At 65.7% G+C, this 48,789-nt stretch carries 45 protein-coding genes (1 of these 45 cut by a window edge); 11 read left to right on the top strand and 34 right to left on the bottom strand.

Going from position 1 to position 48,789, the window contains the following annotated elements; all coding sequences use genetic code 11:
• The 3 genes from JYA52_RS07965 to JYA52_RS07955 all read left to right on the top strand — a co-directional run.
• Positions 1-753, top strand: a 753-nt coding sequence (locus tag JYA52_RS07965; RefSeq protein WP_205652660.1) for a lipoyl synthase, incomplete at its 5' end; no start/stop codon positions are given.
• A gap of 88 nt (positions 754-841) precedes the next feature.
• On the top strand, positions 842-1,591 hold the full coding sequence (locus tag JYA52_RS07960) for a DUF4191 domain-containing protein (RefSeq protein ID WP_205652659.1): 750 nt from the start codon (positions 842-844) through the stop codon (positions 1,589-1,591).
• Between the two features lie 144 nt (positions 1,592-1,735).
• Positions 1,736-2,122, top strand: a complete 387-nt coding sequence (locus tag JYA52_RS07955) for a DUF3817 domain-containing protein (protein WP_372433763.1) — start codon at positions 1,736-1,738, stop codon at positions 2,120-2,122.
• A 17-nt stretch (positions 2,123-2,139) separates the two neighbouring features.
• On the opposite strand, the gene JYA52_RS07950 is transcribed toward JYA52_RS07955, so the two are convergent.
• Positions 2,140-2,577, bottom strand: coding sequence for an RDD family protein (locus JYA52_RS07950; RefSeq protein WP_205652658.1), 438 nt, complete (start codon positions 2,575-2,577; stop codon positions 2,140-2,142).
• 300 nt (positions 2,578-2,877) lie between these two features.
• Between JYA52_RS07950 and glnA (JYA52_RS07945) the strand changes: the two genes are divergently transcribed.
• Positions 2,878-4,302, top strand: coding sequence for a type I glutamate--ammonia ligase (gene glnA / locus JYA52_RS07945; protein ID WP_205652657.1), 1,425 nt, complete (start codon positions 2,878-2,880; stop codon positions 4,300-4,302).
• A 181-nt stretch (positions 4,303-4,483) separates the two neighbouring features.
• The gene (locus JYA52_RS07940; protein ID WP_205652656.1) at positions 4,484-5,950 is read left to right on the top strand and encodes an AAA family ATPase; all 1,467 of its coding nucleotides are present in this window, start codon (positions 4,484-4,486) and stop codon (positions 5,948-5,950) included.
• Positions 5,951-5,979: 29 nt separating this feature from the next.
• On the opposite strand, the gene JYA52_RS07935 is transcribed toward JYA52_RS07940, so the two are convergent.
• From JYA52_RS07935 to glnA (JYA52_RS07915), 5 genes are all read right to left on the bottom strand, one after another.
• Complete coding sequence (locus JYA52_RS07935) at positions 5,980-6,528, bottom strand: hypothetical protein (protein ID WP_205652655.1); 549 nt, start codon at positions 6,526-6,528, stop codon at positions 5,980-5,982.
• A gap of 138 nt (positions 6,529-6,666) precedes the next feature.
• The gene (locus JYA52_RS07930) at positions 6,667-7,182 is read right to left on the bottom strand and encodes a GNAT family N-acetyltransferase (protein ID WP_205652654.1); all 516 of its coding nucleotides are present in this window, start codon (positions 7,180-7,182) and stop codon (positions 6,667-6,669) included.
• Between the two features lie 21 nt (positions 7,183-7,203).
• On the bottom strand, positions 7,204-7,632 hold the full coding sequence (locus JYA52_RS07925) for a VOC family protein (protein ID WP_205652653.1): 429 nt from the start codon (positions 7,630-7,632) through the stop codon (positions 7,204-7,206).
• Positions 7,633-7,696: 64 nt separating this feature from the next.
• Positions 7,697-10,708 (bottom strand): bifunctional [glutamine synthetase] adenylyltransferase/[glutamine synthetase]-adenylyl-L-tyrosine phosphorylase, encoded by a 3,012-nt coding sequence (locus tag JYA52_RS07920; RefSeq protein ID WP_205652652.1) that lies wholly within the window; start codon positions 10,706-10,708, stop codon positions 7,697-7,699.
• A gap of 9 nt (positions 10,709-10,717) precedes the next feature.
• A complete protein-coding gene (glnA, locus tag JYA52_RS07915; RefSeq protein ID WP_205652651.1) occupies positions 10,718-12,058 on the bottom strand; it encodes a type I glutamate--ammonia ligase in 1,341 nt (446 codons plus the stop codon).
• 267 nt (positions 12,059-12,325) lie between these two features.
• On the opposite strand from glnA (JYA52_RS07915), the gene panB reads away from it, so the two are divergent.
• Positions 12,326-13,231, top strand: a complete 906-nt coding sequence (gene panB / locus JYA52_RS07910; protein WP_205652650.1) for a 3-methyl-2-oxobutanoate hydroxymethyltransferase — start codon at positions 12,326-12,328, stop codon at positions 13,229-13,231.
• A gap of 17 nt (positions 13,232-13,248) precedes the next feature.
• Here panB and JYA52_RS07905 read toward each other — a convergent pair whose 3' ends face one another.
• Positions 13,249-13,413 carry an SPOR domain-containing protein gene (locus tag JYA52_RS07905; protein ID WP_205652649.1) on the bottom strand — a complete coding sequence of 55 codons (165 nt, stop codon included), beginning with the start codon at positions 13,411-13,413 and terminating at the stop codon, positions 13,249-13,251.
• 127 nt (positions 13,414-13,540) lie between these two features.
• Here JYA52_RS07905 and map point away from each other — a divergent pair, with 127 nt between their 5' ends.
• A complete protein-coding gene (gene map / locus JYA52_RS07900) occupies positions 13,541-14,419 on the top strand; it encodes a type I methionyl aminopeptidase (protein ID WP_205652648.1) in 879 nt (292 codons plus the stop codon).
• Positions 14,420-14,504: 85 nt separating this feature from the next.
• Positions 14,505-15,308 carry a polyphosphate--glucose phosphotransferase gene (gene ppgK / locus JYA52_RS07895; protein WP_205652647.1) on the top strand — a complete coding sequence of 268 codons (804 nt, stop codon included), beginning with the start codon at positions 14,505-14,507 and terminating at the stop codon, positions 15,306-15,308.
• 123 nt (positions 15,309-15,431) lie between these two features.
• Here the strand turns inward: ppgK and nrdR are convergent, their stop codons facing one another.
• From nrdR to JYA52_RS07880, 3 genes are all read right to left on the bottom strand, one after another.
• Positions 15,432-15,929 carry a transcriptional regulator NrdR gene (nrdR, locus tag JYA52_RS07890; protein ID WP_205652646.1) on the bottom strand — a complete coding sequence of 166 codons (498 nt, stop codon included), beginning with the start codon at positions 15,927-15,929 and terminating at the stop codon, positions 15,432-15,434.
• 133 nt (positions 15,930-16,062) lie between these two features.
• Positions 16,063-17,439, bottom strand: a complete 1,377-nt coding sequence (gene hisD, locus JYA52_RS07885) for a histidinol dehydrogenase (protein ID WP_205652645.1) — start codon at positions 17,437-17,439, stop codon at positions 16,063-16,065.
• Between the two features lie 42 nt (positions 17,440-17,481).
• On the bottom strand, positions 17,482-18,060 hold the full coding sequence (locus tag JYA52_RS07880) for a hypothetical protein (RefSeq protein ID WP_205652644.1): 579 nt from the start codon (positions 18,058-18,060) through the stop codon (positions 17,482-17,484).
• 180 nt (positions 18,061-18,240) lie between these two features.
• On the opposite strand from JYA52_RS07880, the gene JYA52_RS07875 reads away from it, so the two are divergent.
• Positions 18,241-18,699 carry a flavin reductase family protein gene (locus JYA52_RS07875; RefSeq protein ID WP_240460090.1) on the top strand — a complete coding sequence of 153 codons (459 nt, stop codon included), beginning with the start codon at positions 18,241-18,243 and terminating at the stop codon, positions 18,697-18,699.
• On the opposite strand, the gene dnaE is transcribed toward JYA52_RS07875, so the two are convergent.
• From dnaE to dinB, 23 genes are all read right to left on the bottom strand, one after another.
• The gene (gene dnaE, locus JYA52_RS07870; protein ID WP_205652642.1) at positions 18,696-22,253 is read right to left on the bottom strand and encodes a DNA polymerase III subunit alpha; all 3,558 of its coding nucleotides are present in this window, start codon (positions 22,251-22,253) and stop codon (positions 18,696-18,698) included. The two genes, JYA52_RS07875 and dnaE, sit on opposite strands and share 4 nt — an antisense overlap.
• Before the next feature lie 51 nt (positions 22,254-22,304).
• Complete coding sequence (locus tag JYA52_RS07865) at positions 22,305-23,231, bottom strand: RluA family pseudouridine synthase (RefSeq protein WP_205652641.1); 927 nt, start codon at positions 23,229-23,231, stop codon at positions 22,305-22,307.
• Positions 23,224-23,796, bottom strand: coding sequence for a signal peptidase II (lspA, locus tag JYA52_RS07860; RefSeq protein ID WP_205652640.1), 573 nt, complete (start codon positions 23,794-23,796; stop codon positions 23,224-23,226). The genes JYA52_RS07865 and lspA overlap by 8 nt, the downstream gene beginning before the upstream one ends.
• 84 nt (positions 23,797-23,880) lie before the next feature.
• Positions 23,881-24,570, bottom strand: a complete 690-nt coding sequence (locus JYA52_RS07855; protein WP_205652639.1) for a DivIVA domain-containing protein — start codon at positions 24,568-24,570, stop codon at positions 23,881-23,883.
• 170 nt (positions 24,571-24,740) lie between these two features.
• A complete protein-coding gene (locus JYA52_RS07850) occupies positions 24,741-25,028 on the bottom strand; it encodes a YggT family protein (protein WP_205652638.1) in 288 nt (95 codons plus the stop codon).
• A gap of 144 nt (positions 25,029-25,172) precedes the next feature.
• A complete protein-coding gene (locus tag JYA52_RS07845) occupies positions 25,173-25,700 on the bottom strand; it encodes a cell division protein SepF (protein WP_205652637.1) in 528 nt (175 codons plus the stop codon).
• 89 nt (positions 25,701-25,789) lie between these two features.
• Entirely contained in the window at positions 25,790-26,530 is a 741-nt protein-coding gene (locus tag JYA52_RS07840) for a YggS family pyridoxal phosphate-dependent enzyme (protein ID WP_205652636.1), read from the bottom strand.
• The gene (locus JYA52_RS07835; protein WP_205652635.1) at positions 26,523-27,215 is read right to left on the bottom strand and encodes a purine nucleoside phosphorylase YfiH/LACC1 family protein; all 693 of its coding nucleotides are present in this window, start codon (positions 27,213-27,215) and stop codon (positions 26,523-26,525) included. The genes JYA52_RS07840 and JYA52_RS07835 overlap by 8 nt, the downstream gene beginning before the upstream one ends.
• Before the next feature lie 104 nt (positions 27,216-27,319).
• The gene (gene ftsZ, locus JYA52_RS07830; protein WP_205652634.1) at positions 27,320-28,555 is read right to left on the bottom strand and encodes a cell division protein FtsZ; all 1,236 of its coding nucleotides are present in this window, start codon (positions 28,553-28,555) and stop codon (positions 27,320-27,322) included.
• A 205-nt stretch (positions 28,556-28,760) separates the two neighbouring features.
• Complete coding sequence (locus tag JYA52_RS07825) at positions 28,761-29,909, bottom strand: cell division protein FtsQ/DivIB (RefSeq protein WP_307869335.1); 1,149 nt, start codon at positions 29,907-29,909, stop codon at positions 28,761-28,763.
• A complete protein-coding gene (gene murC, locus JYA52_RS07820; protein WP_205652633.1) occupies positions 29,902-31,281 on the bottom strand; it encodes a UDP-N-acetylmuramate--L-alanine ligase in 1,380 nt (459 codons plus the stop codon). Before murC ends, JYA52_RS07825 begins: the two co-directional genes overlap by 8 nt.
• Positions 31,278-32,378, bottom strand: coding sequence for an undecaprenyldiphospho-muramoylpentapeptide beta-N-acetylglucosaminyltransferase (gene murG / locus JYA52_RS07815; RefSeq protein WP_205652632.1), 1,101 nt, complete (start codon positions 32,376-32,378; stop codon positions 31,278-31,280). The genes murC and murG overlap by 4 nt, the downstream gene beginning before the upstream one ends.
• Positions 32,379-32,388: 10 nt before the next feature.
• Entirely contained in the window at positions 32,389-33,714 is a 1,326-nt protein-coding gene (gene ftsW, locus JYA52_RS07810) for a putative lipid II flippase FtsW (protein ID WP_205652631.1), read from the bottom strand.
• A gap of 2 nt (positions 33,715-33,716) precedes the next feature.
• Positions 33,717-35,306, bottom strand: a complete 1,590-nt coding sequence (gene murD / locus JYA52_RS07805; RefSeq protein WP_205652630.1) for a UDP-N-acetylmuramoyl-L-alanine--D-glutamate ligase — start codon at positions 35,304-35,306, stop codon at positions 33,717-33,719.
• On the bottom strand, positions 35,288-36,397 hold the full coding sequence (gene mraY, locus JYA52_RS07800) for a phospho-N-acetylmuramoyl-pentapeptide-transferase (RefSeq protein WP_205652629.1): 1,110 nt from the start codon (positions 36,395-36,397) through the stop codon (positions 35,288-35,290). Before mraY ends, murD begins: the two co-directional genes overlap by 19 nt.
• On the bottom strand, positions 36,394-37,863 hold the full coding sequence (locus JYA52_RS07795; protein ID WP_205652628.1) for a UDP-N-acetylmuramoyl-tripeptide--D-alanyl-D-alanine ligase: 1,470 nt from the start codon (positions 37,861-37,863) through the stop codon (positions 36,394-36,396). The genes mraY and JYA52_RS07795 overlap by 4 nt, the downstream gene beginning before the upstream one ends.
• 6 nt (positions 37,864-37,869) lie before the next feature.
• On the bottom strand, positions 37,870-39,516 hold the full coding sequence (locus tag JYA52_RS07790) for a UDP-N-acetylmuramoyl-L-alanyl-D-glutamate--2,6-diaminopimelate ligase (protein WP_205652627.1): 1,647 nt from the start codon (positions 39,514-39,516) through the stop codon (positions 37,870-37,872).
• A gap of 84 nt (positions 39,517-39,600) precedes the next feature.
• Entirely contained in the window at positions 39,601-41,403 is a 1,803-nt protein-coding gene (locus JYA52_RS07785) for a peptidoglycan D,D-transpeptidase FtsI family protein (protein WP_205652626.1), read from the bottom strand.
• A 47-nt stretch (positions 41,404-41,450) separates the two neighbouring features.
• Positions 41,451-42,110, bottom strand: a complete 660-nt coding sequence (ftsL, locus tag JYA52_RS07780; protein ID WP_205652625.1) for a cell division protein FtsL — start codon at positions 42,108-42,110, stop codon at positions 41,451-41,453.
• Positions 42,107-43,105, bottom strand: coding sequence for a 16S rRNA (cytosine(1402)-N(4))-methyltransferase RsmH (gene rsmH / locus JYA52_RS07775; RefSeq protein WP_205652624.1), 999 nt, complete (start codon positions 43,103-43,105; stop codon positions 42,107-42,109). The genes ftsL and rsmH overlap by 4 nt, the downstream gene beginning before the upstream one ends.
• A 168-nt stretch (positions 43,106-43,273) precedes the next feature.
• Entirely contained in the window at positions 43,274-43,702 is a 429-nt protein-coding gene (gene mraZ, locus JYA52_RS07770; protein WP_078028973.1) for a division/cell wall cluster transcriptional repressor MraZ, read from the bottom strand.
• Positions 43,703-44,038: 336 nt separating this feature from the next.
• Entirely contained in the window at positions 44,039-44,410 is a 372-nt protein-coding gene (locus JYA52_RS07765; protein ID WP_205652623.1) for an SCO2097 family morphological protein, read from the bottom strand.
• 289 nt (positions 44,411-44,699) lie between these two features.
• Complete coding sequence (dinB, locus tag JYA52_RS07760; protein WP_205652622.1) at positions 44,700-45,947, bottom strand: DNA polymerase IV; 1,248 nt, start codon at positions 45,945-45,947, stop codon at positions 44,700-44,702.
• Positions 45,948-46,022: 75 nt separating this feature from the next.
• Between dinB and JYA52_RS07755 the strand changes: the two genes are divergently transcribed.
• Entirely contained in the window at positions 46,023-46,556 is a 534-nt protein-coding gene (locus JYA52_RS07755; protein ID WP_307869333.1) for a hypothetical protein, read from the top strand.
• On the top strand, positions 46,553-47,647 hold the full coding sequence (locus JYA52_RS07750) for a polyprenyl synthetase family protein (RefSeq protein WP_205652621.1): 1,095 nt from the start codon (positions 46,553-46,555) through the stop codon (positions 47,645-47,647). The genes JYA52_RS07755 and JYA52_RS07750 overlap by 4 nt, the downstream gene beginning before the upstream one ends.
• Positions 47,648-47,825: 178 nt before the next feature.
• On the opposite strand, the gene JYA52_RS07745 is transcribed toward JYA52_RS07750, so the two are convergent.
• Positions 47,826-48,789 carry the 3' portion of an IS1182 family transposase gene (locus JYA52_RS07745; RefSeq protein ID WP_205652620.1) on the bottom strand. The gene runs 581 nt beyond the window's last position, so only the last 964 of its 1,545 coding nucleotides appear in the window; the start codon falls outside the window, past its right edge; the stop codon is at positions 47,826-47,828.

Raw genomic sequence — 48,789 nt, 5'->3', positions numbered from 1 at the left:
GACTTCTGCCAGATCGACACCGGCAAGCCCTCCCCTGTCGACATGTTCGAGCCCACCAAGGTGGCCCGTTCGGTGCAGGCGATGCAGCTGCGCTACGCCACCGTGACCGGCGTGGCCCGTGACGACCTCGAAGACGAAGGCGTCTGGCTGTACGCGGAGACCGTCCGCAAGATCCACGAGCTCAACCCGGGCACCGGCGTCGAGCTCCTCATTCCCGACTTTTCCGGCAAGCCCGAACACATCGCCGCGATCTGCGACTCCAAGCCCGAGGTCTTCGCCCACAACGTCGAAACCGTGCCGCGCATCTTCAAGCGGATCCGTCCGGCCTTCCGCTACGAGCGGTCCCTGGACGTCATCACGCAGGGCCGCAAGCTGGGCATGGTCACCAAGTCCAACCTGATCCTGGGCATGGGTGAGACCCGCGAAGAGATCTCAGAGGCCCTGCGGGACCTGCACGACGCCGGCTGCGACCTGATCACCATCACCCAGTACCTGCGCCCCTCCGAACGGCACCTTCCGGTGGACCGCTGGGTCAAGCCGCAGGAATTTGTCGACCTCGCCACCGAGGCCGAGGAAATCGGTTTCCTCGGCGTCATGAGCGGTCCGCTGGTGCGCTCCTCGTACCGTGCCGGCCGGCTCTGGGCCACCGCGATGCGCAAGAAGGGCTGGGAAATCCCTGCCGAGCTGGCGCACATCGAGAGCTCGGGAAGCACCCGCCAGGAAGCCAGCTCGCTGCTGGCGGCGCACTCCTAGCACGTCTGTCTGTCTGAGCCAAAGGGCCGGATGCCGGGTCGTCCGGCCGTCCGGCCCTTTGTCGTAAATCACGTAGAATTAAGGCACTATGGCGAAATCCCCTGATTCCAGCAACAACACTCCGTCAGCTGACGCCCCCAAGCGTGGGCTCTTCTCGCGCAAGCCCAAGGCAGCAAAGGTCAAGAAGCCAAGCCGGCTGAAGCAGATCGGCGAAGTCTTCAACATGACCCGCCGCCACGACCCCATGGTTCCGTGGCTCATGCTGCTGGCCTTCCTGGGCGTCGTAGCCGTCAGCCTCATCGTTGGCTTGTTGCTGGAGAACTGGATCACCGGCCTGATCATCGGCATCCCGCTGGGCTTCCTCGCGGCCACGTTCATCCTGTCCCGCCGCGCCGAACGTGCGGCGTTCGCCCAGATTGAGAACCAGCCCGGCGCCTCCGGGGCTGCCCTCAGCACGCTCAAGCGCGGCTGGATCACCGAGGAGCAGCCGGTGGCGGTCAACCCGCGCACCCAGGACGCCGTGTTCCGCGCCATCGGCCGTCCCGGCGTCGTGCTTGTCAGCGAGGGCCCCACGCACCGCGTGAAGCCGCTGCTGGATGCCGAGCGCAAGAAGCTCGCCCGGATCCTGCCCAACGTGACCATCCACGTCATCGAGAGCGGCAAGGGCGAAGGCCAGACCCCCATCAGCCAGGTTGCGAAGAAGATGAACAAGCTGAACAAGGAGCTCACCAAGATCGAGGTGAGTGCCGTTTCCAAGCGCATCTCGTCACTCGGCAACCGGCTCCCCATCCCCAAGGGCATCGACCCTTACAAGGCCCGCCCCCAGCGCGGACGCTAAACTTCCTGATCCGCCCCGGCGGCCGGACTTCCCTCCGGCTGCCGGGGCGATTTCATGTGTGTCCCGCCCCACTAAACGCCACTCGCTGAATACGACTTTGCCGAACCACGATTTGCCGAACCACGACATGATGCCGGAGACCCTGTGAAAATACCGTCAAGAAGCACCGTCATTGGCATCTTTCGGATGCTCGCCCTCGCCGAGGCCCTGAGCTGGGCAGCACTGCTGACTGGCATGTACTTCAAGTGGATCGCCAAGACCTCCGAGCTTGGCGTGGAAATCGCCGGGCCGATCCACGGGGCCCTGTTCATCGCCTACGGCGTCACGGCCCTGGCCCTGTGGCGCCTGCAGCGCTGGCCGTTCCTGGCGGCGCTGTTCGCCGGCCTCTCTGCCGTGCTGCCCTTCGCCACGGTGCTGTTTGAACGCTGGGCGGGAAACCGCGGCTACCTGAGCGCAGCAGGCACGACGGCGGAAGGAACGGCAGAGCGGACCATCCGGGAGCCAGCCCAGGAAGAAACCGCCGACGCCTAGCGGCATCCGCCCCGGCTTTACCTGCGGATCAGGACGGTCTTCATGGCCTTGTCATGAAGACCCCGCTGGTCCGGGTCAAAGATCACGGCGGGAATCACCAGGCACAGCAGCAGGGTGCGGACCAAGGCCGCGATCGGGCCTGCAGGGCCACCGCCAAGCCTGATCACGTGGATGCCCACGGCGCGGTGGCCAATGCTGTAGCCGAGGGTGCCAATCAGCAGGGCCTGTTCCGCGGCGAATACGGCGAGCGTGGCCCAGGAGTCGCCCGAAAAAAGGAAGTTGCTGATCAGCAGGGCCAGCGTCCAGTCGATGATGATCGCCACGATCCGCCGCCCGGCCCGCGCGATGGACCCCGGACCCGATTCCGGCAGGCCCAGGCGTTCCCCCGGGTACTTCGAAATGCCGGAGGTGTCCGGCCCGGTCAGCCAGGAGCCAATGTCTCTGCGATCTACCACCGTCCAAGTTTACCGGGTTTACTGGACCGACCAGCAGGCGCGGACCGCTCAGAGTATGGATGCGGATGGACCACAGTGTGGACACCGTATAGCGTTTACATATCAGGGGGTTATGTAACCTGCCGGAAACAAAGCTGACACGGACGGGAAACCCCTTGTCCCTAGGGTGGTAACAGTTGCTAGCGAGCTGCCGGCGGGGGCACTTTTTTGTGTTTTCGCGCTGTCAGACTGCGCCGGCCCACGATTGCGCTGGACCACATTGGCTTCCAGCCAGTTAATACATATGCGTAAGGAGCATAGATGTTCAAGACTGCGGACGAAGTCCTCAAGTTCATCAAAGACGAAGATATCAAGTTCGTCGATATCCGCTTCACTGACCTTCCTGGCGTGCAGCAGCACTTCAACGTGCCGGCCAAGAGCGTGGACGCTGATTTCTTCGTCAATGGCCAGCTCTTCGACGGATCTTCCATCCGTGGCTTCCAGGGCATTGCCGAGTCGGACATGCAGCTCATCCCGGATGTCACCACCGCGTTCCTGGACACGTTCCGCATGGAGAAGACCCTTGCACTGAACTTCTCCATCGTGAACCCCCGCACCGGCGACCCTTACCACCGCGACCCCCGCGGCGTGGCCGAGAAGGCTGAGGCCTACCTCGCCTCCACCGGCATCGCAGACACCGCCTTCTTCGCTCCCGAAGCCGAATTCTTCGTCTTCGACAACGTCCAGTACCAGTCCTCCCCGCAGGGCAGCTTCTACAAGATCGATTCCGAAGAAGCACACTGGAACACCGGCCGCGAAGAAGAAGGCGGAAACCTGGGCTACAAGACCCCCGTCAAGGGCGGCTACTTCCCGGTTTCCCCGACGGACAAGCAGGCAGACCTGCGCGACGCCATGTGTGTCGCCCTGGACGAAGCCGGCCTTGAGGTCGAGCGCAGCCACCACGAAGTCGGCTCCGCCGGCCAGGCTGAGATCAACTACAAGTTCACCACGCTGACCCACGCGGCCGATGACCTGCAGAAGTTCAAGTACGTCATCAAGAACACCGCTGACGCCTGGGGCAAGTCGGTCACCTTCATGCCGAAGCCGGTCTTCGGCGACAACGGCTCGGGCATGCACTGCCACCAGTCGCTGTGGAACGGCGGCGAGCCGCTGTTCTATGACGAAAAGGGCTACGCCGGCCTGTCCGACACGGCCCGCTGGTACATCGGCGGCCTGCTGAAGCACTCCTCGGCTGTGCTCGCGTTCACCAACCCGACGGTGAACTCCTACCGCCGCCTGGTCAAGGGCTTCGAGGCTCCGGTCAACATGGTTTACTCGCAGGGCAACCGCTCCGCCGGTATCCGTATCCCGATCACGGGTTCCAACCCGAAGGCCAAGCGAATCGAGTTCCGCGCTCCGGACCCCTCCTCCAACCCGTACCTGGCGTTCGCTGCCCAGCTGATGGCCGGCATTGACGGAATCCGCAACCGCATTGAGCCGCCGGCACCGATCGACAAGGACCTCTACGAGCTCCCCGCCGAGGAAGCCAAGGACATCCCCAAGGCTCCGGGCACGCTCGAGGAAGCCCTGGAGGCGCTCCGCGAGGACAACGAATTCCTGCAGGCCGGGGGCGTGTTCACCCAGGACCTGATCGACACCTGGATCGAGTACAAGTACGAGAACGAGATCCGCCCGCTGTCGCTGCGCCCGAACCCGTACGAGTTCGAGCTCTACTACGGCGTCTAGCCACATCACAGGACTAAACCGGGTTTAGTCCGCAGAGAGTCCGCACGAGCTGCCAGCACTTCCGCAACGGCAGCTCGTGCGGACTCTTCTTTGTCTGGCCACATACGCCCGGACGTGTCCAGTGTGGTGAGGGGCAACGTGTCCCGCCGGCTTCTGTGTCCGTTGCTGGTAGGGTCTGCGCATGGATGAAAACTTGGGGAAGTTCATCGACGATTTTGCCCAGCTGGTCCAGCTTGCGCAGTCCGGCCAGCACCGGGTGCAGGCAGGAACGCAGCTGCTGACCACTCTCACTGAACACCTGGGGGTGCCCGCGGAAACGCTGTCCGTGGTGGTGGAGGAGATACCCCCGCACCGGTTCGTGGATGCTGACATCCTGATGGCCGAACTTGCGGCCGAGAGCGGGGACGTCCGGCTAGTGGGCATTGGCGGCGGGGACCAGCGCCACCACCAGTCACTGAGCGATATGCTTCAACAGTCCCAGTTCTTCCCGCAGTTCCCACTGTCGCAGCCCGACTATAAGAACCTGGCCGTCGGGCCCGATGATCAGCGCCAGGTCGTGGCCATGGGCCTGTGGCTTTTCGGACACGGAGGCCGTCCAGTGGCCGTGTGCCAGCGGGAGGCGAATCCGCGGTTTGGGCGGCAGACGGCTTCCCTCGAGGTCCTCGCAGGAGATACCGGCAGTGCGGCGGAGTTCCTCTCCGAGTTTCGCCGGAGAATGCAGCACCGGAGCGTCCTGAAGGGCCAGATCATCTCGCTGGTTATGGGCGAGTACGGTCCCAGCGCCGCAGGCGTCACCTTCCATGCCCGGCCTTCCCTGGCGGCGTCCGAAGTGATTCTGCCCGAAGGGTTGCTGCAGAAGGTGTCGGGCCATGCGCTGGGCATCGCCGAACACCGAGAGTCGCTCAGCCACTACGGGCAGCACCTCAAGCGGGGCATCCTTCTCTACGGCAAGCCGGGGACGGGCAAAACCCATACTGTGCGATATCTGCTGAGCCAGAGTGCAGGAACCACCGCCATACTCCTGTCGGGCGGGTCGCTTGCCAGAATCTCAGAGGCCGCCACCATGGCCCGAGCGCTCCAGCCCTCCATCGTCGTTCTTGAAGACTGTGACCTGATTGCCGAGGACCGGAGCTTCGGACACGGACCGCAACCGCTGCTGTTCGAAGTGCTGGATGCCATGGACGGCCTCGACAAGGATGCAGACGTGGCCTTCGTCCTCACCACCAACCGCGTGGACATGCTGGAACGTGCCCTGGCGCAACGTCCGGGTCGGGTTGATCTGGCCGTCGAGATCCCGCTCCCGGCATTGAGGGAGCGCATCAGCCTCGTGAAACTCTACGCCCGCGGGATTCCCTTCAGCAGCGGCGCTGTTGAAGGTGCGGCATCCCGCACAGAAGGGACCACCGCCTCGTTTGCCCGCGAACTCGTCCGGCGGGCCGTGGTTGCTGCCGCCTTGGAAGGAGTTTCCGTCGATGATAGGCACCTCAGCACCGCTGTCGACGTACTGATGGACGACGGCGAGGCCCTTACCCGGAGCCTGCTGGGCAGCGGCGCGGGAGCCGGCTTCGAGAATCCAGGCTTCGGCGGTTTTGGTGCGCCAGGCTTCCCTGGACCCGGGTTCCCCGGGCCAGGCTTCCCACGTGCTTAGCGGCGCGCGCAGGCAGGCCACACGGCCGGTCACATTCCCCGGCAGGGCTCCTCCGCATACCGTCCCCAGAGCGAGTCGGAGCCGTTGCCGCCAAAGGATTCCCGGTCTGCCCACAGCGCTCGGCACAGGATGAGTGATTCCGCGAAACTTTGCCGCATGTAGGCCTCCCAGTCTGCGCGTTCAGAGGTGAAGGCCTGCATTCCCATCTGATATTTCAGGTGCGCGAAGTGATCAAGGATCCGGTGCGCCGTGGCTTCGGCCCTGGCGGCCAGTTGCTGTGCCTGCAGTTTTCCCGCAGCATTGTGGGCAGCCGCCGGGTCAGGGAGTTCCTGCCGACGCCAGAAGTATGGCTGAAGGTCGACATTGTCCACGAAGATCCTGTCGATCTCCTGCTGCTGGGCGTACAGGGAGGCCGCCGTGCTGCTTTCCAACGTGCTTCGGATGCCGACGTACTGGTAGGCCGCCGCGATGAGGGTGGCGGCCACACCGGCCCCGATGAGCAGCAACTCGGCCCGTCGTCGCTTCCTGGCTTGGCTGCTCTTCGCCAGTGCCCGGGCGTGGTCACCCTCCAGTTCCATTTCGCTGCTCCATGGTGGTCACACTGCGGAAGAGCACTGCCAAGACACAGCGTAAGCACCCGCCTTGACCAGCGCAACGGTCCAGCGCAACGGTCCACAGCTGCTGCTGTCCACAGCAGATTCATGCGGCAACGGGAGTCAGAACGCGGCGTACATGGTGCGCTGCGGACCGGAGTCACCGCCGAGGTACTGCCCGCGGTCCTCGAAGCCGGCCTTGCGGTAGGCGGCCAGGCCGTATCCGTTGCGTTCGTTGACGGAAAGTACGACGCCGGCCTGGCCGCCGCCGCGTCGCGCCGTGAGTTTGGCGGCGGTCGCCACAGCCGCCGCCGCGGCGGCCGGGCCGAGTCCCCTGCCTTGCCGCCGGCGGTCAATGAGGAAGCCGCGGAGCAGCCACACCGAGTCATCGTCCGGCCAGCCCGCCAGCGTGGCGGCGCCGGACTGGAGCGTCAGCACGCCGACGGCTTCGCCGTTTTCTTCGATGACGTAGGGCATCCGCGACTGTTCTTCGAGCCCGGTCAGCATCATCCGCAGCGGATCACCTACGAAGTCGTCCTGGCCGGTTCCCAGTTCCATCCGGGCCACCTCGCCCAGGTGTATGGCCTGTGCGTCCTCGTCGAGGTCCTTAAGGGAGATCAGCCATACGTGGGGAGGCATTTCCGGACGCTCTGGCGCTCTTCACGCTCCGGGCGTCGCCGCCGATTCGGCCTGCGGGCCCGCCGGGTCCATCCACATGACCTCCCAGAGGTGCCCGTCGGGGTCCTGGAAGCTTTGGCTGTACATGAAGCCGTAGTCCTGGGCCGGCTGGGACTCCGTGCCGCCGGCCGCGATGGCCTTGTTGTACATGTCGTCAACGCCGTCGCGGCTGTCGGCGGAGAAGGCCATGATCACTTCGCTGCTGCCTTTGGCATCGGCGACCTCCTTGGAGGTAAAGGTCTTGAAGAAGCCCTCCACCAGGAGCATCACGTAGGCGTCGTCATTGATGATCATGCAGGTGGCGTTCTCGTCGGTGTAGTCCGGGTTGAACTTGAACCCCAGCGCGGTGAAGAAGTCCACCGCTTTGTCGAGGTCCTTGACGGGGAGGTTTACGAAGATTTGGGTAGCCATGGGCCCAAACCTAGCACCCGGCCCAAGACGTGTCAGCCCTCCCCGGGCACGATAAAGCGCCGGCCTAGTGTCCGTAGAAGACCTTCTCGAAGACGGCCCTCGCGCGGCGGCTGACCCGCAGGTAGTTTTCCTCGAAGGCCGTCGCCATCCCTTCCTCGTAGCCGCACCAGCGTGCCACGGCTTCCAGGTCCCGCCTGGAGGAGGGCAGCAGGTCGGACGCCCGCCCTGTCCAGATCACGTTGGCGGAGCGGATGCGGCTGGCGAGCCGCCAGGCCTCGGCCAGCAGCCCGGCGTCGGCTGCCTCCAGAAGACCCAGAGCCGCTGCGGCTTCGAGCGCCTCAAGCGTCGACGTCGTCCGCAGTTCCAGGTGCCGCCCCGCGTGCTGCAGTTGGAGCAGCTGCACCAGCCATTCGACGTCGCTGAGTCCGCCGCGGCCGAGCTTGAGGTGCCGGGCGGGATCGGCACCGCGGGGCAGCCGCTCCGCTTCCACCCTCGCCTTGACGCGCCGGATCTCCCGGACGTCCGCCTCGGCCAGCGACTCCGGGTACCGGATCGGATTGATGAGCCTGAGGAAGTCATCAGCGAGCCTGTCATCACCCGCGATGGGCCTGGCGCGCAGGAGCGCCTGCGCCTCCCAGACCAGCGACCACCGGCGGTAGTACTCGGCGTACGATTCCAGAGATCTCACCATCGCCCCGCTCTTACCCTCGGGACGCAGGTCGGCATCCACGGCGAGCACCCGCTCGGCCATGATCGCGGGCCGCAGGGGCTGGGTGAGGAGGCTGGAGATGTGGCCCACGATCTTTGCCGCCTGCTGCTGGGCCTCATCGTCGGCATAGCCTGGCAGGGCACGGTGGACGTAGAGGACATCGGCATCGGAGCCGTAGCCGATCTCCCGGCCGCCCTGCCGGCCCATGGCCACGACGAGCACCGAAGTCTTCAGGGGGCCCGTCGCGGACACGATGTTCTCCGCAACGCGCAGCGCCCCGAGGATGGCCGCCCGGTCCGTTTCGGCCAAGGCCTCACCCACCTGGTCCTGGGCGAGCAGGCCGGCGCTGTCGGCAATGGCCACGCGCAGTATTTCCCGCCGCCGGATCAGCCGGATCAGTCGCATGGCGCTTTCCGGCTCAGCGTGGCGGGACATCTTGGACGCGATTTCCTGCCACTGGGCCTCGAAGCTGAGGGGCGTGAGCTCCTTATCGGTTCCCAGCCAGGCCACCGACTCCGGTGACACTTCCAGCAGGTCGGCGATGAGCCGCGAGTTGGACAGCATGTGGCAGAGCCGTTCCGCCGCCGCGGCGGAGTCCCGCAGCATGCCCAGGTACCAGTGGGTGGTGCCCAGGGCCTCGCTGATGCGGCGGAAGGCGAGCAAACCGGCGTCGGGATCCACGCCCTCCGCGAGCCAGCCCAACAGAATGGGCAGCAGCTGCCGCTGCAGGGCGGCGCGCCGGCTGACACCGGCAGTCAGGGCCTCGATGTGGCGCAGTGCCCCCTGCGGATCGCGGTAGCCGAGCGCGGCAAGCCGGCCCTGGGCTGCTTCCGGGGTCAGGCGGGCGTCCTCGCTGCTCAGTTTCGCGGCGGTGTTCAGCAGCGGGCGGTAGAAGATCCGGTCGTGCAGCTCGCGGACCGAGCGTTTCGTCTTGTGCCAGGCTGCCATCAGGGCGTCGGGATGCGGCCGGTCAGTGGAGAACGGGCCCAGCACGGCCTTGGCGAGGGCACGCTGCAACGGTTCCTTGACGGGCATCAGGTGGGTCCGCCGGAGCTGGAACAGCTGGATGCGGTGTTCGAGCAGCCGCAGGTACCGGTAGGCGTGGTCAAAGGCGGCGGCGTCCGCCCGGCCGATGTAGCCGCCCGCAGACAAGGCTGCGATGGCCGACGTCGTATCGCGGCGCCGGAGTGACTCATCGGATTTTCCGTGCACAAGCTGCAGGAGCTGCACCGTGAATTCCACGTCCCGCAGTCCGCCCCTGCCGAGCTTGATCTGGCGCTGCTCCTCAGCGGCCGGAATGTGCTCCGTCACGCGTCGGCGCATTGCCTGCACGGATTCAACAAACCCGTCCCGGCCCGCGGAAGACCACACCAGGGGCGACACGGCATCCTCGTACCGGGCGCCCAGCTCGGCGTCGCCGGCGATGGTCCGGGCCTTCAGGAGAGCCTGAAACTCCCAGCTCTCCGCCCACCGGGCGTAGTAGCTCCGGTGGGAGTCGAGCGTGCGGACCAGCGGACCGGACTTGCCCTCGGGCCGGAGGTTGGCGTCCACCTCCCACAGGCCGGGTTCGCGGGCCGGCGAGGAAATGGCGCGCGAGATGCCCGAGGCGAGTGCCGTGCCGATGCTGCTGGCCCTGGCGTCCTCCAGCTGCCCGGTTTCGACGACGTAGATGACATCGACGTCGGAGATGTAGTTCAGTTCGCGGGCACCGCACTTGCCCATGCCGATCACGGCGAGGCCGACGTCGGCAACCTCCTCGGGAGTGAACTGCGCCGCCGCCTCCGCCCGGGACACGGCCAAGGCGGCTTCGATGGCGGCTCCGGCGAGGTCGGCGAGTTCGGCGCCGACGGCAGGCATGAAGTCCAGCGGGTCCGCCGCGCAGAGGTCCTTCACGGCCAGATCGACCACGCCCCGCCGGTAGGCGGTTCGCAGCGCCTCGTAGGCTTCCGGGCCTGTTATCCCTGCAACCGGCCGCGCGGCGCCGGGGTCGGCGTGCACCGATTTCAGGAGGTGCCGGCGCAGCTCGGCCGCCTCCGCCTGCAGGGGTTCCGGGCTGGCGGTCACCTCGAAGGCATCGAGGTGCTCCGGGTGGCGGATGAGGAACTCCCCCAGCGCCTCGCTGGCGCCCAGGACGCGGTACAGCGGCTCGCTCGTGTCCGTATCCGCGGCCGCAAGCTTCCTCAGGTCGGGGTGTTTCTCGATCAGCCGGACCAGGGACTGCAGTGCCGCATCCGGGCTCGCGGCGAGCTGGAGCCCGGCGAACAGCACGTCCTGGTCGATGCCCTCGAGCTCGGGGGCGGCAAGGAACCTTTCCCCCTTCTCCAGATCACTGAAGCCGGCGGAAATGAGGCGGCGGGCCAGACTCAAGGCCGGGGCCTAAAGGATGCCGAGGTTGCGCTGCAGCTCATAGGCCGTCACCTGCAGGCGGTAGTCCTGCCATTCGGCCCGCTTGTTGCGCAGGAAGTGTTCGAACACCTGCTCGCCCAGGATCTGCGGCATAAGCTCGGAGTCCTCCATGCTGCGGATGGCGTCGTGCAGGCTCGCCGGCAGCGGATCGTGGCCCATCGCCCGGCGCTCCGCTGAGCTCAACGACCAGATGTCGTCCTCGGCGGCGGCCGGCAGCTGGTAGCCCTCTTCGATGCCCTTGAGCCCGGCACCCAGCAGCACCGCGTACGCCAGGTACGGGTTGGCCGCCGAGTCGATGCCGCGATATTCGATCCGGGCAGACTGTCCCTTGCCGGGCTTGTAGAGGGGGACCCGCACGAGTGCCGAGCGGTTGTTGTGGCCCCAGCTCAGGTAGCTCGGTGCTTCTCCCCCGCCCCAAAGGCGCTTGTAGGAGTTCACGAACTGGTTGGTCACAGCGGTGAATTCCGGGGCGTGCTTCAGGATGCCGGCGATGAACTGGCGGGCGGTCTCGGAGAGCTGGAATTCGGATCCGGCCTCGTAGAAGGCATTGGTGTCGCCCTCAAACAGGGAGAAGTGCGTGTGCATGCCGGAACCCGGATGCGCCGTGAACGGCTTCGGCATGAACGTGGCATACGTGCCCTGCTGCAGCGCCACTTCCTTGATCACAGTGCGGAACGTCATGATGTTGTCCGCGGTCTGCAGGGCGTCCGCGTAGCGGAGGTCGATTTCGTTCTGCCCGGGGCCTGCCTCGTGGTGGCTGAACTCCACGGAGATTCCTACGGACTCGAGCATGGTGACCGCCGTCCGGCGGAAGTCCTGGGCCACACCGCCCGGCACGTGGTCGAAGTAGCCGCCTTCATCCACGGGGATCGGCGAGCCGTCCGAGCCAAGCTCCTGGGACTTCAGGAGGTAAAACTCGATTTCGGGGTGCGTGTAGCACGTGAAGCCCATGTCCGCAGCCTTCGCCAGGGTGCGCTTGAGGACGTTGCGGGGATCCGCGGCCGAGGGTTCGCCGTCGGGCGTCAGGATGTCGCAGAACATCCTGGAGGTCTGCTCGGTTTCACCGCGCCACGGCAGGATCTGGAAGGTGGCCGGGTCAGGCTGGGCGAGCATGTCGGACTCGAACACGCGGGCCAGGCCCTCAATCGAGGAACCGTCGAAACCCAGGCCTTCCTCAAAGGCGCCTTCCACTTCAGCCGGCGCCAAGGCCACCGACTTGAGTGAGCCCACGACGTCGGTGAACCAGAGACGCACGAACCGTACGTCACGCTCTTCGATCGTGCGCAGGACAAACTCTTGCTGGCGGTCCATGAAGCCTCTTCTCCGGGTCAACGTTCATGCCACCAGGCCCTTGGTACTAGCCAGGCCGGCGGCAGCTCACGAATCACTTTACTAAGCAATCAGTCCTGATGCTGGCTCAGGTGCGGCGCGTAACACAGCGTTAACACGTGCTGTGGCCGGAAGCGGCCAGAATTCCACCGCACGGGCACCAGGCAGCGGGTTCTTGTGACCGGAAACACCCGTCCGGGGACAAGGCCCGGTAGCTAGTGCGCCGGGTCTCGGTTTACGCTCTTGCCTATGGCCTCCAGCAGCAGTCCCGATGCAAGCATGTCCTCGGAAGTACCCGCCCCCTACGGTAACGGCCCAGCGGCAGCGGCAGCGCCGTCGTCGGGAACTGCCCGGAAGCCCATAGCCAAAATCCGCACGCACCACCTTCAGCAGGCAAAAGCCAACGGCGAGCGTTTCGCGATGCTGACAGCCTATGAGCAGTACACCGCGGAGATCTTCGACCAGGCCGGCATCGAGGTGCTGCTGGTAGGAGATTCGGCCTCGAACAACGTTTTCGGCAATGAAACGAGCCTCCCCGTCACCGTTGACGAGCTGCTCCCGCTGTGCCGGGCGGTTGCGCGGTCGGCGAAGCGTGCCCTGGTGGTCGCGGACCTGCCGTTCGGCAGCTACGAGGTATCCCCGCAGCAGGCAGTCGCCACCGGTGTCCGCTTCCTGAAGGAAGGCCTCGCGCACGCCGTCAAAATCGAAGGCGGCAAGTTCTACGCGGAAACCGTCCGGGCCATGGTCCAGGCCGGGATACCGGTCATGGCACACATCGGCTTCACGCCCCAGAGCGAACACTCGCTGGGCGGCTACCGCGTCCAGGGCCGCGGGGACGACGCACAGCGGCTCATCGACGACGCCGTGGCGCTGGCCGGGGCCGGGGCGTTCAGCGTGCTCATGGAAATGGTGCCGGCCGAAACAGCGGCTGCGGTCGACGCCGCCGTCACCGTACCGACGATCGGCATCGGCGCAGGGAACGTGACCACCGGCCAGGTCCTCGTCTGGCAGGACATGGCAGGCCTGCGCGGAGGCAAAATGGCCAAATTCGTCAAGCAGTATGCGGACCTGCGCGCAACCCTCAGCGACGCGGCCAAGGCGTACGGCGACGACGTCCGGTCAGGCCACTTCCCCGGACCGGAACACTCGTTCTAGCCGGACGGCCCCCCGGGTCAGTCGTCGTCGTCCTTTTCCCACGCTTCATTGCGGGCGTGGACCTTCTCCATCGCATGCTCAGCTTCTTCCCTGGTCTTGTAGGGGCCGATGAGCTGGGTCCAGTCCGACAAGGCGTCCTCTTCCACCTCGTGGGTCTTAACGTTGTACCAGTACTCGGGCATCGATGTTCCTCGTTTCCGGTTCACGGCGAGGCAGGCCCCGGCGTGATGCACGTAACGTAAACCGCAACGTGGCCCGCCGGCCGCATTAATTTACATGCCAATCTGCCCTGCCTTATATGATCAATCTATGCCTTCCTTAGCCTCGACCGCACCCACCGGCACGCTGACCCCGGGATCAATCAGCCCGCAGCGGCAGGTGCCCGCATCCATCCCGCGGCCCGAGTACGTTGGCAAGGCCGGTCCGGCCAAGTTCACCGGCTCCGAAGTGAAGTCGGCCGAAACCATTGAGAAGATCCGGATCGCCGGAAAAATCGCGGCACAGGCCATCGTCGAGGTGGGAAAGCACATCGTTCCGGGGGTCACCACGGACGACCTGGACCGCGTCGGCCACGAATTCCTGCTGGACCACAACGCCTATCCCTCCACCCTCGGCTACCGGGGATTCCCCAAGTCGCTGTGCTCGTCGCTGAACGAAGTGATCTGCCACGGGATTCCGGACAGCACCGTGGTCCAGGACGGCGACATCCTCAACATCGACATCACGGCCTTCATCGGCGGAGTGCATGGGGACACGAACTACACCTTCCTCGTCGGGGACGTGGACGAGGAGTCTCGCCTGCTGGTGGAGCGGACCCAGGAATCGCTGAACCGCGCCATCAAGGCGGTGGCCCCGGGGCGCCAGATCAATGTGATCGGCCGCGCCATCGAATCCTATGCCAAGCGCTTCGGCTACGGCGTGGTCCGCGATTTTACCGGCCACGGCGTGGGGGAGGCCTTCCACACAGGCCTGATCATTCCGCACTACGACGCCGCGCCCGCCTACAACACTGTTATCGAAGCCGGTATGGTTTTCACCATCGAGCCCATGCTGACGCTGGGCACCATCGAATGGGACATGTGGGCAGACGACTGGACTGTAGTGACTCGCGACCGCAAGCGCACCGCACAGTTCGAACATACGCTGCTCGTCACCGAGTCCGGTGCCGAGATCCTCACCCTTCCCTGACACGGGCCTGTACCCGCCCCTGACTCCCCCGGCAAGCGACCCTTGCCCTGCCCGAGCCCACAACCCTGCCACGAACGGAATCCCATTGGCCAAGAAGGACGAAAAGACCCGCAAGAACGCACCGCTGATTGGCATCGACATCGGCGGCACCGGCATCAAGGGCGGCATCGTCGACCTGAAGAAGGGCAAGCTGATCGGCGATCGTTTCCGGCTGGCGACGCCCCAGCCGGCCACCCCTGCGGCCGTCGTGGAGGTGGTGGCCCAGGTCGTGGAAGAGCTCTCGGCGCGGCCGGACGCCCCCGAGGCTGACAGCCCGGTGGGTGTGACCTTCCCCGGCATCATCCAGCACGGCGTGGTCCACTCCGCCGCCAACGTGGACAAGACCTGGATCAACACTGACATCGATGCGCTGCTGACCGCGCGGCTGGGACGCCCGGTCGAGGTCATCAACGACGCCGATGCGGCCGGCCTAGCCGAGGCGCGCTACGGCGCCGGCGAGGGAATTAACGGCACGGTCCTCGTGATCACGCTCGGCACCGGCATCGGCTCGGCCTTCATCTTCAACGGCAACCTCGTTCCCAACGCCGAGCTCGGCCACCTGGAGATTGACGGCTACGACGCCGAAAGCAAGGCATCTGCCGTTGCCCGCGAGCGGGACGGTCTCAGCTGGGAGGAGTACAGCGTGCTGCTGCAGCGCTACTTCTCCCACGTCGAGTTCCTGTTCTCCCCCGAACTTTTCATCGTCGGCGGCGGCATCTCCAAGCGCGCGAACGAGTACCTGCCCCACATGCGGCTGCGCACCCCCATCGTCCCCGCCGAGCTGAAAAACGAAGCCGGCATCGTGGGGGCAGCCCTGGAAATTGCAGTGAAGCACGAGCTCACGAAGTAGTCCTGCGGTGGCACACCACCGAAAGTGAACGCAGAAAGGCGGCAGACCGGGGGTCTGCCGCCTTTCTGTATTCACTGGAGCCGGTGGCGGCTGCGGCTTCCCCTCCGCTGCCGCCACCGGAGCTTAGAGCTGGCTCTTCTCAGAGCTCTTGCCTTCAGACCGCTTGGCTTCGACTTCGCCCTCGTGGCGCAGCAGCGCGATGGCGGATTCGAAGTCTTCCAGCGATTCAAAGGCCTGGTACACACTGGCGAAGCGAAGGTACGCAACCTTGTCCAGCTTCTGGAGGGGTCCGAGGATGATCAGGCCGACCTCGTGGGCGTCGATTTCGGCCGCGCCGGAGGCCCGGATGTTCTCTTCGACTTCCTGCGCCAGCATGGCCAGATCGTCCTCGCTGACCGGCCGGCCCTGGCAGGCCTTGCGCACGCCGTTGATGACTTTGCTGCGGCTGAACGGCTCGCCCACGCCGGAACGTTTGATCACGGAGAGGCTGGTGGTTTCGACCGTGGTGAACCGGCGGCCGCATTCCGGGCATTGCCGGCGGCGCCGGATCGCTGAACCGTCGTCGGCTATGCGGCTGTCCACCACACGGGAATCGGGGTTGCGGCAAAACGGACAGTACATGTTCGTTCCTTCCCCTGGTGCGCAATGCCTTGGCAACCAATTTGGCGCGGGCTTGCTGCCCGCCTCCTCTTCCGGAACCAGTTTACGACTAGATGTAGCCGAATAACAAGCCTGTAATTACTACATCTAGTGTTTAGCGTCCGGCCCGAAAGCGGGCTGTCACGGCGTCGCCGTGGGCGGGCAGGTCCTCTGCCCCGGCGAGGCTGACGATGTGCCCGCTGACCTGTTCCAGGGCGGATTCCGTGTAGTTGATGACCTGGATCGCGCGCAGGAACGTTGTCACGTTCAGCCCCGACGAGAAGGCGGCCGTTCCGCTGGTGGGCAGGACGTGGTTTGACCCCGCGCAGTAATCGCCCAGGCTCACGGGGCTGTAGTCCCCTACGAAGATCGCCCCGGCATTCCTGATCCGGGCCGCGACGGCGGCAGCGTCCGCCGTCATGATTTCGAGGTGTTCGGCGGCGTAGGCGTCACAGGCTGCAATGCCCTGCTCAAGATCGTCCACCAGCACGACGCCGGACTGCGGGCCGGACAACGCCTCACGCACCCTCCCGCTGTGCTTGGTCGCCGCGGCCTGGACGTCAAGCTCCTCGCGGACGTCGGCCGCGAGCTGCTCGGAATCGGTGATCAGCACCGAGGCTGCCTTGGGGTCGTGCTCGGCCTGGCTGATCAGGTCCGCGGCGACGAAGGCCGGGCGTGCTGTGGCGTCCGCCAGAATGGCGATCTCGGTGGTGCCCGCCTCGGAATCGATTCCCACAACGCCCTTGACGAGGCGCTTGGCAGTGGCCACGAAGATGTTCCCCGGCCCGGTGACAACGTCCACCGGCTCCAGCGCAGTTTCACTCTCGGCGCCGGGAACTCCATAGGCAAACGCGGCGATGGCCTGTGCCCCGCCGATGGCGTACACCTCGTCGATGCCGAGGAGCGCCGCGGCCGCCAGAATGGTGGGGTGCGGGAGCCCGGAGAAGTCCTTCTGCGGCGGGGACGCCAGGGCGATGGACTGCACACCGGCTGCCAGCGCAGGAACCACGTTCATGATGACCGACGACGGGTAGACGGCAAGACCGCCGGGAACATAAAGGCCCACCCGCGCCACGGGAACCCACTTCTGGCTGACAACGGCGCCGTCACCGAGGGCGACGTCGACATCGCCGGGGCGCTGGCCGTCGGCAAAGCGCCGGGCACGGCTGATCGATTCCTCCAGGGCCGAGCGGACCGCAGGGTCCAGGCCGTCCAGGGCGGACAGCAGCGCCTCTGCGGGCACCCGAGGATGAGCCTGTTCCACACCGTCAAAACGGCGTGCAAATTCGGTGAGCGCCGCGAACCCCCGCTGCCGGACGGCAGAAATAATGTCCGTGACTTTCTGCTCTGCGTCGGCCCCTGTCTCGTGCCGGGCACGCGGTACGGCACCGCGGAGCTCAGCCAGGCTCAGGCGGCGGCCCCGCAGGTCTACGGTGCGGAAGTCGACGGCGGCGGAATTCGGGCGTACGGAACTGTCCGGAGATGTGGTCACCGGTCCATTTTACGCGTCCACGGACCGGTGCCGGTGACGTGCTCAGACACCGTGGCCGGTGTCCGCGCCCCTGTCCCTCGGGCGGTGCAGCAATTCAAGCAGGCTGATGGCGAAGTAGCCGCCCGCGGCGGCTGCCGGCCACAGGAGCAGCACCGGGTAGGACCGCAGTGAAAAAGCGACACTCGCGTTGTCCGACGTGTCCTGGGGTCCGCCAAGCCAGAGGCCGGCCAGGAGCCCGGTCTGCCACGCCAGGAGGGCCGCCGCGCCGCTTGCCGCCACGGAGAGCACCAGCATGCGGCCGGATCCCCCGTCCTTGCGGCCCGCCAGCAGCACCGCCACGAGACAGCCCGCGACGAGGGAAAGCCCGGCCAGCACGAGATCCCGCGGAAGCCAGACCTCGGTGTTCGTCCCCGATGCCAGTGAAGCATTGCCGGAAATGAGATTCAGGCCGCCGGGCGCAAGCAGCCACCACAGGACACCGACGAGTACGCCCGATCCAACAATCCCTGCTGTCCACGGCCAGCTGCGGGGGCTGCGCTGCCCGCGTCGCGAACTGCGGTCCCGGACGGCGCCCGCCCCGTCCTGGTGGCGGGACGGGGTTGCGGCTGCTGGTTGGGTCATGAAGAAACGCTAACAAATGTTCCCCGGCATTGCGGCACACGGCCCTGCTGCTCCGCCGGACTCACACAGGGTTGCGAAAGCCCAATAGTCTTGTAGTAGGAGCCCGCAATCAACAGCTCAGCAGGGAGATCGATCACAGTGGCCTCAGATGAAGCGGCCTTCGAGGGCACGTTCAAGGAAATGTTCCGCCGCCATGCGGCCGGCGTTGCCATCATCACGGTGAACTACAACGGGGTCCCGTACGGCTTCACGGCAACGTCGGTGGCATCGCTGTCCGCCAAGCCGCCGCGCTTTACCTTCAACATGGCACGCAGCTCAAGCTCCTGGCCGGCGGTGGCCAACACGACGTACATCGGCGTGCACATGCTGGGCCTGGAAAACCAGGAGCTGGCTGACCGGTTTGCCCGCACCAAGGAACGCTTCGCCGGCGACCACTGGGCTCTTGGCCCCCATGAGGTCCCCATCCTCAAGGATGTTGCCGGCTGGCTGATCGGGCAGATCCAGATGCGGCTCTCCTTCGAAAACAACGCGGTGGTCGTCGTGGAAGTAGTGGAGGGCCAGGTGGGCGAAGACGGCACGCCCCTGCTCTACCACTCCGGCGCGTACGGCCAGCCCGTGCCGCTGGACTACGAAATCTAGGCGTCCAGGCAGGCAGGGCCAAGCAGCACTTTGAGGTCCCCGAAGAGGGACGGGTTGGGATTGACCCGGAGGTGCACGGGCAAGCCCATGACCTCCACGCGGGTGTCGCCCTGCAGGTTGATCCGCACCTCCGAATTGCCCCGGTGGTTGCGCAGCACGTCCCCCAGCTCCGAGACCACCGCCTCCGTGGCCTTGTGCGTGGGCATCGTGATCACGATGGGGCCATTGGCCCCCTCGCTAAGGTCCGGGACGGAAAGCTCCATGCAGTTCAAGGTGACGGCACCGTCGTCGCGCCGTTGCAGGCGGCCCTTGACCACCACGATGAGGTCCTCGGCCAGAACCGACGCGATGGGGCCGTACACCTGTCCGAAGAACATCACCTCCATGGAACCGCCGAGGTCCTCGATCTCCGCCCTGGCGTAGGCGTTGCCGCTGGCCTTGGCGATCCTGCGGCTGAGCGAGGTGATCATGCCGGAAATGGTGACGATCGCGCCGTCGTGCGGGCCGTCCTCGGCGATGATCGAGGTGATGGACTGGTCGGCATGCTGGCTTAGGAGCCCCTCAAGGCCCTGCAGCGGGTGGTCCGAGACGTACAGTCCGAGCATGTCGCGTTCGAACGAGAGCTTGTCCTTCTTTTCCCATTCGGGAAGGTCGGGAATCTCGATGCTCAGGGACGCCTCCGATTCGGCTTCATCGAACCCGGCGAAGAGATCGAACTGGCCGATCGCCTCATTGCGTTTGAGGGTGATGACCGAGTCGATGGCCTCTTCGTGGATCATGGCAAGCGCGCGCCGGTGGTGGCCCAGCGAGTCGAACGCACCTGCCTTGATCAAGGATTCCACCGTGCGCTTGTTGCACACCACGGCCGGGACCTTCATGAGGTAATCCTTGAAGGACGTGTAGGCGCCCTCGCTCTCCCGCGCGGCCACCATGGCCTCGACGGCGTTGACGCCGACGTTGCGGATGGCGCCCATACCGAAGCGGATGTCGGTGCCCACCGGGGTGAAGTTAAGCGCTGACTCGTTGACGTCGGGAGGGAGCACCGTGATGCCCATGCGCCGGCATTCGTTCAGGTAAATCGCCGACTTGTCCTTGTCGTCTCCGACCGAGGTCAGCAGGGCGGCCATGTACTCCGGTGCGTAGTGCGCCTTCAGGTAGGCGGTCCAGTAGGAAATCACGCCGTAGGCGGCCGAGTGTGCCTTGTTGAAGGCGTAGTCGGAGAACGGCAGCAGGATGTCCCAGAGCGTCTTGACGGCTTCCATCGAGTAGCCGTTGTCCTGCATGCCCTGGGAGAAGCCCGCAAACTGCTTGTCCAGCTCGGATTTCTTCTTCTTGCCCATGGCGCGGCGCAGGATGTCGGCCTGGCCGAGGGTATAGCCGGCGAGCTTCTGCGCCACGGCCATAACCTGCTCCTGGTACACGATCAGGCCGTAGGTACCGCCCAGGATTTCGGAGAGCGGTTCCTCGAGCTCCGGGTGGATCGGGATGACTTCCTGGATCTTGTTCTTGCGCAGCGCGTAGTCGGTGTGCGCGTTGGCGCCCATCGGGCCGGGCCGGTACAGAGCCAGCACGGCGGAGATGTCTTCGAAGTTGTCAGGCTTCATCAGCTTGAGCAGCGACCGCATGGGGCCGCCGTCGAGCTGGAAGACGCCGAGGGTGTCGCCCCTGGCCAGCAGCTCGTAGGACGCGGTGTCGTCAAGTTCCAGGGTTTCGAGGTCCAGGTCGATGCCGCGGTTCATTTTGATGTTTTCCAGGGCATCCGAAATGATCGTCAGGTTCCGCAGCCCGAGGAAGTCCATCTTGATCAGGCCGAGGCCCTCAGACGTCGGATAGTCGAACTGGGTGATGACCTGGCCGTCCTGGAAGCGGCGCATGATCGGGATCACGTCGATGATGGGGTCCGACGACATGATGACACCGGCGGCGTGCACGCCCCACTGCCGCTTCAGGCCCTCGATGCCCAGTGCGGTCTCGAAAACCTTGGCAGCCTCGGGGTCGGTGCTGATCAGCTGGCGGAAGTCGCCCGCCTCGCTGTAGCGCTTGGCGTCCTTGTTCTGAATGTCGGCCAGCGGAATGTCCTTGGCCATCACAGCGGGCGGCAGCGCCTTGGTCAGCGTCTCGCCCATGCTGAAGGGGTAGCCCAGCACGCGCGAGGAGTCCTTGAGGGCCTGCTTGGTCTTGATGGTGCCGTAGGTAACGATCATCGCCACACGTTCGTCGCCGTATTTGCGCGTGACATAGTCGATCACTTCGGAGCGGCGCCGGTCATCGAAGTCGACGTCGAAGTCAGGCATGGAGACGCGGTCCGGGTTGAGGAAGCGCTCGAAGATCAGGCCGTGGTGCAGCGGATCAAGGTCGGTGATGCGCATGGCATACGCCACCATGGAGCCTGCACCCGAGCCACGTCCTGGCCCTACCCGGATGCCGTTGTTCTTGGCCCAGTTGATGAAGTCGGCCACCACGAGGAAGTAGCCCGGGAAGCCCATGGACGTGATGACGTCCAGCTCATAGTCGGCCTGCTTGCGGACCTTGTCCGGGATGCCCTGGGGGTAGCGGTAATGGAGTCCCTTGTCGACTTCCTTGACCAGCCAGGACGTTTCGTCCTCCCCTTCCGGGCAGGGGAACCGCGGCATGTAGTTGGCGCCGGTGTTGAACGAAACTTCGCAGCGCTCGGCGATCAGGAGCGTGTTGTCGCACGCCTCGGGGTGGTCACGGAAAAGTTCCCGCATTTCCTGCGGTGACTTCAGGTAGTAGCCGCTGCCGGAGAAGGCGAAGCGCGAGCCGCCGTTGTCGTACGTGGGCTCGAGCAGCGTGGATCCGGACTGGATGGCCAGCAGCGCCTCGTGTGCCTTGGCGTCGTGCTCGTGCGTGTAGTGCAGGTCATTGGTGGCCACGAGCGGGAGATTGAGTTCCTTGGCGAGACGCAGCAGATCTCCCGTGACGCGCCGCTCGATGTCGAGGCCGTGGTCCATGAGTTCGCAGAAGTAGTTCTCCGCGCCGAAGATGTCGCGGAACTCCGCGGCCGCCTCCAGTGCCTCGCGGTACTGGCCGAGCCGCAGCCGGGTCTGGACCTCACCGGAGGGGCAGCCCGTGGTGGCGATGAGCCCCTCGGAGTACGTGTTGAGTAGCTCACGGTCCAGCCGGGGCCATTTGCCGAAGACCGAGTCCAACGAGGCAATCGACGAGGCACGGAACAGGTTGCGCATGCCCACGTTGTTGTAGCTCAGGAGCGTCATGTGGGTGTAGGAACCGCCGCCGGAGATGTCGTCCTTGCGCTGGTTTTCCTCGCCCCAGCGGACGCGGGTTTTGTCGCCGCGCGCGGTGCCGGGAGTCACATAGGCTTCCACGCCGATGATGGGCTTGATGCCCTTGTCCGTGGCCTTTTTCCAGAAGTCGAAGGCGCCGAAAAGATAGCCGTGGTCTGTGGTGGCGAGGGCCGGCATCCCGAGCCGTTCGGTTTCGTCGAACAGCTCACCGAGCCGGGCGGCGCCGTCCAGCATGGAGTACTCGGTATGGGTGTGAAGATGGACGAACGAGTCATTGCTGGAAGTCACCGAACCATTCTAGTGGTCTCCCTCAGACATTCATCGCGACCACACCGGCGGTCAGGCCTTGCCGGACTCCAGGACTTCCAGCGCGTAGGCCAGATCCTCGGGGTATTCGCTGGTCACGGTCACGCGTTCCCCGGTCCTCGGGTGGTCGAAGCCGAGCTGCCGGGCGTGGAGCCACTGCCGGGTCAGGCCGAGGGTGGCGGCCAGCCGTGGGTCGGCGCCGTAGGTGAGGTCACCGGCGCACGGGTGCCGCAGCGCCGCGAAGTGGACCCGGATTTGGTGCGTTCTGCCGGTTTCCAGGTGCACCTCCACGAGGGTGGCTTTTCCGTAGGCCTCGAGGACCTCATAGTGGGTCACCGAGGGCCGGCCGTCTTCGATGACGGCGAAGCGCCAGTCGTGGTCCGGGTGGCGGCCGATCGGCGCGTCAATGGTGCCCTGCAGGGGGTCCGGGAGGCCCTGGACCACGGCGTGGTAGACCTTGTCCACGGTGCGTTCCTTGAAGGCGCGCTTGAGTGCCGTGTAGGCGTGCTCGGTCTTGGCGACCACCATGACGCCGGACGTGCCGACATCGAGACGGTGGACAATACCCGCCCGTTCAGCGAATCCTGACGTTGAGACGCGGTACCCGGCGCCTGCCAATCCTCCCACCACGGTGGGCCCCACCCAGCCCGGAGACGGGTGGGCCGCGACCCCTACCGGCTTATCGACGACCACAAAGTCGTCGTCGTCCAGCAGTATCTTCATGCCTTCCACAACTTCCTCCACAACTTCCAGGGGGTCCCGCCGCTCCGGGACCGTCACGTGGAGCACGGTGCCCGACGCGAGCTTGGCGGACTTGCCCACCTTTTTGCCGCCGCTGAGGACGTTGCCTTCGGCGATGAGCACTGCCGCCTGTGATCGGGACACGCCCATCAGCTTGGCCAGCCCGGCGTCCACGCGGCTGCCGTCCAGCTCCTCTGGCACCACCACGCGTTCAGACATCCTTGCCTCCGTCCCGCTTGGCTGCCGTGTGGCGCGAACCATCCAGTGCGATGCCGCGCAGCGTGAGCAGGCAGATAATGACCACCGAGGACACAACGGCCGAGTCCGCGATGTTGAAGATCGCGAAGTTGGGCAGCTGGATGAAGTCGACCACATGGCCCATGGCGAAGGACGGCTCGCGGAACAGCCGGTCCGTCAGATTGCCAAGGGCTCCGCCGAACAGCAGGCCGAGCGCCACTGCCCACCAGGCCGAGCCCAGCCGGCGCAGCTGGAACACAATGGCTACGGCGACAGCCACCATGATGATGGTGAAAACCCATGTCACGTTCTCACCAATGGAAAAGGCGGCGCCGGAATTGCGGATGTAGTACCAGTGCAGCAGCGGCGGCAGCACGGGGATCCGTTCCCCCTCCACCATCGTGCCCGTCACCCACAGTTTGGTGAGCTGATCGAACAGGTACGCAAAGACAGCCAGCCCGGCGAACAGGGAGAGGAGGGCCGTTCGGCGTGGCCGCGGGCGCGGGGAGGCTGGATGGGCTGCGTCGGCGGCGAGTTCGTCAGTCATGGTGCTTTCATTCGGGAAGCGTTCTTGTTAATCACAAAAGCCGGTGGCCGAGGAACCCTCAGCCACCGGCTTTCAGAATACGTGCTAAACGGCGGCGTTGCTTTCGCCGACCTCAGGCGCTGCGACGGAGCCGCGGGCGTCCAGGTCGCGCAGCTGGCCTTCGATGTAGGCCTTCAGGCGTGAGCGGTAGTCACGCTCGAAGCCGCGGAGCTGCTCCACCTTGCGCTCGAGGACAGAGCGCTGCTGCTCCAGGGCGCCGAGGATCTTGCGGGACTTTTCCTGGGCGTCGTTGACGAGGCTGCTGGCTTCGATCTGTGCTTCGGCAATGATCTTGTCGCGCTGTTCCTGGCCGTCGGCCACGTGGCGGTCGTGCATCTGCTGTGCCATGGCGAGCAGGCCAGCAGCGGACTCGGACACGCCGCCACCGGCAGCGGGGGCCTGCGGTGCAACAGCGGCAGCCTGCTCGGCTTCCTTCTTCTTGGCAAGCTCGGCGGCCTTTGCTTCGGCTTCGGCTTTCGCGCGCGCTTCGTCCTTGTCCGCCTTGGCGGGGGCGGGAACCTTCTCAACGACAGGTGCCACTGATGTGGAGGCCGCGGGGGTTCCGCTGCCGCCCTCGGCGAGCTTCTTGCGAAGTTCGTCGTTTTCCTGGTTCAGGCGGCGCAGTTCAACGACGATTTCGTCCAGGAAGTCATCAACTTCGTCCTGGTCGTAGCCTTCGCGGAACTTGGTCGGCTGAAAGCGCTTGTTGACAACGTCTTCTGGCGTCAAAGCCATCTGGTCACCTCGTTGGTCTAGTTAGTCAGTAGGCCTTCCGGCCGTCAAAACTACGGTACCTAAATATGGTCTGGTTCCTCTAATTCAACACGTTGTGTCAAACCGGAGATTCTCCGCGCAGGCGGCGTTCCCTCTCGGGAACTGCCGTTGCGCTGCAAGCTGCTGTGAAACTATGCGAAGGACCTGGCGATGGCCATCGCGATGCTGAGGGCGACGAACAACACCAGGAACCCCAGGTCAAGCGAGACGCCGCCCAGCCGCAGCGGCGGAATGACGCGGCGCAGGACTTTGAGCGGAGGGTCCGTGACCGAGTACACCGCGTGGGCTGCCACTAGCGCCAGGCCCCGGGGGCGCCATTCACGGGCGAACATCTGGACCCAGTCAAACACGAGACGCACGATCAGGGCCACGAAAATGAACAGCAGGACGATATAGACGAGCCCGAATACTAGTCCCATGAGCTAACCCAAATCTCCATGTTCATTCCGGATGCCGGGGCGTCCTGTAAGTCTGACTTCAGTGCTGCACCGTTATTCAGCACAACTACCATTTCAACACGGATGCCAGGCAGGTGTCCCTGCCTGGCATCCGGAGGGCCTGCCTCAGCTCTGGTTGAAGAAGCTGGCGGTGGTCTCGCTGGCCTTCTTGTCATCGCCGATGACTTCAATGTACGACGGCGACAGCAGGAAAACCTTGTTGGTGACGCGCTCGATGCTGCCGCGGAGGCCAAAGACCAGTCCTGCGGAGAAATCCACGAGCCGCTTCGCGTCCGCCTCACCCATGTCCGTGACATTCATGATGACGGGGATGCCGTCCCGGAAGCTTTCGCCGATGAGTTTGGCGTCGTTGTAGGAACGCGGGTGGATCGTGGTGATCTGCCGCAGTCCGGTGGTCTCTTCGCGGCTCGACGCCGCACGTTTAATTGGTGTCACGGGTGCGCGGTATTCCTCTTCGGCGGCGGGTGGCGCTTCACGGACGACCTCGCGGACAGGCGCCGGTGCACGGCGTTCCTCGCGGTCAGGCTCCATTTGGTCCTCATCCTTTTGCTGGGTGGAAAGCTCAGACTCGTAGTGCTCTTCGCCATCGGCGAGCCCAAGATAGATCATTGTCTTGCGCAGAGCGCCGGCCATGGTCGACTCCTAATCGTGTCCGTAAGCGGGCCGCCCAAAAAAGACTGACAGCATTGGAATCCCCGCCATTCACTTCCAATACTCAGACGCTATCGCACCGCCGGGCGCGATCCGAGAATATCCGAGCCGATTCTGAGGTGTGTCGCGCCGAAACGGATGGCGGCTTCCAGGTCCTGGCTCATGCCTGCGGAAATTGCGACGGCGGCAGGGTGGCTGGCTTGGAGCCGGGCCGAAATGTCCGCAAGTTTCGCGAACGCGCGGTCGGGGTCGGCCCCCAGCGGGGCCACCGCCATGACGCCGGCCAGCCGAAGGCCCCCGGCCTCCTCCAGCTGGTCGGCCAGCACCGGAACGTCAGCGGGCGCAGCCCCGCCGCGGTGCGCCGCGGGGTCGTCGTCGAGACTGACTTGGATGAAACAGTCCAGGCTGTCCCGTCCCGACCGTTCCTGCTCCGCGGCCATCGCCCGGGCCAGTGATTCCACGAGTTGCGGACGGTCTACGGAGTGGACGGCGTGGGCATACCTGACCACGGTCTTGGCCTTCTTGCTTTGGAGTTGGCCCACGAAGTGCCACCGAATACCCAGGCCGCTAAGCACATCTGCCTTCTGGGAGGCCTCCTGGTCCCTGTTCTCCCCGAAATCGGACACCCCCAGTGTGGCCAGCCGGCGGACGTCGTCGGCGGGGTGGAACTTGGAGACGACAATCAGCCGCGGCGGGTCGTCGGTGCGGCCGGCGGCGGCGGTGGCGTCAGCGATCCGGAGCTGCACGGCGTCCAGTCGCCGCTTCAGCTCCTGCGTCCGGGCGTCCGCTTCCGGCGTTAATGCCTCACTCATGCGACCACACCAAACCCGCGAACCGCCCTGATAGGCGGTCCCTGCGATAAGAGTAGAGCCCGTCCGTCTCCAGGGTGCAGGGGCCGCGGTATTCGACCGGCACCCCCAGGGATTCGAGCTGGCTGACCGCACCCCGCGGCAGGTCAAGTGCGGGCGTTCCCCAGCCAGTGGTGGACCAGGCGGACGGCACGGCGGCGGCAACATCTTCCCGCAGCTCGGCCGGAACCTCATAGCATTGGCCACAAATTGACGGCCCCAGCCAGGCGCGGATGTCCCCCGCGCCCGCCGCCCGCATCCGGTCCACAGTCGCCGGGATCACCCCTGAGGCCAGCCCCGGACGCCCGGCGTGAACCACGCCCAGCACCGGGCCGGCGCCGCCAGTGTCGCCCACCAGCACCATCGGAATGCAGTCGGCAACCATGACGGCCAGGGGCTGCGTGCGGGACACCATCGCATCAGCCGTGGGGGCAACAGCCGCAGAGTCCACCATGGCCACGTGGTTTCCGTGGACCTGGTTCATGTACTGGAACCGGCGGGGCGCAATGCCAGCCGCCGCGTCCAGTTCATCGCGCCGCCGCATGACGGACGCTGCGTCATCACCCACGTGCAGGGCAAGGTTGCCTGCCCCGGCGTCCGTGAACGCCACAGACACCCCCGGCAGGACTTCAGCACGCCACAAAAACAATCAGAACACCGACAGCAATCAAAAACACCGACAATCAGGAGAGCTTCAGCAAGGGATGCCGGACGGCAGTGCCGTCCGGCGTCCGCCTGCTGCAGGCAGGGCGCCTACTTCAGGAAGTCCGGAACGTCCAGGTCATCCGAGCGGCCGCCGGAGAGGTCCGGCTCCACGACCGACGGAAGGTCGACGTCGAACCCGGAGTCTGCGGGGACCGCAGACTGGCGCTGCTGGCCCCAGCTGCCCAGGCCGGCAGCCCCGACTCCGGCGTGTACCGGCTGGACGTGGACCTGCTGCTGGCTGCTCGACGGCGCCGGGCTGGACGGAGCGGATGCCGGTACCGCCGGACGCTGCGGGGCGGCCTGCGGCTGCGACTGGTCCATGGACGGCGACGTGGCCTTGACGTCGTCAAAGCCTGCCGCGATCACGGTTACGCGCGCCTCGTCCCCGAGGGCGTCGTCGATCACGGCACCGAAGATGATGTTGGCTTCGGGGTGCGCCACTTCCTGGACGAGGCGGGCGGCCTCGTTGATCTCGAACAGGCCAAGGTCGGAACCGCCCTGGATCGAGAGCAGCACGCCGTGCGCGCCGTCGATGGAAGCCTCAAGCAGCGGCGAAGCGATGGCAAGTTCGGCGGCCTTGACAGCCCTGTCCTCACCGCGGGCGGAACCGATGCCCATGAGGGCGGAACCCGCGCCCTGCATGACGGACTTGACGTCGGCGAAGTCGAGGTTGATCAGGCCGGGTGTGGTGATCAGGTCGGTGATGCCCTGGACACCGGACAGCAGGACCTGGTCGGCGGAACGGAAGGCGTCCAGGACCGAGACGTTGCGGTCACTGATGGACAGCAGGCGGTCATTGGGGATGACGATCAGGGTGTCAACTTCGTCGCGCAGCGCGTCAATGCCCGCCTCTGCGGAGCCCGCGCGGCGGCGTCCTTCAAACGTGAACGGGCGCGTCACGACACCGATGGTCAGGGCTCCCAGGGAGCGGGCGATGCGTGCCACGACCGGCGCGCCGCCGGTGCCGGTGCCACCGCCCTCGCCGGCGGTCACGAAGACCATGTCGGCACCGCGGAGCACTTCCTCGATCTCGTCAGCGTGGTCCTCGGCAGCCTGCTTGCCGACCTCGGGGTTGGCGCCTGCACCAAGCCCGCGCGTCAGTTCCCGTCCGACGTCAAGCTTGACGTCGGCATCGCTCATCAGCAGCGCCTGGGCATCGGTGTTTATCGCGATGAATTCGACACCGCGGAGACCCACCTCGATCATGCGGTTGACTGCGTTCACGCCACCGCCGCCGATGCCGACGACCTTGATGACGGCCAAGTAATTCTGCGGAGCTGCCACGTTACGTGTCCCTTGTTCGTGTCCTATTGCGAAATCTGATGGAGTCGAGCTTGAAGCTTTGAACCTTAACCTTCGAGTTGAAGGTTATAGTTATGTCAAGTAACTCATGTCTGTGACGCTATTTCCTATGCTTCGTACATTCAATAACCGAGGCAGCGTGTCGTACTAATCACCCCGAAATACGGCGTGTCAGCAAGTCACGGAGTCAGCGCGTCACGGGGTGGCGCGGCACGCTGACATCGTAGACGTTGACTGGATTGGCCGGGTCCGCGGGAACCTTCAGCAGCGCCTCCAAAACCCGCGCCTTCAGCTCCTTCTCACTTTCGTTGCCCCAGATGATGGTCTGGCCGTCCACCAGCTTCAGTTCAACCGCGTCCACGGACTTGGCGGAGGCGTTGGAGAGCTTGGCAAGAACGGTGGCCGGCAGGGCGCCCAGCACGGCGGTGGTGGCTTGGAAGAGATCCTTGCCGATCGCTCCGGCGCCGCCGTCGATGACCGGCAGCTTCACGTTGGCAGGATCGGCCGTGGCAGTGAGGCGCACCCCTTCCACGTCCACCAGCAGGTACTCAGCGCCGCGCTTCACGAGCGCTACGGGGACACGTTCCTGGACCTGGACCACCAGCTCGGAGGGCGGGCGGGCCTGGGTGCTCACGGACTTGATCTGGACCAGCGGCTTGAGCAGCCTTTCGACTTCCTCATCGTTCACCTGGGGCAGCGGTGTGCCTTCCAACGGCTTCAGGGCGGCCTGGACCTGCGTGGCCTTGAGCAGCTTGGTGCCGCTCACCGTCACCGTCTTGACGGCCAGCACGGGCGAGTAGACGGCGGCCAGGATCATGCCGGCGACGAGAGCCGCAGCGACGCATGCCGCCATGATGACATTCCGCCTGATGCGTTTGCCTTTGGGCTCCGGAAAGGCGAGCACGTTGTCCGGCTCTGCGCCGTTTGCGTTGGCGCCGTTTGTTTTACCGCCGTTTGTTTTACCGCCGTTTGTTTTACCGCTGTGCGGTGCCGCCTGCTGTTCCGCGCGCTTCCGCCACGGGCGCTTGGCGGCAGCCAGGACGGCCTGAGTCCTGCTCTGCTGCTCCCCCGGGGTAGCCTGCTCCCCCGGCTTTGCCGGCCGCGTCCGGTTGTCCGCTGCCGGCTTCCCCGCTGGATTCCGGGCCGGCTTCCGCACCGGATCCCGGGGCTCCGGGGCCGCGGCAGGCGCACTCTTGGACGCCGTGATGACGCCCGGCCGCACGTCCTTCTGCGTCTCCGGGGTCTTGGTCCGGTTTCCGGAACTGACGGGCTTTCCGGAACCAGCGGGCTTTCCGGAGCCGGAGGGCCGGTAGGTGGGCCGGCGGGTGCTAGCCACTCAGCGACTCCACGATGAGGGGGCCGTAGGCGGTGACATCGCCGGCGCCGGCCGTCAGGATGATGTCGCCCGGCTGCGCGGCCGCGGACAATGCCTCGACGGCGGTCTGGCCTCCTGCGACCAGGCGTCCTCCCGCGCCCAGGTGCCCGGCGATGAGTTCGCTCGTCACGCCGGGGATGGGGTCTTCCCTCGCAGGATAAATGTCCAGCACCAGGGCCGTGTCAGCCGTGTTGAGCGCATCGGCGAATTCCTTGGCAAATTCACGGGTCCTGGAGAAAAGGTGCGGCTGGAACAGGACATGCACCTTGTGGCCTCCCGCGACGGACCGTGCGGCGGCCAGGGCGGCGCGCACTTCTGTGGGGTGGTGCGCGTAGTCGTCGTAGACCCGCACCCCCCGGCCCTCGCCCTTGAACTCAAACCGCCGCGACGCGCCGGAGAAACCTGCCAGCGCCGATGCCGCCTGCTCCGGCGCCACACCGAGTTCGAGGGCAACCGCCATGGCGGCAGCGGCGTTGAGCGCGTTGTGGCGCCCCGGAACCTGGAGGGACAACGGAAACTCTCCCGCCGCCGTCGTGACCGCCACGTTGCCGGGGCCGCCGTCGGACAGCCGGATGTCGGCCTCATCGGAGGTGCCGTACAGCAGCACGCGGGTGTTGCCCCGCTCCCTGGTGCGCCGGGCAAGGGCCAGCGCCCCGGCGTCGTCCGCGCAGGCCACGAGCACGCCGTCCGCGGGCAGCAGCGCCGTGAACCGGTCGAACGATTCGTACACGGCCTCAGGAGTGCCGTAGTGGTCCAGGTGGTCCGGCTCGACGTTGGTGACCACGGCGATCTGCGGGCGGTAGTTCAGGAAGGACCCGTCGGACTCGTCGGCTTCGGCGACGAACACCTTGGACGTGCCGTTCGCCGCGTTGACGCCGAGCGCCGGGACGTTGGCCCCGATGGCGAATGACGGGTCCATGCCCGCGCCCTGGAGCAGCACGGCGATCATCGACGTGGTGGTGGATTTTCCGTGCGTGCCCGCCACCGTGACCACGAGGTCGTCGGCCATGGTGGCCGCCAGCGCTTCCGACCGGTGCAGAACCGGCAGGCCTGCGGCCTTGGCTGCGGCGAGTTCGGGATTGTCAGCCCGGATGGCTGAACCCGCCACCACGGTCTGGGCGTCGCCAAGGTTCGCCTCAGCGTAGCCAACGGCCACTCGTGCTCCTGCGGCGGCCAGGTCTGCCATGACCGGCAGGTCCTTGGCATCCGAGCCGCTGACCGGTACGCCCCGTGCCACCATGATCCGGGCGACGGCGGACATGCCGACGCCGCCGATGCCGATGAAGTGCACGCGGCCGAGCGCGTCCTGGCGAAGTGTGCCGTTGCTGGTCATTTGGATACCGCTTCCAGTACGAGTCCGGCCATGAGCCGGTCGGCATCCCTGATGCCGAGGTTTTCTGAGTTCGCTGCCATGGTCTCGAGCCGGGACCGGTCGGTCAGGAGGGGAATGAGCCGGGCGCTGACCCACTCCGGGGTGAACTCGCGGTCCGCCACCAGGAGCGCGCCGCCGGCCTGCACCAGCCCGTCCGCGTTGAGGGCCTGCTCGCCGTTGCCGATGGGCAACGGCACGAAGACTGCCGGAACACCGACGGCGGCCACCTCGCTCACCGTGGCCGCTCCGGCGCGGGCAAGCAAAAGGTCCGCGGCGGCGTAGACCGACTCCATGCCGTCGACATATTCGAGCTGGCGATAGCCGTCGGCCTGCAGGACGTTTCCGCTCCCGTCCTCGACCGTTTTGCCCCGCCCGGTGATGTGGAGGGTCTGGATTCCGGCCTCTGCCAGGGCTCCGAGGGACGCCGCCACCGTGCGGTTGATGCTCTGGGCGCCGGACGATCCTCCGGTCACGATAAGGACCGGCTTTTCGGGGCTCAGCCCCAGAGCCGTCAGGGCACTGTCCCGGGCCGTGGCTCTGACCATGGCAGAGATTTCCCGGCGCATGGGCATCCCCACGTGCCGGGCGTTCCGCAGCGGGGTGCCGGCAAAGGCCACGGCAACGTGCCGGCTGAAGAGGGCACCCACCCTGTTGGCGAGACCGGGACGGGCGTTGGCCTCGTGGATGACAATGGGGATGTTTCGCCGCCTGGCCGCGAGATACATGGGTGTGCAGACGTAACCGCCCACTCCCACCAGGACGTCCGCCCCGGCGTCGTCCAGGATGCGCCCGGCCTGCTTGACCGCACCGGCGAGCCGGCCGGGCAGCCGCAGCAGATCCGCGGACGGCCTGCGCGGGAACGGGACGCGGTCAATAGTGGCTAGCTCGAGCCCGGCGGCCGGAACCAGCCTGGTCTCCATGCCGGTGGACGTTCCGACGGCGAGCAGCCTCGCGTCGGGGCGCGCTTCGCGGATGGCCGAGGCAATGGCGAGCAGCGGATTGATATGGCCCGCCGTTCCACCGCCGGCGAGGACCACGGACAAGGAGTCGGTTTTCATCAGGTGCTGTTTACGCTTTCGTACGGGATTTCTTGCCGCCCGGCTTCCGAAGGGGAGGAAGCAGTTTCCGGGGCCTGAGGTTGGGCGCCATCTGAACCCGGGCCAGGGACAACACTACGCCGATTGCGCAGAGGGACATGAGCAGGGCCGACCCGCCATAGGAAATGAAGGGCAGCGGAACTCCGATCACCGGGACCAGTCCCGTGACCACGGCCATGTTGACCGTGGCCTGGCCCAGCAGCCACACCATGATCGTGCCGGCAAGGACCCGATGGAACAGGTCCTCCTGGGCGACGACCACCCGGTAGATTGCGGCGCCAAGGATGGCGAACAGGATCAGGACGACGACGGTCCCCACCAGCCCGAGTTCCTCGCCGATGATGGCGAAAATGAAGTCGTTGTGGGCTTCCGGTATCCAGCTGTATTTCTGCCGGCTCTGGCCGAGCCCGACGCCGAACCAGCCGCCGGAGGCCAGCCCGTAGAGGCCGTTTGTTGACTGGTAGTTGGCGTCCGTGCCGTCGCCGCAGCTCTGTCCCGTCCACCACGAGGTGATGCGGCACATGCGGTTGGAGCTCGTCATGGCCATGACTGCCGTGGCGATGACCCCGGCCACGGCCGCGAAGCCGAAGAGGTAGAGGCGTACACCGGCGAAAAACAGTGCGGCGGCCATGACCATCATGATGATCATGCCGGTGCCGAGGTCGTTTCCGGCGAGGACGAGCCCGATGATGCCGAGGGCCACCGGCACCACCGGAATGACGGCGTGCTGCCAGCGGTGAATCAGCTTCGACTTTTTCGCGAGCACCGTGGCCATCCAGAGGGCCAGGGCGAGCTTGGCGGCCTCCGACGGCTGCAGGGTGAAGAACCCGCCGACTTCGATCCAGTTCTTGTTGCCGTTCACGCTCGTGCCGATTACCAGCACCAGCCCCAGCAGGCCATAGGCGACGATGATGCCCGCCCACGCAAGCCGTTTCAGCCACACCACGTTGATCCGCGACAGCATGAACATCAGGAAGACGCCGATGCCCGCGAACAGCCCCTGTTTGAGGGCGGCCGAGTAGGGCGACTCCCCCGCCGCGATGGCCTCCACGCTGGAGGCCGAGAGCACCATCATGATGCCGATGGCGGTCAGCGCCAGGGTGGTTCCGAGAATGAGGTAGTACGTGGAGCCGTTGCGGGATTTTCCGCTTCCTTCAAGGGCAGACCAGAAGCGGCGGTACCCGCGCAACAGCTTGGCCGGCAAAGGCCGTCGCAGCGCGGTGCTGGAGGCAGCCCCGCGGATCGTCTCCGCTGTCCGCGGCCGTGCGGCCGCGGGACGTGTGGGCGTGCTGACCATTCTTACTCCTTGCCGGTCTGGGCCTGCCCTTCCACGAGCTCGCGGACTGCTTCGATGAAGGCGTCGCCACGGTGAGCATAGGAAGAGAACTGATCCATGGACGCAGCTGCCGGGGCCATGAGCACAGTGTCACCCGAGGTGGCGACCTGTGCCGCTGAAGCGACGGCCTGTGCCATCACAGCCTCGCCGGACTCTGACGGGGACGGCGGGGCATCGTGACCGGTTCCGGCAGACTGCACATTTTCAGTGTCGCCCGTGGCCGGCCGGATGACCGGTACATCCGGAGCGTGTCGCCGCAACGACTCTTCCAGCGACGCAGTGTCCTTGCCGATGAGCACCACCGCCTTGAGCCGGGCTGCCTGCCCGCTCACGATTTCGTCGTAGCTGACACCCTTGGACAGGCCTCCGGCGATCCAGACGACGGACTCGAAGGCGGACAGCGAAGCAGCAGCGGCGTGCGGATTGGTGGCCTTGGAGTCGTTGATCCAGAGCACGCCGTTCTGCTTGGCCACAGGCTGGATGCGGTGGCTTCCCGGGATGTACGCCTTCAGCCCGAGGCGCACGTCTTCGGGGCTGAGGCCGTAGGCCCGCACCAGTGCGGCTGCGGCCAGCGCATTCGCCACCATGTGGCGCGGGGCCACCGGGCCGAGATCGGCCATCGACGCGAGCTCCGCGGCACTGTCCTTGCGCTCCGCGATGAAGGCGCGGTCCACCAGCAGGCCCTCGACGACGCCCAGCATGCTGATGGCGGGGGTCACGGTGGTGAAACCGACGGCCCGGCAGCCCTCCACGACGTCGGCATCCTCCACCATGCGCTCCGTCTCGATCTGCTCGGCGTTGTAGATGCAGGCCTTCTGCGTGTGCTCGTAGATCTTGGCCTTGTCAGCCAGGTACTCCGTGTACGATCCGTGCCAGTCCACGTGGTCCTCGGCGACGTTGAGGCAGACGCTGGCGACGGCGGAAACGGACTCACACCAATGCAGCTGGAAGCTGGACAGCTCCACAGCGAAAACGTCGTACTCGACGGGGTCCCGGAGCGCGTCGAGAATGGGCGTGCCCACGTTGCCCACGGCTATGGCTTTCAGCCCGGCGGCCTTCAGCATGGACTCGGTCAGGCCGACCGTCGTCGTCTTTCCGTTGGTTCCGGTGATGGTCAGCCAGTCTGCGGTCTTGCGTCCCTCCCGGACCCGCAGGCGCCAGGCGAGTTCGACGTCGCCCCACACCGGGATGTGGGCGCGTGCGGCGGCGGCGAGCAGCGCCTGGTCCGGCCGCCAGCCCGGCGACGTGACGATCAGGTCCGGCTTCATGCCGTCGATTTTCGGCACCGCCCGCACGGCGTCGTCGCCGAGAAGGACGTCTGCGGCGCCCACGATCCTCAGGGTGTCGGCTTTGGCTTCGGCCGTTTCCGAGGTCGCGGCGTCCACCACCACCACGCGGGCACCCAGTTCGATGAGGGTGTCCGCCGCGGAGAAACCTGACACGCCGATGCCGGTGACCACAACGCGGAGCCCCGCCCAGTCGGAGTCCCAGCTGACCAGGTCTTTCAGCCTGCCCGTTCCGGTTTCGATGCCAGTCACAGCAGGACCACCCATTCTGCGTAGAAGATGCCAAGGCCCGCGGCGACAAACAGGCCGCCAAGGATCCAGAAACGTACGACGACTGTAACTTCAGCCCAGCCCTTGAGTTCGAAGTGGTGCTGCAGCGGCGCCATCTTGAAGAAGCGCTTGCCCTTGGTGACCTTGAAGTAGCCCACCTGGATGATGACCGACAAGGTGATGAGCACGAACAGGCCGCCGATGAAGGCCAGCAGCAGTTCGGTGCGCGACAGGATGGCAAACCCGGCGATGGCGCCCCCGATAGCCAGGGATCCGGTGTCGCCCATGAAGATCTTGGCCGGTGACGTGTTCCACCAGAGGAAGCCCACGAGCGCCGCGCTCATGATGGCGGCCAGGAGCGCAAGATCCAGCGGGTCCCGCACGGAGTAGCAGCCGCTCCCTGCCTGGCGGGGCGAACCGCAGGCCTGGTTGCTTTGCCAGATGCCCATCAGCGTGTAGGCGCCGAAGACCATGACCGAGGCCCCGGCGGCGAGCCCGTCCAGGCCGTCGGTGAGATTGACGCCGTTGGTTGCCGCGGTGACGATCAGGTTTGACCACAGGACGAAGAGAACCGCGCCGAGCACGGTGCCGCCGAAGGCCAGGTCCAGCCAGGGGATGTCGCGAACCAGGGAAATCTTGGTGGACGCCGGCGTGAGCCCGTCCGTATCGGGGAAGTAGAGGGCCAGCACGGCGAAGATGATGCCCACTGCGCCCTGCAGGATCAGCTTGGCCTTGGCGTTCAGGCCAAGGCTGCGCTGCCGTGAAATCTTGATGAAGTCATCCAGGAAGCCCACGAGGCCCATGCCCACCATCAGGAACAGCAGGAGCAGCGCCGAGGCCGATGGTCCGGCGGACCGCGGATTCATCATCCACATGATGAGGTGCGTCAGTCCGTAGCTGAGGAGGACAGCCGTGACCACCACGGTTCCGCCCATGGTGGGGGTGCCGCGCTTGGTGTGGTGCGACGTCGGTCCGTCGTCCCGGATGAACTGGCCGTAGCTTTTGTGGACCAGCAGGCGGATGAACAGCGGGGTGCCCACCAATGCCATCAGCAGGGCCAGGCCAGCGCCGATCAATAGTGCAATCACAGCAGCTCGCTCCCTTCATTGGCACTCGCGCGGGATTGTCCGGGTAATGCTATCCGATCGCCTAAATGGCGCAGTCCGACGCTGTTGGAGGACTTGAACAGCACCAGGTCCCCCGGTTCCAGCTGGGCTTCCAGCACGTCGTAGGCCTCGTCCACAGTTTCGGCAAAGATGCATTCCTCGCCCCAGGAGCCTTCCTGGATGGCCGAGACATAGAGCGACCGCGCCTCGCGTCCCACCACCAGCAGGCGTGAGATGTTCAGGCGCACCACCTGGGTGCCCACGGCGGTGTGCTCCCGGATGGACTCGTCGCCCAGCTCCAGCATGGCTCCCAGGACTGCCCAGGTGCGGCGGCCGCGGCCGAGGTCTGCCAGGGTCCGGAGCGCCGCACGCATCGATTCCGGATTCGCGTTGTAGGCGTCGTTGATGATGGTCACGCCGTCCGCCCGCTCAGTGCGCTCCATGCGCCAGCGGCTGGCGGCCGACTGGGAGCTGAGGGAGGCGCCGATGCGGGCTGCAGGGATGCCGGCGGCGGAGGCGGCGGCTGCAGCAGCGAGGAGGTTTGCGACGTGGTGTTCCCCGATGAGCCTGCTGCTCACGTGGACAGGTTCCTCCCCCGGGAGGCCGAGGTCGAATTCAGGGTGGCCTGCGGCGTTGGTGTCCAGGTGCAGGGCCCGGGCCACCGGGCCCTCTGTCTCGGCGTTCCTGGAGGAGAACCCGAACACCGCAGCCCGGGTGCGGCCGGCCATGGCCGCCACCCGGGGATCATCCAGGTTCAGCACAGCCGTGCCTGCGGCGGGAAGGGCTTCCACGAGCTCGCCCTTGGCGGTCGCGATGTTGTCCACCCCGCCGAATTCGCCGGCGTGAGCTGTGCCCACGCCCAGGACCACGCCGATTTCCGGGCGGACCAAGTCGCTGAGGTAGCTGATGTGCCCGATGCCGGTAGCGCCCATTTCGATGACGAGGAACCGGGTGTCGAAGCCGGCCTGGAAGACCGTGAGCGGCACGCCCACTTCGCCGTTGTAGGACCCCTGAGGGGCCACCGTGTTGGCCTCCGTTGAGAGGATGCCGGCCAAGAGGTCCTTGGTGCTGGTCTTGCCGGCAGATCCTGTGATGCCGATGACCGTGAGCTGTTCGCCTGCCGCCTCGCGGCGGGCCCTGATCCGCCGGACCGCTTCCGCGGCCAGGGCGCCCATGGCCAGCACGGCGTCCTTCACGACGACAGCCGGGTAGCTCGTTCCTGCGGAATCGGTGACATCGCGTTCGGCCAGCGCCAGGATGGCACCGCGGTCAAACGCCGCTCCCATGAAATCGTGTCCGTCCGCGTTTTCGCCGGGCTTGGCCACGTAGAGCGAGCCGCTGGTGGCCTCGCGTGAGTCGGTAACCACTGAGGTGGGAGTGAGCTCGGGGTCGGCAAGGAGCAGGCCGCTGGTGATGTCGGCGATTTCCGCCGCAGTAAATGCAATCATGTCGGTCTAGGACTCTATCCGGTCGTCTTCAAGAACGGTGAATCCCCGTGCCGTCAAGGCCTTCCGGAGCTCCACCCTGTCGTCGAGGGCAAGGTTCACGCCCTTGACCTCCTGCCATACTTCGTGGCCGCGTCCGGCAACGAGGATGGTGTCCCTGGCGGTGGCCAGTTCAACGGCCTTGCGGATGGCCTCGTCGCGGGGGAAAACTTCCATGATTTGGCAGTCGAGCCGTTCGGACTCCTTGGCATCCGTGGCACCGACCAGCACATCGGCCCGGATAGTCGCCGCGTCCTCGTCGTGGGGGTCGTCGTCGCTGACGATCACGACGTCGGCGAGACGGGCCGCGATGGCGCCCATGGACGGACGCTTCCCCTGGTCCCTCTGGCCTGTGGCACCGAAGACCACGATGACGCGCGTCGCCGGGTCGGTTGAACGGACCGCCTCCAGCGCCCGGGCCAGGGCATCGGGGTTGTGCGCGAAGTCGACCACCGCGGCGGGCTGGGCGGACACTAGCTGCATCCTGCCGGGCACGGCCACCGTGAAGGGGTCGCTGGCATCGAGTGCTGCCTGCACCTCGGCGGGATCGGCCCCGCCTGCCAGGACCATCACCAGCGCAAGGGCGGCGTTGGATACGTTGAAGCTTCCGGGGAGACCGGTGTGCACGCGGAGCTCCACGCCGGTGCTGCTGCGCAGCGTGAATTCGGTGCCAAGGCCGCGGGGCCGCGGCTCGGTGACGGTCCAGTCCGCGCTGCCCGAAAGGGCCGCCGGCAGGGTTGACAGTGTGGTGACCGGAAGGCCCGCCTCGGCGGCGAGACGGCGTCCCCACTCGTCGTCGACCGTTACCACAGCGGCGCGGGCGCGCTCCTCTGTGAAGAGCTCCGCCTTGGTGCGGAAGTATTCCTCCATGGTGCCGTGCAGGTCAAGGTGGTCCTGGGTCAGGTTGGTGAACCCGACGACGTCGAAGACCACGCCGTCGACGCGGCGGAACGAGACTGCGTGCGAGGACACTTCCATGGACGCTGCATCGAGCCCCCGTTCGCGCATGAGGGCGAGCAGGGCGTGGACGTCGGTGGATTCCGGCGTGGTCAGGAGGCTGGGAATCGGATCGCCGCCGGCAACAATCTCGATGGTGCCGATCAGCCCCGTTCTTTTCCCGAGAGCCTGAAGCAGGGAATTGACGAAGTATGTGGTGGTGGTCTTGCCGTTCGTTCCGGTGACACCGAAGAGCGACGGCGACGAACCGTCCGTTGCCTGGCTCCGGTAAATCAACGCTGACAGGCGGCCCACCACGGCCCGCGGCTCATCCACCACGAGCACCGGAACGGAAATGTCAGGCGCCAGCGCCAGGAGCCGCGCACCGGCGTCGTCCGTCAGCACAGCTACGGCGCCTGACTCAATTGCCGTGGAGGCAAAGTCCGCGCCGTGGCGTGCGGAGCCGGGGAGTGCCACATAAAGGTCGCCGCGCTCCACCGTCCGGGAGTTGAGGGAGATCCCGGTGACGTGAACGTCCGCCGCCGCTCCGGCCACGGTGAGGCCGACCCACCGCCCGATGGCACCCAGTTCTGTTGCGGCGACGGCCGTTGGCCGGAACCCGCCTGGGGAAGCCTGCCCGTCCGGGGCATCGGCAGTGCCGGGGGCAATGTGCTCTGACAAGTGGATCTCCGTGGGTACTAGTGGATCAGCGGACACGGCAGAACGAAGCGTTCACGTGCACCGCGGTCTTTGAAAGCGGGGGTACTACTTGGCGAACTGCGGCAGCCTGGCCGGTTGGCCCTTGGACGGCGGAACGTTGTACGTTCGCAGTGCCTGGCTCATGACCGAACGGAACACGGGACCGTTGGTGATGCCGTAAATGGAACCTTTGGGCCGCTGCAGGACCACCTCAACAATAAACCGCGGATCGTCCATCGGCGCCATTCCCACCATCGAGGCCGTGTAGCCGCAGAAACCTGCCGTGCCGTCATCACAGGGCGATTGCGACGTCCCGGTCTTGGCCCCGACCCGGTAGCCGTCGATCGCTGCTTCCTTGATCTGGCCCTCGGTGACGGCGCTTTCCAGGATGTCCCGGACCTGCTTGGCGGTCTCCTTGGACACAACCTTCCGGGCAGGCTTCGCCGGGACTTTCTCCTCGGTTCCGTCGGGGTTGATGTAGCTGTCAATGAGCCGCGGCTGGAGCATCATGCCGCCATTGGCGATGGACTGGTAGGCCCGGACAGTCTGGAGCGTTGACTGGGATACGCCCTGGCCGAAGAGCACCGTGTACTGCTGGCGGCCGTCCCACTGGTCGGCCGGCGTCAGGATGCCCTTGGCCTCCGCGGGCAGGCCAATCTCGGGAGCCTCGCCGATTCCGAATTTTTGCAGCCAGTCATGCCGCTGTTCCTTGGTCAGCCGCTGGCCTGCCATGACCGTTCCGGTGTTCATGGACCATCCGAGGATGCCGGCCAGAGTCCGTTTTTCAGTTCCGTGGGAAAAGGAATCATCGAACTGCTGGCCGTCAACCACGTAGGAGGGCGGGATGACAAAAGTGTCGAGAGGCTTGGCCTTGCCCTCTTCGATGACCGCGGCGGCAGTGATCATCTTTTCCACGGAGCCTGGCTCGTAAGCTGCGGTGACTGCCCGGACTCCGCGGTCCTCAGCCGCCACCTTGCCGGGATCGTTGGGGTCGGGAGCGTCGGTGTCCGCCATGGCAAGGATGTTGCCGGTTTTGATGTCGGAGACGATGATGGTGCCCCACTCCGCGCTCAGCTTGTCCGTCTGGCTCTGGATGGCCTGCTGCGCGAAATACTGCAGGTCGGAGTTGAGGGTGAGTTTGACGTCCTTGCCGTCCTGCGCGGGTGTCAGCTGGTCCACGCCCACCGGGATGCGGAGGCCGTCGGCGCCGATCTCGAAAAGTCGTTTGCCTGGTGTTCCCCGGAGGATGGCGTCCTGCGTCTGCTCCAGGCCCGCCTGGCCGGTGTCACCGTTCTCCAGGAACCCCACGATGCCGCCCGCTACAGATCCGTTCGGGTAAACCCGCTTGCTGGTTCCTTCGGAGAAGATGCCCGGGATCTGCAGCTTGGACACCCGGTCTTCAACATCCGGCTTCAGGTCCTTGGCCACGATGTAGTACGTCTTCTTGCCCGTGACGGAGTTCCGGACGTCCTCCACCCGCATTCCCAGGACCCCTGCGAGTTCCGCAATCCCCTGGTCCCGGGAAACTGTGACGAGTTCTTCCTCGCCGTTGACGGTTTCGAGCCGTTTGAAGGACTCCGTCTTGGTGTTGACCGCCTGGTCCACAGTGATGTTGTAGCGGATAACGCTGTTGGCCAGCACCGTCCCGTTGGCGTCGACAATGCTGCCTCGTTCCGCGGGCAGCACGGTCGGCCGCAACCGGTTACTCAGCGCGGCTTCCGCCAGACCGCCAACGTCCAAGCCCTGGACCAGGAAGAGCTTGCCCCCCACGACCAGGAGTAACGCCAGCATCACGCCGAGTCCAAGGCGCAATCGCTTGGTGGCGTTCGGGACTTTCTGCCTGCTTGCCTTGCCTTGCGCCACGATCATCCCTTACTGCTTGCCTTGCTGGCTGCCAGCCGCGTCCGTTCTGCCAGTTACTGCCCCGGCGCCTTTTGGGCAGGCGCCGGGATGGTGCCGCCGTTGAGGACCGCCGCCGGCTTCTGGGCGGCAGGGGCCGCAGCAACGGGGGCCGCAGCCACCGGCGCTGACGCGGCGGGCTCTTCCGCCGCAGGCTTCCGGTTTTCCAGCGGGTCGGCAGTACTGGCCGGCGGGACGACGTTGAGCTGGCCGGGAACAGCCGGGGCGGCGATTACCGCTCCGGCCGAGTCACCCTTGACAGCAGGCTTGGCCTGGCCGCTGACAGTTAGCGTGGACAGATCGATCTGGCCCTTCCCTGTGGAAGCTACCATCCCCAATTCTGAGGCCTTGGCGGCCAGATTCTGCGGAGCTTCGAAGTTTTGGACCTGCTGTGTCAGATCCTGGTTCTGCTTGGTCAGCGTCGTCTGTTCGCTGCGCAGGCTCACCAGCTGGTACTGGGCGGTCGAGACAGAGATGTTCAGGACGAGGACAGCGATCAGTGCCACGGCGAGCAGGCCAAAGCACAGAACAACGAACGGGGCACGGCGTTTCTTGGGAACGGACCGGACCACGGACAGCGGCGTGCGCGTCTTGCGCGCTCCCGACAGCCCTGAGTCAACGTCCCCGGCGGTGCGGCTGGACGCGACGGTGTAGGTCTTGACAGCTGCGGTGCTCATGCGGCTCTCCTGGCTCTGATGCGTTCCACTGCGCGCAGCCGGGCGGATGCTGCGCGCGAATTCTCCGCGATCTCGACGGCGGTAGGCACCTCGGTGCCTTTGGTAAGGGTCTTGAGTTCGGGCTTGTGTTCTTCGAGCTCCACCGGGAATCCCAACGGTGCCGATGACTTGGAACGCGCCTGGAAGACGCCTTTGACGATCTTGTCCTCCAGCGAGTGGTAGGACATGACCACTATCCGGCCGCCCAGGGCAAGGGCTTCCACTGCTGCGGGGACGGCCCGTTCGAGGACGTCGAGTTCCTCGTTGACCTCAATCCGCAGAGCCTGGAACGTCCGCTTGGCAGGGTGGCCTCCCGACTTGGCGGCACCGGCCGGCACAACAGCCCGGATCTGCTCCACCAGTTCTCCGGTAGTCGCAAACGGCTTGGCCGCCCGGGCCGTGACAATCCTGTTGGCGATGCGACCGGCGAACTTCTCCTCGCCCCACTTCCGGATGATCCTGACCAGGTCTTCTTCGCTGTAGTTGTTAACGACGTCAGCCGCTGTCTGCCCGCGGCTGGTGTCCATCCGCATGTCCAGGGGCGCGTCAAAAGAGTAGGCAAAGCCGCGTTCCCGCTCATCCAGCTGCAACGAGGACACCCCGAGGTCCATCAGGATGCCGTGGACTTCCGAAATGCCGAGGTCCTCCAGGACGTCGGCGATTTCGTCATAGACGGCATGGACGAGGTCGGTGCGCCCGGCGAACGGCTTCAGCCTCTCACCGGCGAGGGCGAGCGCCTCTTCATCGCGGTCGATTCCCACAAGATGCAGGTCAGGGAAGCGCTGCAGCATCGCCTCCGAGTGTCCGCCCATCCCCAGCGTGGCATCGATTGCCACCGGAGTTTCTCCGCGCAGGCGTGCTGCTTCGAATCCTGGGGCCAACAGATTAATGCACCGGTCCTTCAGAACCGGCACATGGCGTTCGGACGTAGGTTTGGCGCTGTCGTGTTCGTTCATGCCTTCGTCCTTCCTGCTTGCCGCGGGTTGCTTGCTTCTTAAGTCAGATCCCCATCCGCGCCTGTCCCGCTGGCCGCCTGGCTCCGGGGAAGTGAGCCAGGAAGACGGTGGGATGGGCGGCTGGAGATCTCATTCAAGAAACAGGTTTCGGGTGCTGCCTGCCGGTACTCAGAGAATGCCGGCGATGGGGTTGTCGGTTTCGGAGAAGGAGGTTTCCTTCTCCGCCAGGTACACATTCCAAGCCTGGGCATCCCAGATCTCTGCGCGGGTGCCGGCCCCGATGACGGCCAGCTCCCTGCCGAGCCCTGCGTACTCCCGAAGGGCAGGAGGGATAGTCACCCGCCCTTGCTTGTCAGGTACCTCGTCCGAGGCTCCGGAGAGAAAGACGCGAATGTAGTCACGAGCCTGCTTGTTGGAGATGGGAGCCTCCCGGATCTGCTCGTGAACCCTCGCGAATTCCTGCTCACTGAAGACGTAGATGCAGCGCTCCTGGCCTCGCGTGAGAACAAGTCCGCCGGCAAGTTCCTCTCGGAACTTGGCAGGAAGAATGATCCGGCCCTTTTCATCCAGACGCGGCGAGTGTGTCCCCAGGAACACATCCCCACCGCCCCTCTGCTGTCAGAAGCCGAACAACCCCCGCGCTGCCACTACCCTCTTACTCGCTCCACTTTACTCCACTTCTCACCACAGTCAACGCGGCAGGGGCAATTATCCGGCAATTGGAGAATCAACTTCCGCGGAATTCCGGGACTCCAGCCCGGGGTGGGAAGTGGAGGGAGAATCGCGCCTCCGGGAGCGCTGGACTGGGTCCATGTCCCGGAAATGACCGTTAAAAAACGATGACCCGCCGGAGCGGGTCATCGTTTAGGCGTGCTGTGGTGGCAAGTGGAGGGTGGTGCCAGGTGGAGGTGGTGGAAAGTGGGGCGGCGGAGGTCAGGACTCTCCGCGGCGCCTTTCGTCCCAGCGCTCTTCAAGGCTGCTCATGAAAGAACTCTTGCCCTTGGACTTCTTTCCCCGACCGCCGGCCTTAGCCTTGCCGCTGGAAGCACTGCGCATGGTGGCGAAGTAAACACCCGCTCCCATGACCACGAATCCAAGGACACCCACGAAGATGTTCTGCAGGGATACCCCCACCAGCAGGAGCAGGACCCCTGCGAGCGTCGCGAGTACGCCAATCACAATGTGCCGGGTGGACCATGTGCGGCCAGGGTCCGAGCCCATGGAACTGGCGAACTTGGGATCGTCCTCATGCAGTTGCCTCTCGAGTTGCTCGAGCAGCTTCTGTTCGTGCTCCGAGAGCGGCATCACGACCTCCTTAAGTAGGCCAACGTCCGGACTGGTCAGGACCAGCTGTTCCTGCCTCGTCAACGACCGGCATGCTGTACAGGTTCCCGGCCCTCCATCGTTGGCAGGTCCATGGATCCAAGCATACGGACGCGGGCGGGTCAGGTGATCCACACATGTCCGGACGTTCGAAATCTTTGTATCTCTAAGGATAGTTTGTTGGGCGGTGTTGTGAAAGACGCTTTCGGCTGCCGCGGCGTCGAAGAACCCTGAAAAACCGGCTACAATCCGGTCCGCGCCGCCCGCCGGCTCAGGCCTGCTCCCGAGGAGGCCTGGCGGCCCCCGTGGCACCGTCCAACAGCCGCGCAGGAAGGACCGATTTGTTGCCGAATTTCTCTGCCACCCTGTCCAGCGCCTGCTCGGCCGACCGCCAGTTGTCATCCCGCCGGTCCAGGCTCAATTGCATCGACGTCTGCGCTGCAGGCTCCAGTTGCTCGGCGCGGACCCCGACAAGCCGGACCGGCATGGACCGGTTCCCCAAGGACTCCAGCAGTTGGAGGATCGTGGCGTAGATCAGCTGCGCGCTGTCCACGGGCGTGTGGACTGTCCTGCTCCGGGTTACGGTGGAGAAATCCGCGTACCGCAATTTCAGGGCCACGGTCCGTGACACCATTCCGGACGCCCGCAGACGCTCCGCGGTCCGGTGAGACAGGCGCAACAGCTCTTTGTTGAGAAGTGCGTCGTCGGCGGTGTCCACAGCGAACGTTTCCTCCGCCCCGATGCTCTTCTCCAGCCGGATGGGCGTCACAGCCCGGGGATCGATGCCCCACGACAACCGGTGGACGTGCTCGCCGGTGGCGCCCAGAACCTTCTTCAGTGACGCAATCGGAGTGGCGGCAACGTCAGCGACCGTGCGGATACCCATCCTCGCCAGTACGTCTGCTGTCTTGGCGCCGACGCCCCACAGGGCATTGACCGGGAGGCTGTGCAGATATGGCACTGTCTCCTCCGGCCGGATGAGCAGCAGGCCATCAGGCTTGCAGCGCGTGGAAGCGATCTTGGCAACGAACTTGCTCGCGGCAATCCCCACGGACGCGGTGATGCCCAGTTCGCTGACCACCCGGCTCCGGATGAGTTCGCCAATAGCCTGCGGGGAGCCCAGTCTGCGGATCGCTCCCCCTACATCAAGAAACGCCTCGTCCACGCTCAGCGGCTCCACCAGCTCGGTAATGGACTCGAAGATGGACATCAGCTGCCCGGACACTTCGTAGTAAAGCTTGTGGCGCGGCTCGATGACGATGGCCTGGGGGCACAGGCGGTGGGCTACGACCATCGGCATCGCAGACTTAACACCGAAGGCGCGCGCTTCGTACGAGGCAGACAGGACCACGGAGCGGTCCGCCGGAAATCCGACGATAACCGGCCTGCCGCGCAGCTGCGGGCGCCCGCGCAGCTCCACGGAAACAAAAAACGCGTCCATATCGACGTGCAGAATACTGCTGCGCCGGAGCTCCCGAAGACGCGCTTCGAATTGCTCTCTGTCCTGGTCCGGCACCACATCTGCAATCCTATGCCCTGGGGCTGACTAAACTGGAGGCTGCATCCGGCATCAAACCCCAGGAGGAATACACCTGTGAAGGTCATTGGAACGCACATGCATGCAGGCCTCGGCCTGCTTGCGGCCGGCACGGTGTTGGTGGTGATGACGGCCTGCACGGCACCTGCCCCCGCTCCCGCCGCAGCCCCTGAAGCTGCGGCGTCCACCACGGCCATGGCCCAGACGAGCACCACGGCGCCGCCCAGCCCCTCGGCATCTCCGGGCACTTCCGCCACGGTGGGCGCCCTCGTCGCAGGATTCCCGCAAAAGCTGCTTCCGCCCATGCCGGGCGCCAAGGTAGTGGCCAGCAGTTTCGATAAGTCCTCCTCCCCCGCAACCGTCGCCCTGGTGGGCTCCATCGCCGCCAAGCCTGCCGCCGTCGTCGCCTTTTACACGAAGGCGCTCGAAGCGCAGGGATTCAAGGCCGTTCCGGGCAACACGGTAGGTGCCGTGGTCTCAAAGGACTTCGTCCGGGCCGGCAACGAGACCGTCAACATAGCGGTCCCCACGACTGCCGGAGTGTCCACGTTCACGATCGGGGCCAACGTGGCGCCTGAGTCCGTCAAGTGACGGTGGCCGAACAGCTCCGTGTGGAACAGGCGGCCTTCGTGGCCGCCGTCGCGGGCAAGCTCACAGACTTCCTGACCACTCGGCATTCCGTGATGACGGCGATCTCGCCCGACATCGATCCGATCATGGGGTCGATCTCAAACCTTGTCACCGGAGGCAAGCGGCTGCGGGCACTCATGTGCTACTGGGGCTGGAGAGGCGCCGGCGGTCCCGCCGACGCCGAGGACGTGATCACCGCAGGCGCGGCCCTCGAACTCTTCCAGGCCGCCGCGCTCATCCACGACGACATCATCGACCGGTCCGACACGCGGCGCGGAGGCCCCAGCGTCCACCGCCGGTTCAGCCAGCTGCACGAAAGCCAGGGCTGGGCCCTGGACAGCGAACGCTTTGGCCACGCGGCAGCCATCCTGGCCGGCGACCTGTGCCTGTCCTTCAGCGAGGAAGCATTTACGGACATCGGCAAGCAAGCGGCCTCGGGGAGCCGGGCACGGCTGATCTTCAACCTCATGCGTGCCGAGGTCATGGCGGGGCAGTACCTGGACATTCTGGAGGAAGTGGCCGGGCCGGTGCGGGACCGTGCCGGCGCCGTGAGCCGCGCGCAGTCCATCATTCGCTTCAAATCGGCCAAGTACTCCACGGAACACCCGCTCGCTTTGGGCGGCGCGCTCGGAGGCGCCTCGGATGACCTGCTGCGCGGCTACTCCGCCTTCGCGCTGCCGCTGGGCGAAGCCTTCCAGCTCCGCGACGATGTACTGGGCGTTTTCGGTGATCCGGTCACAACGGGCAAGCCTGCAGGCGATGATCTCCGGGAAGGCAAGCGCACAGTCCTGGTGGCTTTCGCCCTGGATCTGTCCACGCCGGAGGAATCAGCGTTCATCGATGCGAAGCTGGGCAGTCCGGATCTGGGCGAGGAAGATGTAGCGGAGATCCGCAGGATTATTGCGGACTGCGGGGCTCTGCATGCCACCGAGGTCCTGATCGAGGAGTTCGGGGCCGCCGCGTACGGCGCATTGGAGCTGCTCCCGCTGGACGACCTCCCGAAGACAGCATTACGGAAGCTGGCCGAAGCGACAGTAAGCCGCGCCGCCTAGGAGTCTGCTGAACAACGTGGTTGTGGGGTGGGCGGTACGGCACCAATGGCCGTCAAGTAGCGTGTTCTGGTCAGCACTTTTTGGGTGCGATAACGGGGTCGTTTCGCCCGCTGGGTTCATTGTGGCGCAGATGTGGGGCCTCATCTGGTGTCGGGATTGGCCGGGTCCGGCCGGTGGTTTATCCCAGCGCCCATGATCCCTCGTTCACGCGCAGTCCCAGGTTGAGGAGTCTGCGCAGGTTTAGTCCTGCGATCCGCAGGTGCAGCCAGGCGTTGTTCCGTGTGATGCCGCGGTGGGGAACGCGGCGGTTGCCGCGGGTGAGCCAGGCGATGGACCGCTCGACCATGGGCCGGTGTGTGCGGTAGGTGTTCTGGAAGGCCGGATCCGCGGCGCGTTGACGGTGTTCGCGCTGCAACGCGTCGTGTTCGTGGAGTTCGAGCTTTCGTCCCCGCGGTGAGGCGGTGCACCGGTCCCGGAGTGGGCAGCCGGTGCAGGCGGCACCGAACGTGACCCGCCGTTTAGCGGTGATCTTCGGACAGGTCGCGGTGCCGGCAGCTTCATCGACGGTGAAATCATCGATGGTGAACCCGCCCTCAACGGCAGAGCGCAGCGGCCAAGGCTTGATCACCGGGACGTGGTCGGTCAGGGCGAGGGCGGCGAGCATTTCCCCGGAACCGTAGGCCGAGTCGGCCAGGACGTCCACGCTGGTGCCGGCGATCGTAGGGTCCATGCCGATCAGCCGGGCACCGACGGCCCCGTCGCTGTTCTCCGGTCCGGAGGCTTTCGTCAGCTCAGCGGCGGTGATCAGCCCGGTGTCGGGCTCGATCACGATATGGGCCTTGAATCCGTCCTGCTGCCGGGACTGGGTCTTGTGTGCGTGCCGGGTATCCGGGTCGACGGTGGAGATCATCCGGTCCGGGGCGACCCTGCGGGCGATACGCCACCGCCCGTCGGTCCCGTCGGAGTCCTCAGCCGGTTCCACGTCCTGCCCGGCGACGAGGGCAAGCAGCGCGTAAGCATCGGCCGCCTTACCCTCCAATATCCCGGGATCAACCGCGGCCAGCAGCGCCAGCGCGTCAGTGACCAGCGCCGAGACGAGCCCGTCTTTGGCGTCCTGGTCATCCCAGGCGATGTCCGGCTTG

Origin of the sequence: Arthrobacter pascens (assembly GCF_017052465.1) — a bacterium.
Taxonomy (GTDB): Bacteria; Actinomycetota; Actinomycetes; order Actinomycetales; family Micrococcaceae; genus Arthrobacter; species Arthrobacter pascens.
The sequence above is the reverse complement of the archived record's forward strand: the minus strand, read 5'-3'. Positions and strand labels throughout refer to the sequence as shown.

What these genes read in the sequence shown, in the direction of transcription:
- JYA52_RS07930 (WP_205652654.1), bottom strand. Translation starts at nt 7,182, where the DNA reads ATGCCTCCCCACGTATGGCTGATCTCCCTTAAGGACCTCGACGAGGAC.
- JYA52_RS07855 (WP_205652639.1), bottom strand. Translation starts at nt 24,570, where the DNA reads ATGGCTTTGACGCCAGAAGACGTTGTCAACAAGCGCTTTCAGCCGACC.
- JYA52_RS07875 (WP_240460090.1), top strand. Translation starts at nt 18,241, where the DNA reads ATGTTCCGCCGCCATGCGGCCGGCGTTGCCATCATCACGGTGAACTAC.
- JYA52_RS07925 (WP_205652653.1), bottom strand. Translation starts at nt 7,632, where the DNA reads ATGGCTACCCAAATCTTCGTAAACCTCCCCGTCAAGGACCTCGACAAA.
- JYA52_RS07845 (WP_205652637.1), bottom strand. Translation starts at nt 25,700, where the DNA reads ATGGCCGGCGCTCTGCGCAAGACAATGATCTATCTTGGGCTCGCCGAT.
- map (WP_205652648.1), top strand. Translation starts at nt 13,541, where the DNA reads ATGCCTTCCTTAGCCTCGACCGCACCCACCGGCACGCTGACCCCGGGA.
- JYA52_RS07940 (WP_205652656.1), top strand. Translation starts at nt 4,484, where the DNA reads ATGGATGAAAACTTGGGGAAGTTCATCGACGATTTTGCCCAGCTGGTC.
- JYA52_RS07960 (WP_205652659.1), top strand. Translation starts at nt 842, where the DNA reads ATGGCGAAATCCCCTGATTCCAGCAACAACACTCCGTCAGCTGACGCC.
- JYA52_RS07765 (WP_205652623.1), bottom strand. Translation starts at nt 44,410, where the DNA reads ATGCCGCTCTCGGAGCACGAACAGAAGCTGCTCGAGCAACTCGAGAGG.
- murC (WP_205652633.1), bottom strand. Translation starts at nt 31,281, where the DNA reads ATGACCAGCAACGGCACACTTCGCCAGGACGCGCTCGGCCGCGTGCAC.
- murG (WP_205652632.1), bottom strand. Translation starts at nt 32,378, where the DNA reads ATGAAAACCGACTCCTTGTCCGTGGTCCTCGCCGGCGGTGGAACGGCG.
- JYA52_RS07840 (WP_205652636.1), bottom strand. Translation starts at nt 26,530, where the DNA reads ATGAGTGAGGCATTAACGCCGGAAGCGGACGCCCGGACGCAGGAGCTG.
- panB (WP_205652650.1), top strand. Translation starts at nt 12,326, where the DNA reads ATGGCCTCCAGCAGCAGTCCCGATGCAAGCATGTCCTCGGAAGTACCC.
- JYA52_RS07785 (WP_205652626.1), bottom strand. Translation starts at nt 41,403, where the DNA reads ATGATCGTGGCGCAAGGCAAGGCAAGCAGGCAGAAAGTCCCGAACGCC.
- ftsW (WP_205652631.1), bottom strand. Translation starts at nt 33,714, where the DNA reads ATGGTCAGCACGCCCACACGTCCCGCGGCCGCACGGCCGCGGACAGCG.
- JYA52_RS07880 (WP_205652644.1), bottom strand. Translation starts at nt 18,060, where the DNA reads ATGACCCAACCAGCAGCCGCAACCCCGTCCCGCCACCAGGACGGGGCG.
- JYA52_RS07850 (WP_205652638.1), bottom strand. Translation starts at nt 25,028, where the DNA reads ATGGGACTAGTATTCGGGCTCGTCTATATCGTCCTGCTGTTCATTTTC.
- JYA52_RS07905 (WP_205652649.1), bottom strand. Translation starts at nt 13,413, where the DNA reads ATGCCCGAGTACTGGTACAACGTTAAGACCCACGAGGTGGAAGAGGAC.
- lspA (WP_205652640.1), bottom strand. Translation starts at nt 23,796, where the DNA reads ATGACTGACGAACTCGCCGCCGACGCAGCCCATCCAGCCTCCCCGCGC.
- nrdR (WP_205652646.1), bottom strand. Translation starts at nt 15,929, where the DNA reads ATGTACTGTCCGTTTTGCCGCAACCCCGATTCCCGTGTGGTGGACAGC.
- JYA52_RS07865 (WP_205652641.1), bottom strand. Translation starts at nt 23,231, where the DNA reads ATGTCTGAACGCGTGGTGGTGCCAGAGGAGCTGGACGGCAGCCGCGTG.
- JYA52_RS07795 (WP_205652628.1), bottom strand. Translation starts at nt 37,863, where the DNA reads ATGATTGCATTTACTGCGGCGGAAATCGCCGACATCACCAGCGGCCTG.
- JYA52_RS07935 (WP_205652655.1), bottom strand. Translation starts at nt 6,528, where the DNA reads ATGGAACTGGAGGGTGACCACGCCCGGGCACTGGCGAAGAGCAGCCAA.
- glnA (WP_205652651.1), bottom strand. Translation starts at nt 12,058, where the DNA reads ATGGACCGCCAGCAAGAGTTTGTCCTGCGCACGATCGAAGAGCGTGAC.
- murD (WP_205652630.1), bottom strand. Translation starts at nt 35,306, where the DNA reads ATGGGTGGTCCTGCTGTGACTGGCATCGAAACCGGAACGGGCAGGCTG.
- glnA (WP_205652657.1), top strand. Translation starts at nt 2,878, where the DNA reads ATGTTCAAGACTGCGGACGAAGTCCTCAAGTTCATCAAAGACGAAGAT.
- ftsL (WP_205652625.1), bottom strand. Translation starts at nt 42,110, where the DNA reads ATGAGCACCGCAGCTGTCAAGACCTACACCGTCGCGTCCAGCCGCACC.
- rsmH (WP_205652624.1), bottom strand. Translation starts at nt 43,105, where the DNA reads ATGAACGAACACGACAGCGCCAAACCTACGTCCGAACGCCATGTGCCG.